The sequence below is a fragment of the Stenotrophomonas sp. STEN225 genome (assembly GCF_056756445.1).
On record NZ_JBRRBV010000003.1, the window covers coordinates 1 to 57671 of the forward strand.

46 protein-coding genes are annotated in these 57671 nt (G+C 67.5%); 22 read left to right on the plus strand and 24 right to left on the minus strand.

Translation table 11 applies throughout. The features are described 5' to 3' along the window. Positions 1–635: 635 nt before the first annotated feature. On the plus strand, positions 636–1826 hold the full coding sequence (locus ACVOJ1_RS04020; protein ID WP_065182158.1) for a benzoate/H(+) symporter BenE family transporter: 1191 nt from the start codon (positions 636–638) through the stop codon (positions 1824–1826). On the opposite strand, the gene ACVOJ1_RS04025 is transcribed toward ACVOJ1_RS04020, so the two are convergent. From ACVOJ1_RS04025 to ACVOJ1_RS04045, 5 genes are all read right to left on the minus strand, one after another. Continuing rightward, entirely contained in the window at positions 1823–2380 is a 558-nt protein-coding gene (locus ACVOJ1_RS04025; protein WP_154582391.1) for a DUF2628 domain-containing protein, read from the minus strand. The two genes, ACVOJ1_RS04020 and ACVOJ1_RS04025, sit on opposite strands and share 4 nt — an antisense overlap. Further along, positions 2377–4542 carry a lytic murein transglycosylase gene (locus ACVOJ1_RS04030; protein WP_346480046.1) on the minus strand — a complete coding sequence of 722 codons (2166 nt, stop codon included), beginning with the start codon at positions 4540–4542 and terminating at the stop codon, positions 2377–2379. The genes ACVOJ1_RS04025 and ACVOJ1_RS04030 overlap by 4 nt, the downstream gene beginning before the upstream one ends. Positions 4543–4627: 85 nt before the next feature. Then, positions 4628–5602, minus strand: a complete 975-nt coding sequence (gene egtD, locus ACVOJ1_RS04035) for an L-histidine N(alpha)-methyltransferase (RefSeq protein WP_180876261.1) — start codon at positions 5600–5602, stop codon at positions 4628–4630. Further along, entirely contained in the window at positions 5599–6870 is a 1272-nt protein-coding gene (gene egtB / locus ACVOJ1_RS04040; protein WP_346480047.1) for an ergothioneine biosynthesis protein EgtB, read from the minus strand. The genes egtD and egtB overlap by 4 nt, the downstream gene beginning before the upstream one ends. Positions 6871–6954: 84 nt before the next feature. Further along, positions 6955–7347, minus strand: a complete 393-nt coding sequence (locus ACVOJ1_RS04045; RefSeq protein ID WP_346480048.1) for a YchJ family metal-binding protein — start codon at positions 7345–7347, stop codon at positions 6955–6957. An 81-nt stretch (positions 7348–7428) separates the two neighbouring features. Here ACVOJ1_RS04045 and ACVOJ1_RS04050 point away from each other — a divergent pair, with 81 nt between their 5' ends. Beyond that, a complete protein-coding gene (locus ACVOJ1_RS04050) occupies positions 7429–8208 on the plus strand; it encodes a sulfite exporter TauE/SafE family protein (protein WP_065176259.1) in 780 nt (259 codons plus the stop codon). A gap of 105 nt (positions 8209–8313) precedes the next feature. Here the strand turns inward: ACVOJ1_RS04050 and ACVOJ1_RS04055 are convergent, their stop codons facing one another. The 4 genes from ACVOJ1_RS04055 to folE all read right to left on the minus strand — a co-directional run bounded on the left by ACVOJ1_RS04055 (position 8314) and on the right by folE (position 14592). Next, positions 8314–11694 (minus strand): ATP-binding protein, encoded by a 3381-nt coding sequence (locus ACVOJ1_RS04055; RefSeq protein ID WP_065176260.1) that lies wholly within the window; start codon positions 11692–11694, stop codon positions 8314–8316. A gap of 16 nt (positions 11695–11710) precedes the next feature. Beyond that, positions 11711–12412 (minus strand): DUF4194 domain-containing protein, encoded by a 702-nt coding sequence (locus ACVOJ1_RS04060; protein WP_053520047.1) that lies wholly within the window; start codon positions 12410–12412, stop codon positions 11711–11713. Beyond that, positions 12399–13868: a DUF3375 domain-containing protein gene (locus ACVOJ1_RS04065; RefSeq protein WP_053520046.1), complete on the minus strand. Its 1470-nt coding sequence runs from the start codon at positions 13866–13868 to the stop codon at positions 12399–12401. The genes ACVOJ1_RS04060 and ACVOJ1_RS04065 overlap by 14 nt, the downstream gene beginning before the upstream one ends. A 112-nt stretch (positions 13869–13980) precedes the next feature. Further along, positions 13981–14592, minus strand: a complete 612-nt coding sequence (folE, locus tag ACVOJ1_RS04070) for a GTP cyclohydrolase I FolE (RefSeq protein WP_004141296.1) — start codon at positions 14590–14592, stop codon at positions 13981–13983. Between the two features lie 627 nt (positions 14593–15219). Here folE and ACVOJ1_RS04075 point away from each other — a divergent pair. The 6 genes from ACVOJ1_RS04075 to ACVOJ1_RS04100 all read left to right on the plus strand — a co-directional run bounded on the left by ACVOJ1_RS04075 (position 15220) and on the right by ACVOJ1_RS04100 (position 20888). Then, a complete protein-coding gene (locus ACVOJ1_RS04075) occupies positions 15220–15675 on the plus strand; it encodes a MarR family winged helix-turn-helix transcriptional regulator (protein WP_065174050.1) in 456 nt (151 codons plus the stop codon). Positions 15676–15780: 105 nt separating this feature from the next. Further along, positions 15781–15990, plus strand: a complete 210-nt coding sequence (locus tag ACVOJ1_RS04080) for a DUF1656 domain-containing protein (RefSeq protein ID WP_053517257.1) — start codon at positions 15781–15783, stop codon at positions 15988–15990. After that, complete coding sequence (locus ACVOJ1_RS04085) at positions 15987–16904, plus strand: efflux RND transporter periplasmic adaptor subunit (RefSeq protein WP_053517256.1); 918 nt, start codon at positions 15987–15989, stop codon at positions 16902–16904. The genes ACVOJ1_RS04080 and ACVOJ1_RS04085 overlap by 4 nt, the downstream gene beginning before the upstream one ends. After that, on the plus strand, positions 16901–18352 hold the full coding sequence (locus tag ACVOJ1_RS04090; protein ID WP_065174051.1) for an efflux transporter outer membrane subunit: 1452 nt from the start codon (positions 16901–16903) through the stop codon (positions 18350–18352). The genes ACVOJ1_RS04085 and ACVOJ1_RS04090 overlap by 4 nt, the downstream gene beginning before the upstream one ends. Before the next feature lie 3 nt (positions 18353–18355). Further along, positions 18356–20395, plus strand: a complete 2040-nt coding sequence (locus ACVOJ1_RS04095) for an FUSC family protein (protein ID WP_346480049.1) — start codon at positions 18356–18358, stop codon at positions 20393–20395. A 94-nt stretch (positions 20396–20489) separates the two neighbouring features. Continuing rightward, a complete protein-coding gene (locus ACVOJ1_RS04100; protein WP_053517252.1) occupies positions 20490–20888 on the plus strand; it encodes a hypothetical protein in 399 nt (132 codons plus the stop codon). 47 nt (positions 20889–20935) lie between these two features. Here the strand turns inward: ACVOJ1_RS04100 and recD are convergent, their stop codons facing one another. From recD to recC, 3 genes are read right to left on the minus strand one after another with little or no spacing between them, the layout of a single operon-like run. Next, a complete protein-coding gene (gene recD / locus ACVOJ1_RS04105) occupies positions 20936–22816 on the minus strand; it encodes an exodeoxyribonuclease V subunit alpha (RefSeq protein ID WP_346480050.1) in 1881 nt (626 codons plus the stop codon). Further along, complete coding sequence (gene recB, locus ACVOJ1_RS04110; RefSeq protein WP_346480051.1) at positions 22813–26475, minus strand: exodeoxyribonuclease V subunit beta; 3663 nt, start codon at positions 26473–26475, stop codon at positions 22813–22815. The genes recD and recB overlap by 4 nt, the downstream gene beginning before the upstream one ends. Positions 26476–26483: 8 nt before the next feature. Continuing rightward, entirely contained in the window at positions 26484–29834 is a 3351-nt protein-coding gene (recC, locus tag ACVOJ1_RS04115) for an exodeoxyribonuclease V subunit gamma (protein ID WP_346480052.1), read from the minus strand. Between the two features lie 190 nt (positions 29835–30024). Here recC and ACVOJ1_RS04120 point away from each other — a divergent pair, with 190 nt between their 5' ends. From ACVOJ1_RS04120 to ACVOJ1_RS04145, 6 genes are read left to right on the plus strand one after another with little or no spacing between them, the layout of a single operon-like run. Beyond that, positions 30025–30813 (plus strand): ABC transporter ATP-binding protein, encoded by a 789-nt coding sequence (locus ACVOJ1_RS04120; RefSeq protein WP_065174056.1) that lies wholly within the window; start codon positions 30025–30027, stop codon positions 30811–30813. Further along, a complete protein-coding gene (locus ACVOJ1_RS04125) occupies positions 30813–31562 on the plus strand; it encodes an MlaE family lipid ABC transporter permease subunit (RefSeq protein ID WP_065174057.1) in 750 nt (249 codons plus the stop codon). Before ACVOJ1_RS04120 ends, ACVOJ1_RS04125 begins: the two co-directional genes overlap by 1 nt. Positions 31563–31620: 58 nt before the next feature. Further along, complete coding sequence (gene mlaD, locus ACVOJ1_RS04130; protein ID WP_053517247.1) at positions 31621–32145, plus strand: outer membrane lipid asymmetry maintenance protein MlaD; 525 nt, start codon at positions 31621–31623, stop codon at positions 32143–32145. After that, positions 32142–32804 carry an MlaC/ttg2D family ABC transporter substrate-binding protein gene (locus ACVOJ1_RS04135; protein ID WP_053517245.1) on the plus strand — a complete coding sequence of 221 codons (663 nt, stop codon included), beginning with the start codon at positions 32142–32144 and terminating at the stop codon, positions 32802–32804. Before mlaD ends, ACVOJ1_RS04135 begins: the two co-directional genes overlap by 4 nt. Continuing rightward, positions 32794–33105 carry an STAS domain-containing protein gene (locus ACVOJ1_RS04140; RefSeq protein ID WP_053517244.1) on the plus strand — a complete coding sequence of 104 codons (312 nt, stop codon included), beginning with the start codon at positions 32794–32796 and terminating at the stop codon, positions 33103–33105. Before ACVOJ1_RS04135 ends, ACVOJ1_RS04140 begins: the two co-directional genes overlap by 11 nt. 1 nt (position 33106) lies before the next feature. Beyond that, positions 33107–34111, plus strand: coding sequence for an MlaA family lipoprotein (locus ACVOJ1_RS04145; RefSeq protein WP_065174059.1), 1005 nt, complete (start codon positions 33107–33109; stop codon positions 34109–34111). Between the two features lie 58 nt (positions 34112–34169). On the opposite strand, the gene ACVOJ1_RS04150 is transcribed toward ACVOJ1_RS04145, so the two are convergent. From ACVOJ1_RS04150 to ACVOJ1_RS04160, 3 genes are all read right to left on the minus strand, one after another. Then, positions 34170–34715: a glutathione peroxidase gene (locus ACVOJ1_RS04150; protein ID WP_065174060.1), complete on the minus strand. Its 546-nt coding sequence runs from the start codon at positions 34713–34715 to the stop codon at positions 34170–34172. 68 nt (positions 34716–34783) lie between these two features. After that, on the minus strand, positions 34784–35173 hold the full coding sequence (locus ACVOJ1_RS04155; protein WP_111187105.1) for a hypothetical protein: 390 nt from the start codon (positions 35171–35173) through the stop codon (positions 34784–34786). A gap of 71 nt (positions 35174–35244) precedes the next feature. Continuing rightward, positions 35245–36807, minus strand: a complete 1563-nt coding sequence (locus ACVOJ1_RS04160; RefSeq protein WP_164151447.1) for a DNA recombination protein RmuC — start codon at positions 36805–36807, stop codon at positions 35245–35247. Positions 36808–36857: 50 nt separating this feature from the next. Here ACVOJ1_RS04160 and ACVOJ1_RS04165 point away from each other — a divergent pair, with 50 nt between their 5' ends. Next, the gene (locus ACVOJ1_RS04165; RefSeq protein ID WP_164151449.1) at positions 36858–37463 is read left to right on the plus strand and encodes a glutathione S-transferase family protein; all 606 of its coding nucleotides are present in this window, start codon (positions 36858–36860) and stop codon (positions 37461–37463) included. A gap of 72 nt (positions 37464–37535) precedes the next feature. On the opposite strand, the gene ACVOJ1_RS04170 is transcribed toward ACVOJ1_RS04165, so the two are convergent. Continuing rightward, the gene (locus ACVOJ1_RS04170) at positions 37536–38543 is read right to left on the minus strand and encodes a zinc-binding alcohol dehydrogenase family protein (RefSeq protein WP_164151451.1); all 1008 of its coding nucleotides are present in this window, start codon (positions 38541–38543) and stop codon (positions 37536–37538) included. A gap of 91 nt (positions 38544–38634) precedes the next feature. Here ACVOJ1_RS04170 and ACVOJ1_RS04175 point away from each other — a divergent pair, with 91 nt between their 5' ends. The 3 genes from ACVOJ1_RS04175 to ACVOJ1_RS04185 all read left to right on the plus strand — a co-directional run bounded on the left by ACVOJ1_RS04175 (position 38635) and on the right by ACVOJ1_RS04185 (position 41852). Then, a complete protein-coding gene (locus ACVOJ1_RS04175; protein ID WP_111187101.1) occupies positions 38635–39606 on the plus strand; it encodes a LysR family transcriptional regulator in 972 nt (323 codons plus the stop codon). Between the two features lie 15 nt (positions 39607–39621). Then, positions 39622–40251, plus strand: a complete 630-nt coding sequence (gene leuE / locus ACVOJ1_RS04180) for a leucine efflux protein LeuE (RefSeq protein ID WP_053517234.1) — start codon at positions 39622–39624, stop codon at positions 40249–40251. Between the two features lie 173 nt (positions 40252–40424). Next, on the plus strand, positions 40425–41852 hold the full coding sequence (locus tag ACVOJ1_RS04185) for an amino acid permease (RefSeq protein WP_053517233.1): 1428 nt from the start codon (positions 40425–40427) through the stop codon (positions 41850–41852). 51 nt (positions 41853–41903) lie between these two features. Here ACVOJ1_RS04185 and ACVOJ1_RS04190 read toward each other — a convergent pair whose 3' ends face one another. Both ACVOJ1_RS04190 and ACVOJ1_RS04195 read right to left on the minus strand, forming a co-directional pair. Next, entirely contained in the window at positions 41904–43145 is a 1242-nt protein-coding gene (locus ACVOJ1_RS04190) for a dipeptidase (protein ID WP_340044145.1), read from the minus strand. A 128-nt stretch (positions 43146–43273) separates the two neighbouring features. Continuing rightward, entirely contained in the window at positions 43274–44443 is a 1170-nt protein-coding gene (locus tag ACVOJ1_RS04195; RefSeq protein WP_053517230.1) for a class I SAM-dependent rRNA methyltransferase, read from the minus strand. Between the two features lie 350 nt (positions 44444–44793). On the opposite strand from ACVOJ1_RS04195, the gene ACVOJ1_RS04200 reads away from it, so the two are divergent. Both ACVOJ1_RS04200 and ACVOJ1_RS04205 read left to right on the plus strand, forming a co-directional pair. After that, positions 44794–45756, plus strand: coding sequence for a TerC family protein (locus ACVOJ1_RS04200; RefSeq protein WP_053517229.1), 963 nt, complete (start codon positions 44794–44796; stop codon positions 45754–45756). Between the two features lie 103 nt (positions 45757–45859). Further along, a complete protein-coding gene (locus ACVOJ1_RS04205) occupies positions 45860–46630 on the plus strand; it encodes a rhomboid family intramembrane serine protease (protein WP_111187097.1) in 771 nt (256 codons plus the stop codon). Between the two features lie 86 nt (positions 46631–46716). Here ACVOJ1_RS04205 and ACVOJ1_RS04210 read toward each other — a convergent pair whose 3' ends face one another. The 6 genes from ACVOJ1_RS04210 to rpmH form a co-directional block, all read right to left on the minus strand. Continuing rightward, positions 46717–47832, minus strand: a complete 1116-nt coding sequence (locus ACVOJ1_RS04210) for a glycerophosphodiester phosphodiesterase (protein WP_065182139.1) — start codon at positions 47830–47832, stop codon at positions 46717–46719. A 143-nt stretch (positions 47833–47975) separates the two neighbouring features. Then, positions 47976–49328 (minus strand): tRNA uridine-5-carboxymethylaminomethyl(34) synthesis GTPase MnmE, encoded by a 1353-nt coding sequence (mnmE, locus tag ACVOJ1_RS04215; protein ID WP_346480053.1) that lies wholly within the window; start codon positions 49326–49328, stop codon positions 47976–47978. Further along, positions 49329–52001 carry a polysaccharide deacetylase family protein gene (locus tag ACVOJ1_RS04220; RefSeq protein WP_346480054.1) on the minus strand — a complete coding sequence of 891 codons (2673 nt, stop codon included), beginning with the start codon at positions 51999–52001 and terminating at the stop codon, positions 49329–49331. A gap of 115 nt (positions 52002–52116) precedes the next feature. Further along, positions 52117–53832 (minus strand): membrane protein insertase YidC, encoded by a 1716-nt coding sequence (gene yidC, locus ACVOJ1_RS04225; protein ID WP_065174067.1) that lies wholly within the window; start codon positions 53830–53832, stop codon positions 52117–52119. Continuing rightward, positions 53832–54326: a ribonuclease P protein component gene (gene rnpA / locus ACVOJ1_RS04230; RefSeq protein ID WP_080375251.1), complete on the minus strand. Its 495-nt coding sequence runs from the start codon at positions 54324–54326 to the stop codon at positions 53832–53834. Before rnpA ends, yidC begins: the two co-directional genes overlap by 1 nt. A gap of 5 nt (positions 54327–54331) precedes the next feature. Next, on the minus strand, positions 54332–54472 hold the full coding sequence (gene rpmH, locus ACVOJ1_RS04235) for a 50S ribosomal protein L34 (RefSeq protein ID WP_005411729.1): 141 nt from the start codon (positions 54470–54472) through the stop codon (positions 54332–54334). A 254-nt stretch (positions 54473–54726) separates the two neighbouring features. Between rpmH and dnaA the strand changes: the two genes are divergently transcribed. Continuing rightward, positions 54727–56058, plus strand: a complete 1332-nt coding sequence (gene dnaA, locus ACVOJ1_RS04240; RefSeq protein WP_065174068.1) for a chromosomal replication initiator protein DnaA — start codon at positions 54727–54729, stop codon at positions 56056–56058. A gap of 275 nt (positions 56059–56333) precedes the next feature. Continuing rightward, positions 56334–57434 carry a DNA polymerase III subunit beta gene (gene dnaN / locus ACVOJ1_RS04245; protein ID WP_005411731.1) on the plus strand — a complete coding sequence of 367 codons (1101 nt, stop codon included), beginning with the start codon at positions 56334–56336 and terminating at the stop codon, positions 57432–57434. Positions 57435–57671: the final 237 nt, after the last annotated feature.

Here is a 57671-nt window from a genome sequence, read left to right on the forward strand (position 1 = left end):
CTGCATTGCCCGAAGGCAAAAATTTAAAGCTGCAGATGAATGATTCTGGCAACGTATCGCTTGCTTTAAAACAATTAATAGTTGCTTGATCAAACGTCTGCAAGATGGACAATCATCCTTCCTGCAGGCGCCTTCACAAGATACCTGCGCATACTTTCAAAGATCCGGGGAAGTGGCCTCAGCGCCGTTCCCGTATGCTGCGAAGTTTCCTTCGTAGCGAGCCGCCCATTATAGCCGGCTTTTCCGCTTCGTCAACACCTTTTTCAAGGCCGTCGCACCGTAGTGGACGTTGTTGCCGGAGCTGCTTCGTCGTTGGCCCCGATGGGCTTTCGTCGTTGCGAGCCGCCTATTATGACGGACTTTTCGAGTCCGTCAACACCCTCGTTCGATCATCTCGTCCGCTGGCGTGGCGTCGCTTCTGCGTGCTGCTTCCGGGGAAGCATCGCGCTGCAGCGAGGGAGCGAATTCTAGAGATCCTGCCGGATTCGTCAACCACTTTCTTTCAGGACAGTGACAGCGCTGGCGCTTGTACCGGCTGGTGCGTGCACTCAATGTTCCCTGCGGCGTCGCCAGCGCGTTGCGCGGGCAACGCCGCAGGCGCTATCAATGCAGGGATGCACACGGGAGAGCAGGCAATGAGTACGCAGGTGCGCCACGGATGGTGGCGGGATCTATCGATGCCGGCGATCGTCGCCGGCTTCATCACCGTACTGGTGGGCTTCGCCAGTTCGGCGGTGATCGTGTTCCAGGCCGCGCAGGCGGTCGGTGCCGATCAGGCCCATATCGCATCCTGGATGTGGGCGCTGGGACTGGGCATGGGCGTGACCTGCATCGGGCTGTCACTTCGCTATCGGGTACCGGTGGTCACCGCGTGGTCGACGCCCGGCGCCGCGATGCTGGTGGTGGGCGTCGGCGGCGCTTCGCTCTCCGAGGCGACAGGCGCGTTCCTGCTTGCTGCGGCATTGGCAATGCTGGCCGGCTTCTCCGGCATCTTCGCCAGGCTCATGCAACGTGTGCCGATGGCGCTGGCGGCGGGCATGCTGGCCGGTGTGCTGTTGCGCTTCGGCCTGGATGTGTTCGTCGCAATGGACAGCCAGAGGGTACTTGCCCTGGCGATGTTCGCGACCTGGCTGGCTGGCCGGCGCCTGTTCCCGCGTTACGCCGTGATCGCGACCCTGCTGGTTGGCATCGCGGTCGCGGCCAGCCGCGGTCTGCTGCACGCGCAGCAGCTGCAGTTGCAGCTGGCGGTCCCGCAGTGGGTGGCACCTTCCCTGTCGTGGACTGCCGTGGCAGGCATCGCCCTGCCCCTGTTCGTGGTGACCATGGCCTCGCAGAACATTCCCGGCGTCGCCGTGATGCGCGCCTCCGGCTACGACGCCCCGGTATCGCCGCTGATCGGCTGGATCGGCGTGGTCAACACGGTACTGGCCCCCTTCGGTGCCTATGCGCTGAACCTGGCCGCGATCACCGCAGCCATCTGCATGGGCCGCGATGCCCATGAGGATCCTGCCCGGCGCTACACCGCGGCGATGGCGGCAGGTGTGTTCTACATCGTCATCGGCCTGTTCGGCGCCACCGTGGCCGCACTGTTCGCCGCGTTCCCGCGGGAGCTGGTGGCCTGCGTGGCTGGCATCGCACTGTTCGGCACCATCGGCAACAGCCTCGCCAGCGCACTGGCGGTGGAGCGCGACCGCGAGGCGGCACTGGTCACCTTTCTGGTCACTGCGTCGGGGATGTCGCTGGCGGGTATCGGTTCCGCCTTCTGGGGGCTGGTCGCTGGCGCGCTGTGCCTGCTGGTCCTGCGGCCACGTGAGCCCCGCAGCTAGGCGCCGCCGAAGAGGTCCAACGCCTGCAGTGCGACGCTGAACGCGATGCCCAGGCCCAGGGCCAGCCGGCTGACGCCGCTGCGCCGGTCGATATAGGCCTCGACGCGTGCGCCGTCACCCGCGCCGGCGGCTTCGGCGCGGGCGATCACCGCCCTGCAGCGGCGCAGATACAGCGCATTGGCCGCCAGTGACACTGCGATCTTCAAGGCCAACGTCAACCCCCATATCGCCGCGTCGTCCATTCCGGCCAGCACGATGGCGGCCCCCCCCACCATGCTGATCAGGACGTAGGCCACCGCCATGCCGTACATGCGCCGGTACAGCAGCCACTTGAAATCGAACAGGAACGCGGCCCAGTTCCAGGCACGCGGCCAGCCCGGCGGATCCCGACGCAGCCGCCACAACTCAGCATAGACAGCGAAGTTGTCGGCCACCACGCGGGCGAGCCGTGGATGACGGTCATAGACCGCCATTGCGGCGTCCAGGCTCGACGGCGCATCGCCGGCAACCGGTGCAGCGTAGGGATTGCCATCCGTGGCGGGATGTCCACTCACAGTGGCGAGCTGGACAAGGTCTGTACCAGCACGTGGCGACCGGCCGGTGCGATGGTGATCACGTCGGGCCCGGCATTGGCCGCTTCCAGACAGACGTAATCGCGCCAGCCGTCTCCCACGTCGGCCATCTTCGCTGCCGCTTCCGCGCCGGGATTCCAGGCCACCAGCGAGCGGCTGCCTTCGGTACGGATCGTGATGCGACGCTTCAGCACCGGATCGCGCAGGACGTAGTGGCCACCTGCCCCGGTATAGATGCGGTCACTGCGGCCCGGGTCGCGCGGATCGCGCAGGGACCACGGGCCCTGCTGGCGCCGCGCCTGTGCATAGTTCTCGAACTTGTCCAGATACTCCAGCCCGTCCACGCCATCGACTTCGACCTTGCTGGCATCGCCCACGCGGAAGTAGTTGTGCAGCGCCTGGGTGATCGTCACCGGCACGGTGCCAGGATTGTCGGTCACCAGCTGCTGCCGTAGTTCACGGCCGATGCGCACGGTCATGGCCAGGCGCAGAGCGAGGTTGTCCAATGCAGGGGGAGCCAATACGAGTTCGATGCTGCCGTCGTCCAGCCGGCGGGCCTTCTTCAGCTCCCACGGCAGGGTGCGCACGAAACCATGCGCGGGCACATCGTCGCCTTGCCCCTGTCGCCCGAAATACGGCCAGCACACCGGGCTGCCGCCGCGGATGGGGGTCGGCAATGCGGCACGGCGTGGCGAAAGCCACAGCAGATCGGGCTGCCCCTTGGGTACGAAGGAGAGCAGCTGGCCGCCGAACACACTGATGGCTGCGGTGGCCTGGGGGGTTTCCACCAGCCAGGCATCAAGCCCCTGGAACTGGCCACTGCGTACGCCCTGGATCTGTTGCACGTTGGATCGACTCCGTATGGCCGGCGACTGCACGGCACTGTAGTTGCTGGGAAGCGTGAAGCGGGTGGAGGCCACCGCAGGCGGCGCCGCGCTCTGCAGCGCGCGCAGGATGCGTTGGCCGGCTCGTCCATCGGCCGTGCTCCATCCCAGGCGGCGCTGTTCGGCCTGGATCGCCCGGCGGCTGGCTGTGCCGATCATGCCATCAGCGGTACCGATATCATGCCCCCGCGCCAGCAGTAGGGTCTGCAGCTGACGGCGCTCATCACGGCCCAGCCCGGGGTCATCGGTCGGCCAGGCGGTGGCCAGGCCGCTGCCGCCGCGCAGGCGATCAGCCAGCGTCGCGATCGCCAGCGCATAGCTTTCGGCGGCGTTGTAGCTGTAGATCGCATCGTAGTTGCGGAACACCAGCAGGGCCGGCCCCTTGATGCCGGCGGGCAGCAGCAGTGCCGCCCGCGCGTCGGCAGCCAGACCCGCCGGAGCCAGCGCGCTGCCGTCCAGCGCTGTCACGCCCTGCGTACGCCATTCAGCCAGTGACCGGCGTTGGGTACGGCCGGCCAGGCTGGTATTGAAGCCGTCGGCAACACGCACCTCCATGCCCCACGGTTCTCCCGTGCGCCAGCCGGCGCGCTTGAGGTAGTTGGCGGTAGACGCCAGTGCGTCGGGAATGCTGCCGACCAGGTCACGGCGACCGTCGCCATCGCCGTCGACGGCGATGCGTGCGTAGGTGCTGGGCATGAACTGCGTATGGCCGAACGCGCCGGCCCAGGACCCGGTCAGACCTTGAGCCTGCAGATCACCTCGATCGATCAGCGTGAGCAGGGCCAGCAGTTCGCCACGGAAGAACGCCTGCCGCCGGCCGGCGCAGGACAGCGTCGCCAGCGACTGCAGCAGCGGACGCTTGCCGAATACGCGGCCATAGTCGCTCTCCACGCCCCAGACGGCGACGATGGTGACCGGATCGACGCCATACTGCGCGGCGATGCGATCAAGCAGGTCGCGGTGCTGCTGCAGCATGGCCCGTCCATCGTCGACGCGCTGGCGGTCCACCAGTGCAGCCAGGTAGTCCCAGATCGGGGTGGAGAATTCGGGCTGCGCATCCAGCAAGCCGAGCACGCTGGCATCAGGACGCAGGTCGGCGGTGATCGCACCGAAGCGGTCTGCGGCAATGCCCTGGGTAGCTGCCGTTGCCTGCAGCTGTGCCAGACACCGGGTGAACGCGGGATCGGGCGGGGTCAGGTCGGGCGCCGTTGACGGCGCGGCCAGTGCCGCGGCCAGGCCGAGTGCGGTCAGGGTGGGCATGGCGTCCTCCGTGTTGCCGGTGCTGACACCATACTAGAGGCTGAGCGACCGGCGATGCTGAAGCGGTTGCCGGCCGTTGGCCTCTCTAGAGCGTACGCAGCAGCCGCAGGCCGTAAGCTGGACTGTCAGCGTCCCAGCGCTGCGCAACCTGCAGGCCGGCCTGCCGCACCAGCGCACCAAAGCCGTCATCGGTGTACTTGTGGCTGTACTCGACGCGGATCGCCTCACCGGCCTCGAAGTGGAAGGTGCGGCCATCGAGGTGGACGTCCTGCGCCCGCTGGCTGACCAGATCGGTCTCGATACGCAGACGTTCGGTGCTGTAACGGGCACGGTGGCGGAAGCCGTCCAGATCGAAGTCGCTGCCCACCTCACGGTTGAGGCGGACGAGCAGGTTGAGGGTGAATGCCGCGGTGATGCCTTCGGCGTCGTTGTAGGCGGCTTCGATCAGCGCGGGGTCCTTGTGCAGGTCGATGCCGATCAGGGCCAGACCGTGGTCACCCATGGTCTGACGCATGGCCCGCAGCAGGGCGAGGGCGTCCTCGCCGGCGAAGTTGCCAAGCGTGGACCCCGGGAAGAACAGCAGGCGCCGCGCGGGCTCGCGCTCCGGTGCGGGCACGTCCACCGGACGGGTGAAGTCAGCGCAGACCGGCAGCATTTCCACGTCGGGAAGCGCGGGAGCGAGGTGATCGATGCTCGACAGCAGCGCCGCCCGGGAGATCTCGATGGGGGTGTAGGCCACGGGATCCTGCAGCGCGGCCAGCAACAGCGCGGTCTTGCGACCACTGCCGCTGCCCAGCTCGACCACGTGCAGGCGCGGGCCCACCACGCGTGCGATATCCGGCAGCACCCGATTCAGCAGGGCCAGCTCGGTGCGCGTGGGGTAGTACTCCGGCGTGTGGGTGATCTGTTCGAACAGGCGTGATCCGCGCGCATCATAGAAGTACTTCGACGGCAGCTGGCGCGCAGTGCGCGACAGTCCGGCCAGTGTGTCGGCGAGGATCTGCTCGCGGCTGGGCGTCAGATCGGTCAGCGCCTGCAGCGCATCCTGTACGGTGCTCACGGCAGATCCCTCGCCAGGCGCAGGCCGGAGAACTGCCAGCGCGCAGGTGGCATGAAGAAGTTGCGGTAGCTGGCGCGCACATGCCCGCGCGGGGTGGCACAGCTGCCGCCGCGCAGGACCCACTGCCCGCACATGAACTTGCCGTTGTACTCACCCAGGTTGCCGGCGAACGGACGGAAACCGGGGTACGCGCCATAGGCGCTGCCGGTCCATTCCCAGACGTCGCCGAACAGCTGCCGCAGTCCCCTGCCCTGTGCTGCAGCAGGATGCAGATGATCGTCCTCGGCGAAATGGCCGGCGACCGGCTGCGACGTCGCGGCGGCCTCCCACTCGAATTCGCTGGGCAGGCGCGCACCGGACCAGCGGGCATACGCATCGGCTTCGTAGTAGCTGAGATGGCACACCGGCGCATGCGCGTCGAGGTCACGCCAGCCGCCGAGCGTGTATTCGCGCTGGAGGGCGTCATCCCAATAGAGGGGATGCTGCCAGTCCTCGCTTTCGCGCAGAGCCCAGCCCTCACTGAGCCACCAGCGCGGATCGCGGTAACCGCCGGCTTCGACGAAGTCCCGGTACTCCGCGTTGCAGACCGGTCGATCAGCCAGCATGTGGGCCGGCAACAGCACGCGATGCGGTGGCGATTCGTTGTCGTAGGCGAAGGCGGCATGTTGTGGCCACGCCGGTGCGCCGACGGTGACGATGCGCTCGGGAGATTCGATCCAGCCCAGCGGACTGGCTACGCTGACGGCGGCGCGCAGGTCCTGGCGGTAGGGCGGATGCAGTGGATTGCACCAGAGCGCGTGCTTGATGTCGGTCAGCAGCAGCTCCTGGTGCTGCTGCTCGTGCTGCAGGCCCAGCTGGAGATGCTGCAGGGCTTCATCGTCAAGATCGCCGTCGCGGAGACGCGTCAGCAGGTGTGCATCGACCTGCTGCCGGTAATCGAGTACCTGCTGCAGCGACGGGCGCGAGAGCAGGCCACGCTGCGGCCTGGCATGCGCCGGTCCAATGCTCTTGTAGTAGCTGTTGAACAGGTAGTCCCACGCGGGGTCACGTGCCGGTGCGCCGGATAGACCGGCTAGCACGAAGCGGTCGAAGAACCACGTGGTGTGCGCCAGATGCCATTTGCTCGGGCTGGCGTCCGCCATGCTCTGCAGCATGGCATCTTCGGCACTGAGCGGTTCGGCCAGCAGCACGCTGCGGGCGCGCGTCTGCGCATAGCGGTGGGCGAGTTCACGCTGCGGAGCAGCGACGGCGACGGTAGCGCTGTCCATGCAGCCAGCATCCAGCGGTGCGGGTGAGCGCAACGTCATGGCGTGACATCGCGCCGTTCACATCGATGCCGTCGCGTAACCGGTTCAGATCGCGTCGAGGTAGTACCAGCGTCCGTCGATGCGCTCGAACCGGCTGCGCTCGTTCATTTTCACCGCGCTGCCGCCGCCCACCCGGTAGCGGGCGGTGAATCGCACTTCGGCATGGTCGGGCCCATTCACCTGGTGCTCGTGGACGGTCAGGCCAAGCCAGTGCGTCCGCTGGCCGGGCGCCTCGTCCAGTGACAGTTCGGCGGGACGGGTGGCCGGATGCCAGGTGGCCCGCAGGTAGTCGGCCAGACCACGTACGTACGCGCTGTAGCGCGAGCGCATCAGGCGCTCGGCGTCCGGTGCGGGCTCGCCGGCATGGAAGCGGCCGCAGCAGTCGGCGTAGTCCGTGGCGAGGCCACAGGGGCAGGAATCGGCAGAGTTTCGGCTCATGAGGGTATTGTCGCTCGAGTCACGTCGGGCATCCATCGGCGATAGGCGTATGCTGTCGCGCCCCCACATTGAATGATCCCCGTGCTGGAACTGGTTCCCCCCGAGTTGTGGTGGCTGGTGGTGATCGCCTTCATTGCCGGCCTGGTCGATGCTGCCGTGGGTGGAGGGGGACTGGTACAGCTGCCCGGCCTGTTCACCGTGCTGCCCCAGCAGACGCCGGCGATGCTGTTCGGTACCAACAAGTTCAGTTCGATGTTCGGCACGGCGGCGGCGGCGTGGCGCTATGCACGCAACGTGCGGTTCCCCTGGAAGCCGGTACTGTTCGCCGCGGGCACGGCATTCGTGTTCTCGTTCGCCGGGGCTACGGCGGTGAGCCTGCTGCCCAAGGATGCCGTGCGGCCGCTGGTGCTGGTGCTGCTGGTGGCGATGCTGGCCTACACCCTGTGGAAGAAGGATTTCGGCGCGCTGCACCGGCCGCAGGAGATCGGCCGGCGCGAACTGACCATCGCGCTGGTGATCGGCGCTGCGATCGGCTTCTACGATGGATTCTTCGGGCCAGGCACCGGCAGCTTCCTGATCTTCCTGTTCGTGCGCTTCTTCGGCCTGGACTTCCTGCGTGCGTCGGCCGCATCGAAGGTCGTGAACCTGGCGACGAACATGGCGGCGATCTCGTTCTTCGTGCCGACCGGCAACATCCTGTGGTTGTTCGCACTGCCGATGGCCACGGCCAACATCATCGGTTCGGTGGTCGGCACGCGGCTGGCACTGAAAGGCGGCACGCCGTTCATCCGCAAACTGTTCGTGGGCCTGGTGGTAGTGCTGATCGCGCGGATGGCGTGGGATACGTTCGGCGGTTCGTGAGGGACGTTATGAAATGGTAGGTGCCAACCTTGGTTGGCACGTTGTTTCAGGTCGCGAAGAGCAGCCGAGCATGGCTCGGCTCTACAGGTGGATTGCCCGAGGCGGTCAGGCTTCGGCTTCCTCCGGTTCATTGGCCTGCTGGCGGCTGCGCTCGGGCAGCTTCAGGCGCCTTCCTTCTTCGTCGTACTCGATCAGCAGCACGCCCGAATCGTGGCGGCCACTGATCTCGACGAAGCAGGCACCACCGATGAAGGGCTCCAGGGTCATCACCGACTTCAGCGGCGTGGCGACCACCATCTGGAAACCGAAGTTGTCGAAGATGTTCATCGCCAGCGCGGTGAACTCGTTGTCGGCCTTGTCGAAGGCCTCGTCGAGCACGACCGCCGCGTAACTGGGCAGCTGGCTGTCAGCGCCGCCGAGCTGGTAACGCAGCGCTGCGGCCAGGCAGGTGGTGGCGAGCTTCTGCCGCTGGCCACCGGACTTGCCGGCGCCGCTGCGGTAGATCTCGACCTGCTGGCGCGTTTCCGCATCGAGTTCGACGCCGATGAACTCCACGTGCATGCGCACGTCCAGGACCAGCTCGCGCCAGCGCTTGTCCTCACCTTCCTGCGAACCCAGGCGGTTGACCAGCTGGCGCAGCACGGTGAACTGTGACTCCGCCAGTTCACGCTGCTCGGTCTGCTGCTGCGACAGCACTTCGCGCAGCTGCAGCTGGAACTCCAGCACTTCCGGCAGCCGGCGGTCGCTCAATTCGATGGTCAGCAGGGTGCCCCGGTTGAACGGCACCTGCTCCAGGCTGGCGTTGACTTCGTCCAGGCGCTGGCCGATCGACTTGCGGGCCTCGGCGCTGTGGCGCTGCAGGGCCAACAGGTTGTTCTTGCTCTGGTTCTGCAGCAGATCGAAGAAGCGTTCCTCATGCTGCGGCAGGCCATCGCGTTCGAGACGGTCGAGGCGGGCAAGGAAGTCCTCGGCCGACGCCACCGATGCGGTGAAGTCGCCGGATTCTTCCGGCCACTGCTGGATGAAGCGGCGGAAGCAGCCGACCAGCTGGTTCTCGATACGGTTGAGGTCCTGCTGCGAGGACGACAACTGTTCGTTCAGCGCATTGCTGACCTGGCGCATGTGCGCTTCCAGCGTTTCCAGGCTGAGCGGGCCCTGTTGCTGCAACCGCTCTGCCAGGCCGCTCTCCTGCGCTTCGGCCAGCGTTGGCAGCACCAGCGCGCGGCTCTGCTGGCGCGCGCGGTCGAGGCGGTCACGTTCCCGGACCAGCTGGCCGCGCTCGACACGGACATCCTCATAGGTGCGGCGGGCCTGCTCGATGTCGGCGCGCACGGCGTCGATCTGCTGTGCCAGCCTGGCCAGGTCGGCATTGCCTTCGCGCAGGTCGCGCAGGCTGGCTTCGATGTCGGTCAGGCGCTGCTGGGGCGCGGCGACGTCGATTTCGTTCCATTGGATACCCGCGAGCTCGTGGCAGGCCAGGCGGCGCTCGTTGTCACGATCGCGCTGGCCACGCAGGCTCGCGATATCGGTCTCGCAGCTGGCGATGCGCTTGGCCAGTTCCTGCGCCTCGCGTTCGAACGCACCGACCTTGTCGTGATTGTTGAAACCGAGAATCCAGCGACGGCGGTCGCCCACGGCACTGCGGTCGTCCTTCTCGAAGCGGTCGCCCGGATGCTTGACCTGGCCTTCGCGGGTGATGCCGCGGTCGACGTTGCGCAGCTGTCTGGCATCCACGCATTCGTAGTCGAATCGCTTGCCCAGCTCACGCCGCAGCCAGCTCTCGAACACGTGGTCGCGCAGCTCCAGCTTGTGCAGCAGCGACTTCGCCGATGGTTCGCGGGCGAACGCCTCGTCGTTGCGGCGCACGCGGTAGTAGGTGAAGCGCATGCCGAGGTGGGTGCGGTTCACCCAGTCGGCAACCGCGTTGTAGTGCTTGTCGTCAACCAGCAGCGACAGCGCGAAGCCACCCAGCACGCGTTCGATCGCACCCTGCCAGCCCTGTTCCTCGGAGCGGACCTGGATCAGCTCGCCGACGAACGGCAACGCCACTTCGGAAATGCCGGTCTCTTCCGCCAACCGTGCACGCAGCTTCTGCATCGGCGCCGGAATGTTGGAGGGCGTGCGCTGCATCGCGTCAAGTTCGAGGCGTACTTCAGCGAAGCGACGCTCGTCATCGCGCTTGCCACCGAGGCGCTCGCTGATGGCATCGTCCAGCGAGGCCGAAGCGCGCTGGCGATCCTGCAGTTCGTTCTGCGCACGCTCGACCAGTTCGGCGAAGCCATGGGCATCGTCGGGCAGTTCGGCCTGCAGTTTCCGTGCGGCTTCCTGCGCCTGGTCGCGCTTGGCCTTGCGGCGATCGCGCTCGGCTTCGGCGCGGCCCTGCTCGCGCTCCAGCTCTTCGATGCGCTCGCCGCCCTGCTGACGCCGCTGCAGTTCCAGCTCGGCCAGGCGTTCGCTGTGGTTGTCCAGCGCAGCGCGGCGCTGCGCCTCTTCCCCCAGCAGGCCACGGTCACGCACGTCCATCTCGCGCAGGCGCGCTTCGATCAGCGCCTGGCGGCGGCTCTCGCGGAAACTGTCGACGCCCAGCTTGAGCGCCTCGTCGTCACCGCGCTGCCGGTGCATTTCCTTCAGATCGGCGTAATAGGCGCGCGCCGGCAACAGCGTCTCCACCTGGCGACGGGCGGTGACGACCGCCTGATGGGCCCCGTCAAGCTCGGCGAAATCACTCACCAGGCGCTCGGCGGCGTCGAACGTCTTCGGCGTGTCGAGCATGAAGTCGCGCAGGAAGACGTTGAGATCACCCAGGTTCTTCGCTGATTGCGTCTTGTGCAGCAGGCGCAGCGCCATCTCGTTGTCGATGCCGAGCAGGTCGCGGAAGCGCTCGGCATAGCCGGAGAAGGTGTCGAAGTGGTGGACGTCGGCCAGCTTCTGCTTGAGCTTGCGCAGGTCCAGATCGAAGCCGCCCAGATCCTTGGCGATGTCGAACGGACGCTCGGCGATCATGTAGTGCTTGCGCACGTCGCCGGCCGAGGTGCCGTTGCCGGAGATCCACAACAGGCGCACCAGGCTGACCACGCGGCCGTCGCCGGCCCGGTACTCCAGCACCAGTGCGGTCCAGGTCGCACCCTTGCGCAGGTACTGCGTGGCAATCTCGCCGGTGCCACTGTCCTGCTGGTCGGCCCACGCGCCGCGCACGTAGGACACCAGGTTGCGGTCGCGGCCACTGCGCTCGGCTTCGCGTGCAGCCGCGTTGAAGTCGACGATGGCCGGCGGCGTCAGCAGCGCGGACATGGCATCGAGCAGGGTCGACTTGCCCGAGCCGGAACGGCCGACGAACAGGAAGCCGCGCTCGGCGATCGGCACTTCGGTCAGGCCGTTGAAGGTGCCCCAGTTGTGCACCTGCAGGCGGCGCATGCGGAACTGCTGCAGGCGCGGGTCCGGCAGGCCTTCATTGAACAGGGCGGGGGTGTGCTTGGAAATGGCCATGCGGTGTTCGGGTCTCTCAGGCTTCGGCGGCCGGGGTTTCGCGCAGCTGGCGGTACACTGCCGAAAGCTGGGACACGTCTTCGGCGGAGAACAGCAGCTTCAGCGCCGGCGAGACTTCGTGGCGGTCGTCCTGGCCGCTCAGACGGGTCAGGATGTGGTTGTCCTTCATTTTCTGCACGGCCGATGCAACGCGGCGATTGAAGCCGGCGCGGTCGGTGGACAGGTTCTTCTCGTAGATGGCCAGTGCTTCGGCCATCTCGGCGTCGGCGACCACCGCGCGGTTGCCGCGCGCGTCGGCCTCAGCCAGCTGCTGGCGCAGGAACAACAACAGCACCGAGTCGATGAAGGTCAGCGGCGAGGTCCGCAGCAGTACGGGTGCATCGACGTCTTCGGTGTCGGCCTGGCGGGTGAATGCCACACCGCTTTCGCGGTCGAGCACCAGTTCCAGGAACAGGTCGGACAGCGCTGAACGGATGCCCGCCTCGCTGCGGACCAGTGCCGGCCACAGCTTGGCGTGGCGCAGCTGGTCGATGCTGGGTCCGATCAGCAGCTGGCACAGCGCGCGCCGGGCATCCAGCGGCAGGCGGCCGGTATCACCCAGGTAATACACGCTGTTGCCGCGCCGTGGCTGCGCTTCGAGCATCGCCGGCTCGGCCTCGTAGGCGTCCTCGGCCTGGTCGGCAGACGGTGCTTCGATGGGGTCTTCATGCCAGCTCATGGCGTCTCTCCTGGGTGAACCAAACCAGCGGGATGCGTGCGCGGCGCAGTTGGCCGTCGCCGCCACGCCATTCGGCGAGCTCCTGTTCGCCAGCGACCACGCTGCCGAAGCGCGTGCCCAGCGACAGGTAGCCGATGACGCTGCCCAGGCCCTGCGGCGCTTCGCGCTGCGACAGCGCCTGGGCGATGCTGAGCCGCGGCTGTGCATCGAGCAGGTCGTGCAGGTCGCGGCGCAGGGTGCGGAAATCGATTTCGGACGAGGCCACCAGATCACCGACGCTCTCCAGGCTGATGCTGGCCGCGTCGTTGTACTCGACATTGCCATCGACCTGGGCACTGCGGGGGTCGTGCAGCTTCCACTGCGACCACGAACGCAGCCGGCTGGTCGTCAACTGCAGGTCACGACCGATCGTGCGCTGGGCCGGGAACTCGTCGCGCAGAGCCAGCGCTTCGGACTGGGCCTGCTTCAGCAGCTGATTGAGGCGACGCTGTTCAAGATAGCCGCGGCTCTGCACGAAGCCACGCAGGCTGCGCGCGAAATTCTGCAGGACATCGTGTACCTGGCCGCCGCGTTCAAGCATGGTGCTGGTGAAGCTGCGCAGGAAGTTGCGCTCGTTGCGATCCAGGCGGCGTGCAAAGCCGCGTGCCAGCACGGCTTCCAGCGCGGCATCGAGCTGCGCGCTCTGCTCGGCATCATTGAGCAGGCGCCAGAATGCCTGGAAGCTGCGGCCGGCATCGCTTTCGCCGATCACGTCCACACCCTCGAACAGCTGCGACAGCACATCGCCACGTTCGCCTTCGTCATCGATGATGCGCTCGCGGAACTCACGGTTGAGCTGCTCGAAGCCGTCGCGCACCCGGCGGAAGTCTTCGGTCAGCTCGTCGGCCAGACCGATGATCTGGCGGGCGCGCTCCAGTGCACGCTTGCCGTCCAGGGCGACCACACGACCGGCGCTGACCCGCGCGATCTCGGCGTCAATGCGGTCGCGCTCGTCGCGCAGCGCAGACAGGCGTGCGTCGGGGTCGGATTCGGTCTGTGCAGCCAGCTGCGAGAGCTGTTCGATGACCAGTGCCAGGCGGCTCTCGGTGGCAGCCACGCGCGCCTGCTCGAGGCTGTCGGCGAAGCGGATCGCCTGCAGGGCCTGGGTCGACAGTTCGTACTGCTCCTGGTCGGCACCCTCGGGCAGCCGCCGCTCCAGCCAGCCCTGGGACAGCCAGTGTGCGATGTAGGCCTGCGCCGTGCGCGGCAGGTCACGGGCCAGTTCGTCCCCATTGAGCTGGTCCAGCGCGCGCTGCAGGCGCTCGTTGAGCACCGAGGACGGCAAGGTGCGTTCGCCGTCCATCAGCAGGCTCTGCAGCAGACCGATGATTTCGGGCGCGTGGTCGGCGGCAAGCAGCTTCCATTGGGGCTGTTCGCGCAGGTGACGGTAGCGGGAGATGCGTTCGCGATGCTTCATGCAGCGAGGGGATCGGGAAAGACAGGCGGCTGCGGGCAGCCACGCACGGCCGTCGCGGGGACAGCCGTGGGCAGGCCGGCCACCATGGGCCGGCGGTGCGGGGAGAAGCGGCTCAGCGCTTGCCGCCCACTTCGATGAAGCGCAGGAACTCGGCGCGGGTACGCGCATCGTCGCGGAAGCTGCCGAGCATCTTGGAGGTGACCATGCTGACCCCACGCTTGTGGATGCCGCGGGTGGTCATGCACTCGTGGGCCCCTTCGACGACCACGCCGACGCCGATCGGCTGCAGCACGTCCTGGATGCACTGGGCGATCTGCGCCGTCATCTTTTCCTGCACCTGGAAACGGCGGGCATAGGCCTCGACGACGCGCGCCAGCTTGCTGATGCCCACCACCTTGCCGGCCGGCAGGTAGCCGACATGCACGCGGCCGATGATCGGCGCCATGTGGTGCTCGCAGTGGCTTTCGTACTCGATGTCACGCAGGACGATCAGTTCGTCGTAACCGGCGACTTCCTCGAAGGTCCGCTCCATGTAGGCGCGCGGGTCATCGCGGTAACCGCTGAACCAGTCGCCGTAGGCTTCGGCGACGCGGCGGGGGGTGTCCAGAAGGCCTTCGCGGGACGGGTCCTCTCCGGCCCAGCGCAGCAGGGTGCGCACGGCATCCTCGGCCTGGTCCTGGGTCACGTCGCCCTGCGGGGCGGCCTTTTCGTTGTTCTTGCTCATTGCGTACAGCGTCCCGAACGGGGGGCGAGCATCGTACCTGACCGGGGGGGGGGTCGTCCCGTGGGGATGGTTCATCGGGGGTTCTTCCGGCGCCTCGTGGCTGCTGAGCGAGAGGGGGAAGGGGCAGGCCGGGCAGGACACGCCGCAAGTACGTCCCTGTAGGCTCGGCCACGGCATCCATGCCGTGGACGGTCCTGCCCGGCCTGCCCCTCCCCTCTCCGACAATGTCCTGCTGGCGCGGTCGGCCCCCGAAAGCGGGGTCAAAAGCGGGGGTTCATGGCTTCGGGAGCGGCGCGCCGCTGCCCTGGTGGGTGCGGACCGTTGGTCCGCACTGCTTCTGCTCTTGCCTTTAAGGAGCCCACCCACCGCGTTCGCGGGATGTGGGGCGGGTGGCGGAGGACCGGGGGTGGGTCGTCCCGTGGGGATGGTTCATCGCGCCCCGGCAGTCGGGGTCGAGGGCCGAGGCTCATGGCTCCGGAACGTGCTGCGGTAGCGCCGGGCCATGCCCGGCGGGCTCTGTGGACGGGCCCCATGCCGCTCGCCGGGCACGGCCCGGCGCTACCGCAATGGGGCGCCCATTCAGCAAACCTATTGATAGGAATGAAATTAGTAGTATCCTATCTATCTATGGACCGCCCCCTCGACGAGCGCACCGTGCTGCAGATGCAGCTCAGCTCCGGCCTGCTGTATGCAGGGCGGCAGTGGCAGCGCCTGGCCGACAGCCGATTGGGCAGCTACGGGATCTCCACCGCCTGCACCATGCCCCTGCTGATGATCGGCCGCTCCGGCGGCGGCATCCGCCAGGTCGCCCTGGCCCAGCAGCTGGGCATGGAGGGCCCCTCGCTGGTACGCCTGCTGGACAAGCTCTGTGCCAGCGACCTGGTCCGCCGTGAAAGTGATGCAAGCGACCGTCGCGCCAACCTGCTGTGGCTGACCGAGGCCGGCCAAGCCCTGGTGCAGGAACTTGAAGATCAGTTGATCGACCTGCGTCAGGACGTGTTCGGCGCGCTTTCCATGGATGAACTGCACGCCGTGCTGAAGGCATGGCGCCTGCTGGCCGAGGCCGCCGACCGCATCACGTGAGACCGATGTCCCCGGATGCCGCCGCTGCCGTTGCCACGCCAGCGGCAGTCACCCGTTGTTGTTGTGCCGTTGTTCCTCCCCTCCCCCATCTGCCCTGCCCTACCGATGCCTGGTGAATTCAGTCTCCACGGAGTGTTCGTCCCGACCCTGCTCGGGTTGATGCTGCTGGCCTATCTGCTCAACAGCGGTCTGCACGCGCTGCTGCAACGCGCCGGTGCCTACCGCCATGTCTGGCACCCGGCGCTGTTCAACCTGGCGCTGTACGGGATCGTGCTGGGCCTGCTTTTCCACCTTCTGCGCTGGATGCAATCGTGAACAAGATCGTGAAGAAGTCCCTGCCGGTGCTGCTCACCGGTGCCGCCGTGATCGTCGCGCTGCTGGTGCTGCGCCAGCTGTGGGTCTATTACATGGACGAGCCCTGGACCCGTGACGCCCATGTCGGCGCGGACGTGGTGCAGATGGCGCCGGATGTGTCCGGCCTGGTGGAGACGGTGAACGTCGCCGACAACCAGGCGGTGAAGAAGGGCGACCTGCTGTTCGTGGTCGACCGTGCGCGCTACCGCATCGCACTGGAGCAGGCACAGGCCAGCCTGGCCGAGCGCCAGGCGTCGGTGGCCCAGCTGAAGCGCGAGATCGGTCGTGATCGCAGCCTGCAGGACCTCGTCGCTGCCGAGGACGCCGAAGTGCGCCGGGCCAAGCTGCAGGCCGCACAGGCCGCGCTGGCCACGGCACAGGCCGCAGTCGATCTGGCCGAACTCAATCTGGGCCGCACCGAAGTGCGCGCACCGGCAGACGGCCGGGTCAACGACCGTACGCTGCGCGTCGGAGACTACGTGGTGGCCGGCAAACCGGTACTGGCGTTGCTGGATACCGGCTCATTCCGCATCGATGGCTATTTCGAGGAGACCCGCCTGCAGGGTGTGGTGCCCGGGCAGCGCGTGGACATCCGCCTGATGGGTGAATCCAGGCCATTGCAGGGACATGTGGAGAGCATCGCCGCCGGCATCGAGGACCGCTACCGCAGCAACGGCAGCAGCCTGTTGCCGAACGTCACACCCGCATTCGACTGGGTGCGGCTGGCGCAGCGCATTCCCGTGCGGATTGCCATCGATGATCTTCCCGCGGGTGTTGAGTTGATCGCCGGCCGCACCGCCACCGTGACGGTGGATACCGGCCGCCGCGCGGATGACAGCAAGGCCGGCCCCACGCCGACGCGGGGCCGCCTGTGAATACCGCACTGTCCCGCCTCGGCCTGATCGTCGCACTGGCCAGCCTGGCCGCGTGCAGGACCGTTGGTCCCGACTATGCACTACCGGAAGGCTCGGCATTCAAGCGCCCGGAGGCGAATGCGGCGTTCATCGATACGCAGAACCCGCAGATCGCCGCCAACCAGCCGCTGCCGGCGCGCTGGTGGTCGCTGTACGACGATCCGGTGCTGGACGGCCTGATCAGCCAGGCGCTGCGCGACAACGTTGAGTTGAAAGCCGCTGATGCCCACCTGCGCCGCGCGGCGGCCGTGTACGAACAGGCACTGGACGCCGGTGGCTTCGAGTACGAGGCCGAGGCCGGCGTCAGCCGCGCGCAGTTGTCGGCCGAATCGTTCCTGCAGGAACACGAACTGCCGGTGATCAACCTGGCCGATGGCAAGTTCGCGGTCAGCTATCAGTTCGATCTGTTCGGCAAGCTCAAGCGCGGTGCGGAAGCGGCGCGGGCCGACGAGCAGGCGGTCGCAGCGGCGCGCGACCTGGCCCAGGTCAGCGTGGTCGCGCAGGTGGCCGACAGCTATCTGGAGATCTGCCACGCCAACCACGAACTGCATGTGGCCGAGCATTCGCTGCAGCTGCAGCAGCGCGGCCGCTCGGTGACCGAGCGGTTGATCGCGGCCGGCCGCGGCACGCCGCCGGAACTGGCCCGTGCCAATGCCCAGGTCGCCCTGCTGGAGGCCGCGTTGCCGCCGTTGCGCGCGCAGCGCTCGGCGGCGGCGTACTCCCTGGCCGCCCTGCTCGGCCAGACCCCCGGCCAGTTGCCGGGCGGAGTGATCGACTGCGCACAGGCACCGTCGCTGACGCAACCGCTGCCGGTCGGAGATGGCCGTGCGCTGCTGCAGCGTCGTCCGGATGTGCGCCAGGCCGAACGCAGGCTGGCCGCGGCCACCGCGCGCATTGGCGTGGCTACTGCCGAACTCTATCCGGACATCCGTCTGGGGGCTTCGATCGGCGCCGCCGGCCTGCTGGAAGATTTCGGCCAGCCCATGACCCAGCAGTGGTCGATCGGGCCGCTGATCTCGTGGACGCTGCCGTCATCGGGCAGTCATGCACGCATCCACGCTGCCGAAGCGGGCGCCGATGCGGCGCTGGCCGAGTTCGACCACACCGTGCTGCAGGCACTGCGTGAGACGCAGACCGCTCTGGACCGCTACGCACAGGACCTGCGCCGCCTGCAGTCGCTGCGCATCGCCCAGGAACAGGCCGCGCTGGCAGCCGAGCAGAACCGCCGGCTTTACCAGGGTGGGCGGACACCGTACCTGGCCAGCCTGGACGCCGACCGCAGCCTGGCCACCAGCGATGCCACACTGGCCGCGGCCGAAGCACAGGTCTCGCGCGATCAGATTCACCTGTTCCTGGTGCTCGGCGGTGGCTGGCAGGCGACGGCCGCTCCACGGGCCACGGCGAACTAAGTGATGAACGCCGTGACCGATCGCCAGGCGTGGCTGTTCTCGATCAAGACCTACCTGGCCGCGATCGCCGCCCTGTACATCGCCATGGCCGGCAACCTGTCGCGCCCGTACTGGGCGATGGGTACGGTCTACATCGTCAGCCAGCCGCTGCTGGGACCAACCCGCGCCAAGGGCGTATACCGCATCGTCGGCACCCTGGTGGCCGGCCTGGCCACACTGCTGGTGCTGCCCGCGCTGGTGGAAACCCCACTGCTGCTGAGCGCGGCGATGTCGTTCTGGCTGGCCGGCTGCCTGTTCCTGGCCCTGCTCAACCGCGGCCCGCGCGGCTATGCCTTCCTGCTCGCCGGCTATACGACCGCCTTCATCGGCTTCCCCGCCGTGACCTCGCCGGAGACGATCTTCGACACGGTCGTGGCACGCAGCGAGGAGATCATCCTCGGCACTGTGGTGGCGGTGCTGTTCGCCTCGCTGCTGTTCCCGGCTTCGGTGCGGCCGATGCTGCGCGCACGCATCGGCACCTGGATGGAGGATGCGGCGCAGTGGTGCCGGCAGATCCTGGAGCGAGGCCGCGCGCATGCACCGCGCAACCGCCTGGCCGCCGATCTGGTGCAGTTCGAGGCATTGATCGAGTTCCTGCGCCGCGATGATCCGCGCCACACCGGCGCGGCGGTCTCCATGGAGCGGCTGCGCGAGCGCATGCTGTTGCTGTTGCCGGTGCTTTCCTCCATTGCCGATCGCCTGAGTGCGCTGCGAAGCAATGGCCAGTCGCTGCCCGATGGGCTGTCGGCAGTGATCGACGACATTCACGAATGGCTGCAGCAACCGGCCAGTGCCAGTGATTACGCCCGCCTGCGTGCGCGCATCAGCGCAGTGAAGCCGCAGGTGGACCGCGACCTGCAGCACCTGCAGCTGGCCAGCCTGCTGCTGCGGCTGGAAGAGCTGGTGGACCTGTGGCAGGACTGCCGCACGCTGCAGCAGGCGATCGACCACGGCAACGCGCCGCTGGACCGCGCGCACTATCGCATCCGCACCGACCGGGTCGCCGCCGACAGGCACGTCGACTACGGCATGGCGCTGTTCTCGGCGCTCAGCGCCGGCGTGGCGCTGATGGGCTATTGCGTGCTGTGGATCGCGCTGGGCTGGGAAGGCGGTGGCAACGGCGCGATGATGGCTGCGGTGACGGCGGCCTTCTTCGCGGCACAGGATGATCCGGCACCGAGCATGGTCTCGTTCCTGGTGTGGGCGATGGTGGCTTCGCTGGTCGCAGGCGTGTACCTGTTCGGTGTATTCCCCGCCGTTCACGACTTCGGACTGCTGGCACTGGTGCTGGCGGTGGCGTTCCTGCCGCTGGGCCTGCTGCTGCACCACCCCAAGAGTGCGTTGTTTGCGCTGCCGCTGACGGTCAATCTGGCCGCGCTGCTCAGCCTGCAGAACACCTACAGCGCCAACATCCAGACGTTCGTGAACTCGTCAGTGGCGATGTTCATCGGCATCGGCTTTGCGGTGGTGATGACCCGCCTGTTCCGCTCGGTAGGTGCCGAATGGACCGCGCGGCGGCTGGTCCGGCAAGGCTGGACCACCCTGGCGGAAGCGGCCGAAGGCCGCGGACAGCAGGACCGGCAGCGCTTCGCCACGCGCATGCTCGACCTGCTCGGGCTGCTGGCCCCCCGGCTGGCGGCGACACCGGAGGGCAGCGACATCGCGTCGGTGGACATGCTCAATGAAGCCCGCATCGGCCTGAACATCCTGCAGCTGCGGCGTGCCCGACTGGAACTGCCCGAACGCAGCCGCGAGGCCGTTGAGCAGATCCTGCAGGAGATTGCCGCGCACTATCGGCGCCAAGTCGCCGCACGCCGGCCGATCACCGCCGATCAGGCGCTGCGCGGGCGGTTGGATGCGTCGCTGGGGCGGGTCGGCAGCGTGGCGGCCTGCAAGGCACGCGACGAGGCGTTGATGGGCCTGGTGGGCCTGCGCTTCGCCCTGTTCCCGGAGGCGAAAGCGTTGGCGCCGGGGCTGGCGGATGCTGCCGCTCCGTCGCTATAACGCGATCCGCCGGGCATGGCCCGGCGCTACCATCGCTACCCCGTAGCGCCGGGCGATGCCCGGCGGCCTTTCGCCCCGACAACAGGACGGTTCAATGAGTTACGACATGATGGTGTTCGAGGCCAGCGTCGCCCCGCGTGAGGCGGCAGCGTTCATCGCCTGGTTCGAGAAGCAGACCGCCTGGGGCGAGAACCACGAGTACGACGATCCGGTGGTCAGCAGTCCGGCGTTGCAGGGTTGGTTCGCCGCGATGGCACAGGAGTTCCCGCCCTTGAATGGTCCGCTGAGCAACGATGAGGACGATCGCGCCGAGGTCACCGACTACAGCATCGGCCGGCACGTCATCTACGGTGCGTTTGCCTACTCCGTGGCCGAGCGTGCGCATGGCCGGGTACAGGACCTTGCGGAGGAGCACGGGGTGGGCTTCTTTGATGTCAGTGCCGATGAAGCGGCCATCGTGTTCCCCGATGGCCTGGTGCTGATCGCGGAATGACGCCGGGTCGGATCCCGTTCCCGTTGGGAAGGGGATCCGACCCCGGTTCAGAACAACTGGCCCTGCACCGTGGGCTGTTCCATGCCCGCTGGTTGTTCGGCCGCCTGGTCCGCACCCAGCCGCCAGGCCAGGCCGCCGATTCGACTGGCATGGCGCTTGAGCGCGGCCTGCAGCACATCGGCACTGGCCGCCACATGCAGGACCTGGCGGGCACGGGTCAGCCCGGTGTAGATCAGCTCGCGCGACAGCACGCGACTGTCCTGCCGTGGCAGTTGCAGCCAGACCTCATCGAACTCCGAGCCCTGTGCCTTGTGCACGGTCATTGCGAACGCGCTCTCGTGCGCCGGCAATGCGGCCGGATGGAAGGCGCGCGGCTGATCGGCGGTGTCGCCGGGGAACCACGCCACCATCGCGCCCGTGCTGTCGCGCAGGCAGATGCCGACATCGCCGTTGAACAAGCGATGCCGATAGCTGTTCTCGGTTACCAGCAGCAGGCGCCCCTGGAAGTAGCCCGGGGTGGTGCCGGCCAGCAGCTGTTCGATCCGCTCGTTGAGGCCACGGGCTCCCTGCGGCCCTTCACGCAGCGCGGTCAGCACGCGCAGGCGGCCGGCCTGCTGCAGTGCCAGGACCGGGTCCCGGATATCGGCCAATGCACGCCAGCGGCCCAGCAGATGCTCACGCTGGTCACGCAGCGGATCCGGCTCCCCTTCGTGGAAGCGGACTCCCGACAGTTCGCCACTGCGCAACAGTCGCAGCGTGGTGACGCTGTCGCCATCGCGGACGGCACGCGCCAACGGTGCCAGATCCAATGCGTCGCTCTGCCGGTAACCGCGCTGCAGCTGCACCCGCCTACCGGTGAATGCATGGACCGGCGCCGGCGGCTGCAATGCCGGTGCCGCCAACACCCCCTGCAACGCCAGTGCATCATCGACGCGCGTGCCCATGCCATCACCGCTGGCTCGCAGGATCGCGCCCAGCACGTCGCCGGCTTCGACCGAGGGCAGCTGGTCAGGATCGCCGAGCAGGATCAGGCGGGTGCCGCTGGCGATGGCATCGACCAGCTTGGCCATCATCGGCAGATCGATCATCGACGCTTCGTCGATCACCACCACATCCAGCGGCAGCGGATTATCGGCGTGGTGGCGGAAGCGGGGCGAGTCGGGAATGACGCCCAGCAGGCGATGCAGCGTGGTACCGGTGGTAGGCAATGCGGCGCACAGCGCCGGGTCCAGGCCCTCCTCCTGCAACCGCTGCACGGCCAGACGCAGGCTTTCAGCCATCCGCTCTGCGGCGCGGCCGGTCGGTGCGGCCAAGGCCACCTTCGGCGGTGGCTGGCCGGCATGCGCTGCCTGCGCAGCCAGCAACAGCAGCAGGCGCGCGATGGTGGTGGTCTTGCCGGTCCCGGGTCCTCCGGTCACCAGCGCCAAGGGATGACGCAGGGTCACGCCTGCCGCGCGCGCCTGATGATCCTCGGCATCCCGGGCCTGCGGGAACAACCGTGCGAACAGAGGCGCCAACGCGGGCAGATCCGGCGCCGGCAGCGGATGGCCGCCGATGCGCTGCAGGCCCGCCGCCAGCTGCCGCTCGTACTCGCGATAGCGGCGCAGGTACAGCAGGCCATTCTCCATCACCAGCGGGGCGTCACCTGCGACAGCATCGGCGCGCCCGGGGGTCGCGACCCAGGGCGAGGCGCGCAGCTGCTCGATCCAGGATTGCGGCGCCGGCCAGGCGGATACGCCTTCCAGCAGCCGGTGCGGCTGCGCCGGATCGAAACCGGCATGCCCCAGCGATACCGCCAGCGAGGCCAGGGCCGCCGCCAGGGCCACGTCCTCCGGGGTGTCCGTGCGCAGGCGCTGCAGGCCAGTCGCCAAGGCGTGGTCGATCGTCCGCAGCTGGCCATTGCGGTACAGATCCCTGAGCAGGCTCATGCGCTGGCTCCAAGCGCGCGTGCCGCCAGCTCGGCCTGGGCCTGCCTGCCTCCGGCGAACAACGCATCGAGCGCGTCCACCAGTTCGAGCGGGAAACGATCGGTGTAGACACCATTGCCAGTGCCATCCAGGCCGCGGCAGAACAGATAGCGGATGCCGCCCATGTCGCGTTCGTAGCGGTAGGCCGCCCCCAGCCGGAAGCGCAGCCAGCGATGCAGCGCGACGGTATAGATCAGGGCCTGCAGGTCGTACTCGCTGTGGCGCATGGCGATGGCCAGCAGGTCGGGGCTGTAGCCCGGCAGCCGGTTGGATTTGTAGTCGAGCACGTACCAGCGGCCATCGCGCACGTAGGTGAGGTCGATCATGCCGGTCATCAGCCCTTCCAGCCGGCGGCGCTGGCCGAAGCCCCGGCGCGCGCTGGCGATGCCATGGGCATGCAGTACATCCAGCAGCGCCGGCACAGCGGTCGGCTCGATGGCGAAGTGGAAGTCGATCTCGGCACGACGATCCTGCACGGGCACGCTGTACAGCGCGCCGCCCTCCGGCAGCTCCGCGATGAGGGTCTGGCCGACCAGTGGCACCAGCACCGCGATGCCGTCATCCATGTCCGCATCTGCATAGCCCTCTTCGCACAATGCCTTGCGCAGCACGGCGGCCTGGCCTTCCGGCGCTTCCTGGCCAGGCTGCCAGGCGCCCCATGCGGCGAAGTCGACGTTCTCCATCGCTTCGTGCAGCACGTTGCCGAAGCGGCTGCCCATGAAACGCGGGTCGACCGGCGCGGCCTCTTCGGTCGCGGCAGGATCCGGCAGCGCGGGCTCCAGGGGCAGCTCCGCGCCAACCGGTTCGTCGGCCGCCGGCGCCGGAAGTTCGGTGGCGGCCGCCTCGATGTCACTGCCACTGCCGGCATCGGCATGGGCCAGCTGGGTGAAGCTGTATACCCACCAGTCGTGGGGCACGCGACGCGCCTGCGTGCGCACTGCCGGAAGTTCGCCGTCCATTTCCACCGCCAGCTGCGGCAGCTGCGCCACCGGCTCGCTGTCGTCGACCTGCACATCGGCGCACCCGCGCAGGGCCTGCAGGTCGCCCAGCAATGGCGCCAGTGCGGTCCTGGCAAGACCGGCGAGGTCACCGATGGCGATCCACAGCGCGTGCTCGGCTCGGGTCATGCCGACGTACAGCAGGCGCGCGTCCTCTGCCTGCTGTTCGTGCCGCGCCTGGCGGCTGACGGCGTCCCACACCTCGTCCCTGTCGAGCTTCCAGTGCAGCTGGCGCTCGCCGTCCAGATGCACGGTGCAGTGTGCAGCGCTGTTGTTCGCGCCGCGCTCGATGCCCACGAACGGCAGGAACACCAAGGGGTATTCCAGGCCCTTGCTCTTGTGCAGGGTGATGATCTGCACACGGCGCGCGTCCGATTCCAGGCGCAGCAGCTGCTGCTCATCGTCCTGGTCGGCGCTGGCCATCCGGCCCTGCAGCCAGTCCAGCAGGCCATGCATGCCCAGCGCCTGTGCCGACGCCTCCTGCAGCAGCTCGCCGAGCTGGAGGTAATTGGTCAGCCGGCGCTCGCCATCGATCAGCGCCAGCAGGCGTTCGCCCTGTGCGGCGCAGACGTCGGCGATCACCGCGAACGGGCCGCCGCGCTGCCATCGTTCGCGCCAGTGCAGCAGCTGCGCCTGGAATCCCCGCTGCAGGTCGCCTTCGCGTTCCATCGCTGCGATCGCACTGGCAGGCTGGCCGAGCAGCACGGTGGCCAGCGCGGTACGCAGGCGGCCTTCGTCGGCCGGTTGCAGCAGGGCCAGCAGCAGCGCGCGCAGGTCGCGGGCTTCGCTGGTGGCGAACAGGCTCTGCCTGCCGGCTGCCACCGCGGGAATTCCAACAGCCGCCAGCGCACGCTGTACAAGCGTGGCCTCGCGATGCGAACGCACCAGCACGGCGATGTCAGCCGGCTGCACCGGGCGACCACGCAGCAGGGCCCTGCCGGCGCGCGCGTCCACCAGCACCTGGTGAATGGCGGCCACACAGGCCCGCGTCGCTGCCTCGCGGGAGGCATCGGCAGCCAGCGGCCTGTCACCGCCGCTGCGCAGCACGCGCAGGGTCAGGGCTGCGGCGGCATGGCCATCACGCTGGTAATCCGCATCTGCACGTACGCCGCCCGGCCGCACCGGCTCGAAGCGGATGTCACGCTCGAGGAAGGCGTCCTCACCGCCGTTGTCGTACAGCATCTGCAGCACGCGCAGCAGCGCAGGCCGCGAGCGGAAATTCTGGTCCAATGCCGGCGCAGGCTGCGCAACCTGCCTGGCCTTGAGGTAGGTATGGATGTCGCCACCGCGGAAGCCATAGATCGCCTGCTTCGGATCGCCGATCAGGAACAGCGCTGGCGCCAGTCCCAGTTCGCGCACCTCCGGCGAATCGCCGAACAGGGTGTGGAAGATGCCCCATTGACGGTCATCGGTATCCTGGAATTCATCGACCAGGGCAATGCGGTACTGCGCGCGCAGCCGTTGCACCAGCGTCAGCCGTTGCGGCCCCTGCAGGGCAAGCGCCACGCCGTCGATCAGGTCATCGTAGGTCTGCACCCGTCGCGTCTGTTTCAACAGGGCCAGTCGCTGCGCGGCTTCGGCGCGCAGGGCGTGCAGGAAGCGGATCGCGCGCTGGCGAAGCCACGACATGACCACGTCGGCGGCATCCCACCAGGCCTGCAATGCGTCGAAGAGGGGTGCATCCGGGCATGCGCCCTGCTGATCGTCCCGGCAGAGCGCCTGCATCGAAGTGGGCAGCAGCTTCTCCAGATGGAGTTTTCCATCGCGTGACCAGTCCGCGACCGCCTGCCCGGCGACCAGGGTGGAGAATGCCTTGTCGAAGCTCGGCCGCTTGGCACGACGTCCATCGAAGACCTTCTTCTCGAACGCCGTGGCGATCTGCCCACGGGCCGCATCAAGACCAGAGTCGATGGCGGACGCGAGGACCTGCGCGGCCTGCAGCATCCGCGGCCGCGGATCGTCCGGCAGCGTCGGCAATGGCAATGGATGCAGCGGCGGTGCGGCCAGCAGCGCGCGCAGGTCGCCTGCCAGTGCGTCCGGGCTCGACCACAACAAGGTCAGCGGCTCCAGTGTGGCCGGATCGTTGGCGTGCACGCGCCACAGGTCAGCCGCCAGTTCCTCCATCAGCTCGCGGTCGCTGGTCAGCAGCTCCGGAGGATCGAAGGTGTGGCCGCTCTCCAGTGCGTGCTCGCGCAGCACGCGGGTGCAGAAGCCGTGGATGGTGAAGATCGCGGCCAGATCGATTTCGTCGGCAGCGACCTGCAGGCGACGCTTCAGCGCCGCCGCGCTCTCATTGCCGGCATCGAGATGGCGCCTCAGGATCTGCCGGGTCAACCGCATGTCGGGTGCCTCGCCGTCGCCCGGAGGCAGGTCGACCATCCGCGCGGCCAGCGCCAGTCGCTCACGGATGCGCTTGCGCAGTTCCTGGGTAGCGGCATCGGTGAAGGTCACCGCCAGGATCTGGCCGATACGCAGGCCCTGCTCGACCACGAGCCGGGTGAACAGCGTGGCCAGGGTGAAGGTCTTGCCGGTGCCGGCACTGGCTTCGATCAGGCGGACGCCATCCAGGGGCAGTGCGAGATACGGGTCGATACCGGGATGTTCGATGGGGCTGCCTGCCACGGTAGCGTTCATCCGGTGACCTCTGTATGTGAACCGGCGCCGGGCACGCGGCCTTCGCGCAGCGCGCCGAACACCACCTGGCTGTTGTGCAGCAGCTCGGCATACCGGGCATCGTCTGCGAAGGGATCGGCACCGCGCATCAGCAACTGCCAGGCGTCACTGCGGGATTCGCCCCAGCTGCGGTCGCTGCCATGCCACTGCTTCCAGCCCTCGCTGCGCTGTTTCTCGCCGCTGGTCGTGTACAGCACCCAGCCGGTGTAGGGAGCGAACCACAACGGCTCACGCAGGCCACGCCGGCGCAGCTGCAGCAGCGCGCGCAGGGCGGCCCGCGCCGCGGGCACGGACAGTGCCGGCAGGACGTGCGGACCCTGACCGGCGTCACCACCGTCGTGGAACTGGACCAGCGGCAACGCGTCGCCTGCCGCATTGGCCAGCAGCCAGTCCAGCCCCTGGCGGATCACCGCGTTGCCGTTGAGCGTGCCCGCGCGCAGCCGCACCAGACCACCAGGATGGCGATCGGCAACCCGGCCGTGCAGGCGCACGCCGTCGATCTGGACCTCATAGCGGCGGCTTTCCGGCTGTACGCCCTGCATCCAGCCCAGCATTGCGTCGGCATAGGGGCGGGTCTTCGATTGTTCCACCTCGAACTGCCGCTCGCCCAGCGCACCGGACGGCACCAGCGCACGTGCGCGCAGCCTCGGGTAGAGCGGGTCGTCATCGCCGGTGAGGGTGGCACGCACCACCGCGGCCTGCACACTGCGCGTGTCCGGCCCTCGCGCGGACAGCACCAGCGGCTCCAGATCAACGACGTCCTCGACCTCATCGGCCAGTCGAAGGCCCAGAGACTGCGACAGGAACTGCCCAGCCGGGTCGCACAGGAACCGGCGCAGGCTTTCCAGAGACAGTTCTTCTTCCACCGCAGCTTCGACCGGCGGCGGCAGCGCCGCCGCGTCGAACCACGGCGACAGCCCGCCACGCTGCCCGGCCAGGCGACCGGCTGCCGGATGCCATTGCCGGCGGTAGCTGAAGCGACGCGGGTCGCCATCGCCGAACGCGGCGGGGGAGAACGGCTGCAGCGCGTGGCGGACCGTGAATGCCGCGGCGGCGGCGGCTGGATCGAGGTGGTAGGCCGCCACGGCGTCGATCAGCTCGCTGACCAGCACCGACGGTTCCCGCACGCTGCCATCGCGCGGATCGGCGCCGAGATAACTGAGGTAGAACACGTCCTGTGCGGCGGCGAACAGCTGCAGGAACAGGAAGCGATCGTCCTCGCGGGTGGAACGGTCGCCCGGGCGGCGTCGGGGCGTGTCCAGTTCGGCGGTGAGCTGGTTCAGGCCGGCCGCCGGATCGCGACGCGGGAAATCGCCATCATTGAGGCCGAGTACGCAGATCACCCGGAACGGCAGCAATCGCATCGGCACCATGCGGCCGAAGCTGATGCCGCCGGTCAGCAGAGGTGCACGCGTGTCGGCTTCGGCCAGGGCGGAGCCGAAATGCGCACGTATCACTTCAGGAGGCACCCCGTCGCTGAAGCCGGCCTTGTCTGCGTCTTCGGCGAACTGGTTGAGCAGTTTGCGCAGCCGCTCCAGCGCGCGCTGGCTGTTGGGTGAGCCGGGCGGGGTCGGCAGCAGCGCATCCAGCAGCGACAGCAGGCGCTGCCGCCACTGCGCCGGAGTCAACGTCTCGCCAAGACGGCGCTGGTAGGCGGCCAGTACCCGCAGCAGGCGCAGCAGGCGGTCCAGCGCATCCAGCGCGCCACCTTCCAGCCCGGTCCACGGCGCGACGCCGGCCAGGTCGGCATCGCTGCCGGTGGCATGGCCCAGCAGCAGGCGATCCAGCGCGAACTGCCAGGTGTAGGCATCATCCGGTGGCGCGCCGTGCCGGGCGCGATGGTCCGCATCCAGCCCCCAGCGTGCGCCCGCCTGCTGCAGCCAGCCATGCAGGCGGTCGAAGTCGGTCGCGTCCAGTCCGGCTGCCTCGGCCAGGGGCGCGCTGGCCAGCAGATCCAGCATTTCATTCAGGCCAAACCGCGAGACCGGCAGGCCAATCAGGTGCACGAACACATCGGCCAGCGGTTCGCCCGCCAGCGGACTGCTGTCGGCCAACGCGTAGGGAATGTGGTCGTCCTCGCCACCGCGGCCACCGAACACGGCCTCCAGGTAGGGCACGTAGGGATCGATGTCCGGCGCCAGCACGGCGATCTCGCGGGCCTGCAGCGGCGGGTCGAAGCGGTCATCCTCAAGCAGGCCACGCAGCTGGTCGTGCAGGACCTGCAGTTCGCGCAGGCGGGTGTGGCAGGCGTGCACCTGCAGGCTGGGATCATCGCCGGCCAGGCCATCACGCAGTTCGCCGGACGGCAGCGCCCGACGGTGGAACAGATCGCGCTGCAGGCGGTGCAGCAGGCTGTCGGACAGGCCGCCGTCGGCCATCGTCGGCCGCACGTCGTCTTCCGGGTCGATGTAGGCGGCGATCTCACCGGCCGGGTGTACCACTTCATAGCTGCCCAGCACCGCCATGAAGTCGCGGCCGGCTGCGCCCCAGGCTTCCAGCAGGCGGTTTTCTCCCGCCGCTTCGCCGAAGGGATCGGGAGCGCCGCTGCGCAGCCGCTCGGCCAGGGTCTGCAGGTCGCCCCAGTACGACTGCACCGGGGTGGGCAGGTAGAAATGCAGTTCGCCCACCCGCGCCTGGGTCGCCATGACCCGCAGCACGTCCGGGGAGATGTTGAGCGTCGCGAATGCGGACATGCGCGGCGGCAACCCCTGCGGCAATGGCTGGCCGGCGCCCTCGAAGCGGTCCAGGTAGGTCTGGATGCGGCGCGCGCGGTAGCCATGCCCACCGGCAACGGCGCGCCACAGGATCGCCTGGGGATCGGCCGGGTCGGCCCCGGCCTCCCAGCGCAGCAGCCAGTCGCGCCGCCAGGCCTGGTATTTCTCGAACACCGACGCCAGCTCGCCGGCCAGGGCCCAGGGTTTCAGCCCATCGCTGCCGGCCAGATAGGACTGCAGCGCGCGCATCGGTGGTTGCCCGAGCAGCGCCGGATCGCGCAGCGCCCGGTACAGCCGCCAGTGCAGGCCGGCAGCATCGAGATCGTCGGCTTCGCCATCGACGTTGGCGTTGAGCGCACGGGCGACGAACTCACCCGGGGTGAGGAATTCGAGGTTGGCGGCGACACCGTATTCGGCGGCCAATGTCGCCTGCAGCCAGCGCCGCATCGCCACCTGCGGGATCAGCACCACGTCCGGTGCGAGCAGCGGCTGCCCTGGCATCGGCGCACGGACGTTGCGTGCCAGCAGCGCGGCCAGCACATCCAGCGAGTTGGAATGGTAGAGGCGGAAGTCGCTGCCCGGGTCACTCATCATGCACAGTGTGCAGCACGGCTGGCAGTATTCAATGGTCAAACCTGTCACCGGCACGGATTGTTCCGGGTCGCCCGGCGATTGTCCCGACCTGCCCGGGGCCCTGCCGTGCCACAATACTGCACCGTCCAGTCTGCTTATGTTCAGCCGGCTGACCCGATCCTTCGATGTCGAAAAAATGTTAATGGTGCCCATGTCGGCTTCCACCTCCAGTCTGGTGCAGTTGTCCAACGTCCGCATCGACCGGAGCGGACGCACGATCCTGCGCGACGTTTCCCTGCAGGTGCCGAAGGGCAGCATCACCGCCGTGCTCGGTCCCTCCGGCAGCGGCAAGTCGACCCTGCTGGCCGCGCTGACCGGCGAACTGCGCCCGGCGGCCGGCGATATCACCCTGTTCGGCAAGCCGATCCCGCACCGCAGCGCCGAGCTGTTGGAGATGCGCAAGAGCGTCGGCGTCCTGCTGCAGGGCAATGGCCTGCTGACCGACCTCACCGTGGCCGAGAACGTCGCCCTGCCGCTGCGCACCCACACCCGCCTGCCGGCGGCGGTACTGCGCCGGCTGGTGCAGATGAAGCTGCATGCGGTGGGATTGCTGGCCGCAGCCGACGCCTGGCCGCGCGAGCTGTCCGGCGGCATGGCGCGCCGCGTGGCGCTGGCCCGTGCGCTGGCGCTGGATCCGCCGCTGATGATCTATGACGAGCCGCTGACCGGGCTGGACCCGATCGCGTCCGGGGTGATCATGAGCCTGATCCAGCGTCTCAACCACAGCCTGGGACTGACCAGCATCATCGTCAGCCACCACGTGCACGAGACGCTGCCGATCTGCGACCAGGTGATCGCCATCGCCAACGGCGGCATCGTCTTCCAGGGCACGCCCGACGCGCTGCAGTCCAGCCAGGACCCGTTGCTGCGTCAGTTCCTGCACGGCCAGCCCGATGGCCCCATCCCGTTCGACGCCGAGCCGCGCGCGAGGGTCGCCTGATGCCCTTCATCCAAGCCACCCGCTCGCTGGGCCGCGCCGGCCTGTTCTCGCTGACCGTGCTGCGCGGTTCGCTGCCGACCCGTGATTTCCTGGCCGAACTGACCCGCGAGATCTACAAGATCGGCGCGCGCTCGCTGCCGATCATCGCTGTCGGCGGCGCCTTCGTCGGTCTGGTGTTGACCCTGCAGGGCTACCGCACGCTGACCACCTTCGGCGCGGCCGATGCCCTGTCGACCCTGCTCGGCTTGTCGCTCTACCGTGAACTGGCCCCGGTGCTGACCGCGCTGCTGTTCATCGGCCGTGCCGGCAGCTCGATCGCCGCCGAACTGGGCCTGATGCGCGCCACCGACCAGATCAAGGCACTGGAGCTGATGGCGATCGACCCGGTGGCCAAGGCCGTGGCGCCGCGCTTCTGGGCAGCCGTGCTGACCGTGCCGCTGCTGACCGGCATCTTCTGTTCGCTGGCGATCAGCGCCAGCTACTTCGAAGCGGTGCACGTGCTCGGCCTGGACAATGGCGTGTTCTGGTCGGCGCTGCGCAACAGTGTCGACTTCTGGGACGATTTCGGCGTGGCGATGCTGAAGTCGGCGATCTTCGGCGGCACTGCAGCCCTGGTCGCCGCCTATGTCGGTTTCCACGCCGAGCCGACCATCGAAGGCACTTCGGTGGCCACCACCCGTGCGGTGGTCAATGCCTCCCTGCTGGTGCTGATGTTCAACTTCGTGCTGTCGGCAATGCTGTTCACCTAACCCTTCCATCGGCGGTGCGCGGTGCGCGCGGCCACAACGACTCGATCAGGTACTCCCCATGGCCATCCGCGGTCCCAGACTCGAATTCTCCGTCGGCGCATTCCTGCTGCTGGCCCTGGCGTCGCTGCTGGTGCTGGCCGTGGCTTCCACCAACCAGCGCTGGAGCTGGGGCGGTGACGGCTACGAGCTGAAGGCGCGCTTCTCCCAGGTCGGCCAGCTGCGCAAGCAGGCGCCGGTCAAGATCGGCGGCGTTACCGTCGGCCAGGTTGCCGCGATCGACCTGGACCCGGTCAAGTTCGAATCCATCGTGACCCTGCGCATGGATAGCAAGGTCAAGGACCTGCCGGCGGATACCTCGGCCGGCATCTTCACCAGTGGTTTGCTGGGCGAGAGCTATATCGGTCTTCAGCCCGGTGGTGATCCGGAAGTGCTCAAGCCCGGTGAGGAGATCGTCTTCACCCAGCCGGCGGTGGACCTGATCCAGCTGGTCGGCAAGTACATGTTCAGTGGCGGCGCCGGCGGCGGCGCAGACCCGAAGCCCAACGATGGCGCACAGGCGCCTGCAAAGGAACCGCAACCATGAAGATGAAACTGATCCCGGCCCTGCTCGCGTCCTCGCTGCTGCTGGCGACCCCGTTGCTCGCCCAGGCGCAGGCCGCGGCCCCCGCTGCCGCCGCTCCGCAGGCCCAGGCCGGCAAAGTGGTGATCGATGCCAGCAGCCGCATCCTGTCCACCCTGCAGCAGCGCAAGAGCGAGTTCAGCAGCAATCCGTCCAGCCTGCGCTCCTACATCGACAGCGAACTGAACCGCACCTTCGACCGCGACTACGCGGCGCGCCTGGTGCTGGGCACGCATGCACGCGGCGCGTCGGATGCGGACATCAAGCTGTTCGCCGATGCGATGGCCGACAGCCTGATGCAGCGCTACGGTTCGGCCCTGCTGAACATCCAGGGCAGGCCGAGCTTCCGCCTGAAGGGTGAAAGCCCGCTGCCCGGCAACCGCGGCGTGCGCGTGAGCACCGAGCTGGTGCGTGCGGGCAACGAACCGACGCCCGTCGAGTACTGGATGCGCAACGTGAACGGCCAGTGGAAGATCTTCGACGTCAACATCGAGGGCATCTCCTACGTGCAGACCTTCCGCAACCAGTTCGACAGTCCCCTGCGCCAGAAGGGCATCCGACAGGTGGCCAACGAACTGCACAGCGGCAGCATCCAGGCCGGACCGGCCGGCAATGGCAAGTAACGCGCTGGCACTGCTGGAAGGCGGCACCCTGCGCCTGCGCGGGGCGCTGGATCGTGCCGCAGTGATTGCCCTGTGGCCGCAGCTGCAGGCGTTGCCGGCGCAGCTGGCACGGCTGGAACTGGGCGAGGTCGAGCGCGTGGACAGCGCCGGCCTGGCCCTGCTGGCCGAACTGGCCGCGCGCGCGCGCAAGGCCGGCCACCCCCTGGTGATCTCCGGCATGCCCGCCGGCTACAACGAACTGAGCGCAGCCTACCGGCTGTCGCCCGACCTGGATTTCAACGCTACTTCTGCTGCGAGCTGACATGAACGTCGTACGCGCTCTCCCCCTGATCGTCCTGGCCGCCGCGCTCAGCGCCTGTGCCGGCAAGCCCGCGCGCAGCGATGCGCCGGTTGCCGATACGCTGGTTCCGGCCAGCCCGACCGCCGCCACCGATACCGCCACCGATGCCCCCGCACCGGCAGCGGAGCCCACCCCCGTGGCCAGCGGCGAAACGGCCACGGCCAATACGCCTCCGGCCACGGACGCGTCTGCTGGAACCAGTGCCTCGGCTGCCGCTGCGCAGCCCGGCGGCGACGATGATTTCGACGCGCTGTACGGCGCCGACGGTGCGGCTGGCAACGCGGTGGCCTACGACCCGTGGGAACCGTTCAACCGCAAGGTGCACCGGTTCAACGTGGCGGTCGACAATGCCGTCGCGCGACCGCTGGCGACGGCTTACACCCACGTGGTGCCACGCTTTGCCCGCACCGGTGTGAGCAACTTCTTCAGCAACCTGCGCTCGCCGGTAACGATCGTCAACCAGCTGCTGCAGGGCCGTCCGGATGATGCCTGGGACACGCTGGGTCGCTTCCTGATGAACTCGACGCTGGGTATCGGTGGCCTGTTCGATCCGGCCAGCAAGGCGATGGTCGCCAACCGCAAGGAAGACTTCGGCCAGACGCTGGGTGCATGGGGCTGGCGTCGCTCGCGCTACGTCGAGCTGCCGTTCTTCGGTCCCCGCACCGTGCGTGATGTGTTCGGCCTGGCCGGCGACATGCCGCTCTCGCCGATCCGCAACATCGAAGAGGACAAGGTCCGCATCGGCCTGCAGGGCCTGCAGCTGGTCGACAGCCGCGCGCAGCTGCTGGCGGTGGACGATCTGCGCAGTTCGGCGGTGGACGAGTACGCGCTGGTCCGCGATGCGTGGCTGCAGCGTCGCAACTACCAGATCGAGAACGATCTGCGTGGCAAGCGCAACCGCGGCCAGGACGATCCCAACTCGCCGATCCCGATCGATGCGATGCCGATGCCGCAGTGGGGCAACTGAGTCCTGCCGGCACCCCATGAAAAAACCCCGCCTCGGCGGGGTTTTTCATGGCGGGCGATCAGGCGCCCAGTGCGGCGTCGACGGCCTCGCGCAGACGCGCATCATCGGCGGCCACATCCGGCGCGAAGCGGGCGATGACCGCGCCGTCGCGGCCCACCAGGAACTTCTCGAAGTTCCACAACACCGCCGGCGCCGGGTGGATCGGAATCTCCTTGCTGGACAGTCGCTCGCGCAGCGGGCCTTCGCCGATGGCCTGCGGCTGCGCGGCGATCAGCTGCTGGTAGAGCGGGTGCGTGTCATCGCCGGCCACGCTGATCTTGGCGAACATCGGGAATGTGACATCGTAGGTCAGCTGGCAGAACTGCTGGATCTCCGCCTCGCTGCCCGGCTCCTGGCCAAGGAAATTGTTGGCCGGGAAACCGAGCACTTCCAGCCCCTGTGCCTGCTTCTGCGCATACAGCGCCTGCAGGCCCTCGTACTGCGGGGTCAGGCCGCACTTGGAGGCGACGTTGACCAGCAGCAGCACCTTGCCCTGGTAATCGGCAAGACTGGACGGCTGGCCGTCGATGGTGGTGAGGGGAATGTCCTGGATCGGGGTGCTCACGCGGGGTGCTCCGGCAACAGCGGGGAATGGCCCATCAGCATAGCGCCACGTGGCTGCGCCGGAACGCCTCAATCCACGCAGAGCGTGCCCTGTGCCTTGCCGTCGTCGATGCGCTGACGACAGCCGAAGTTCTGGCTGACGTCACGCTGGCAGGTGCCGGTGGCTGCCGTGCCGGCGGCGATGCCGTCGCTGGCCAGGCATTGGCCGGTGCAGTCACGCTTGCTGCTGCAGGTCTTTCCTGCGTCGGCGTATGGAATCACGCACTGCAGGCGCTGCAGGCGTCCCAGCGGCTGCAGGGTGCCGCCGGCGGCCTGGCAGTCCACATCACGCGCGTCCTGGTAGGCCTGCGTGGCCTCCGGGCCTGGCTGGGCATCACCGGCCTGCGTGGCAGGCGGTGTACTGCTGCATGCAGCAAGCACTGCGGCCAGGGCGGCACTGGCGGCAAGGTGGAAACGCATGGCGGTACCTGTTGGCGATGGACAGGCCGCCAGCATACGCATCGTCCCCGTCGGCAGGGTGTCTGCGTCGCTCAGCGGGCGTCGGTCCCGCCTTCACTTCCGTCATCCTCGCCGCTGCCTTCCGCATCCCCTTCGCCCAGGTCGCCGAGCAGCGATTGCGCCTGCTCGGTGGCCAGCGATTCCACTCCGCGCAGCCTGCGCTCGATGGTGCGCGTCTTGCGGCTGGCGTCGCCGATGCTGCGGCCCACGGTGCTGATCTGCTTCTCGGCCTTCTCGAGGATGCCGGCGAACTTCCCGAATTCGCTCTTCACCGCCCCCAGCAGGCTCCACACCTCGCTGGACCGCTGTTCGATGGCCAGCGTGCGGAAACCCATCTGCAGGCTGTTGAGCAGAGCGGTGACCGTGGTCGGCCCGGCCACGACCACGCGGTGATCGCGCTGCAGGCCGTCGACTAGGCCCGGACGCCGGATCACTTCGGCATACAGGCCCTCGGTAGGCAGGAACATCACTGCGAAATCCGTGGTGTGCGGCGGCACGATGTACTTCTCGCAGATCGACTTGGCCTGCACCCGCACCGCGCGCTCAAGCTGGATGCCCTGCAGGCGCACGCCCTCGGCATCGCCCTGCTCCTGCGCATCGAGCAGGCGCTCATAGTCCTCACGCGGGAACTTGGAGTCGATCGGCAGCCATACCGGCGTGTCGTCATTCCTGCGGCCCGGCAGGCGCACGGCGATGTCGACCATCTCGCCACTGTCTGGACGGACCTTGACGCCCCGCGCGTACTGCTCCTGGGTCAGGGTCTGCTCGAGAATGTTCTCCAGCTGCACTTCGCCCCAGCTGCCGCGGTTCTTGACGTTGGTCAGCACGCGCTTGAGGTCGCCGACGCCGGTGGCCAGCTGCTGCATCTCGCCCAGCCCGCGCTGCACCTGTTCCAGGCGTTCGGAGACCAGGGTGAACGACTGGCCCAGTCGTGTTTCCAGCGTCGACTGCAGCTTCTCATCGACGGTGTGGCGCATCTGCTCCAGCTTCTGGGCGTTGTCGTTCTGCAGCGCGCGCAGCTGTTCTTCCAGAGTGGCGCGCATCTCGGCGATGCGCTGTTCATTGCGCTGGGTCAGCTCCTGCAGCCGCAGGCCCAGGCTCTCGGTCAGACGCTGCTGGGACAGCGCCCCTTCCTCGCGGCCCTTGCGTGCATCGTCCACCAGGGTCTGGCGCAGCGCGCCGAGCTGGGCATCGGTGCGGCCGGTGAGTTCCTGCAGCTGCTGGCCGAAGGCATGGATGCGCGCCTCCTGCTGCTGGCCGAAGCTCTCCAGCTGGCCTCGCAGTTCCTGCAGCCGCTGCGCCAGCAGGGCGCCGCTGCGCTGCTGGCTGTCGGCGGCTTCGGCGCGTGCCTTGCGTGCATCCTCGCCCAGCGCCTCGCGCAGCAGGTCCAGGCGCTGGTCGGTGCGGGTCGACAGGTCGGTCAGCGCCCGGGCAAAGCCATCCAACTGTTCGCGCAGTTCACTGCGGCCCGTCCGTGCCTCCTCGCGTACGGCCTGCTCCAGCCGATCATGCGGTGGGCGGCGCAGCAGGGCGACCAGCTGCAGGATGAGTACGACCAACAGGAGGCCGGCGATGAGCAGGGATTCGGTTTGCATGGCACCAGTGTAGGCTGGGCCAGTCTCAACTGCTGCGTCCCGCCCCGGTCATGCTCGCGCTGTTCGGAAAGCCCACGTCGATCAACGTACGCAAGGTGCTGTGGCTGTGCGCCGAGCTCAGGCTGGCCATCGAGCACGACCCGGCACCGTCGGCACGGCAGCTGGCCGGGCTGAATCCGAACCTGCAGGTGCCGGTGCTGCGCGACGGCGGCTTCGTGCTGTGGGAATCGAACAGCATCTGCCGTTACCTGGCCTCCCGCGCCGGACGCGCTGACCTGCTGCCGGCAGATGCGCAGGCGCGTGCGAAGGTCGAGCAATGGATGGACTGGCAGGCGACCGACCTCAACAGCGCCTGGCGCCACGTGTTCATGGCGCGCGTGCGGCAGCATCCTGACTATCCCGACGACGGCCGCGCCGAGACCGGCCTGGCCCGCTGGAATGAGCTCATGGGTCTGCTGGATGCCCAGCTGGCCGGCACGGGAGCGTATGTCACCGGCGACGACTTCACCCTGGCTGACATCGCGCTGGGCCTGTCCACCCAGCGCTGGCGCAGCACCCCCGGCGCCAGGCCCGCGCTGCCCTGCCTTGACGCCTGGTTTGACCGCCTGCGGTCGCGACCCGGGTTCGCCGAACACGTCGACAACGGTGACCCCTGAGGCAGCGGCACGTACCGCGAGGCCTCCTGCAGGGCCGGGTCATGCTTTGCTCTGCAGGAGGCAGACAGGCCTCTACCAGCCCTCGAGAACGATCTTGCCCTTGGCGCGGTGACTCTCCAGCACGGCATGCGCGCGACGCAGGCTCGCCGCTTCAATGCGGCCGAAATGCTCGCCCAGCGTGGTCTGCAGCACGCCGGCATCGACCAGGTCCGCGACGCGGTTCAACAGCACGTGCTGCTGCTGCATGTCCGGCGTCCGGTACAGCGGGCGGGTGAACATCGATTCCCAATGCAGCGACAGCGCCTTGCGCTTGAGCGCCATCACATCCAGCTGGCCAGGATCGTCGATCAGCCCCAACTGGCCCTGTGGCGCCAGCACCTCCACGATCTGCGCGAAATGCTGGTCGGTGTGGGTCAGGCTGGCGACATGCTCCACCTGCGCGATGCCCAGCCGTGCCAGCCCTTCGGCCAGTGGCTGGCCGTGGTCGATCACATGGTGCGCGCCCATCGCGTACACCCAGTCCTGCGTCTCCGGGCGCGAGGCGGTGCCGATCACGGTCAAGCGGGTCAGGCGACGCGCAAGCTGCACCAGGATCGAGCCGACGCCACCGGCCGCGCCGATCACCAGCAGGGTCTGGCCCTCGCCTGCGCCCTCGGCGATGCGCAGGCGATCGAACAGCAGCTCCCAGGCCGTGATCGCCGTCAGCGGCAGGGCTGCGGCGGCCGCATCGTCGAGGCTGGCCGGCTTGCGGCCCACGCTGCGCTCGTCCACCAGCTGGTACTCGGCATTGCTGCCGGACCGGTCGATCACGCCTGCGTAGTACACCGCGTCGCCCGGCTGGAACAGGGTCACCTCACTGCCCACCGCATCGACGATGCCGACGGCATCCCAGCCGAGCACGCGCGGGCCATCGGTGGCCATGTTGCGGCGGACCTTGGTGTCGACCGGGTTCACCGCCACCGCGCGCACCGCCACCCGGAGGTCGCGCGGGCCCGGCTGCGGAAGCGGCAGGTCGATATCGATCAGGGCCTGTGCATCGTCGATCGGCAGGCCGGCATGGGAATAGGCAATGGCGCGCATGGCAGCGGTCCAGTGGGAAAGGAGGCCACAGCGTGCGCCGCGCACGGTCCGCCGGAAAGGCGCACAATCGGGCAGGACTTTCACTCCTGCGATGAAAATGATCCGCTTCGACGACCTGCAGCTGTTCGTCCGTACCGCCGCGCTGGGCAGCTTCTCGCAGGCCGCGCGCGAGGCCGACCTGCTGCCCGGACAGGTCGCCGCCGCCGTGGCCCGGCTCGAGCGCGAACTGGACCTGCGCCTGTTCGTGCGCACCACCCGCAGCCTGCGGCTGACGGCCGAAGGCGCGCTGTACCTGCCTTACGCGCAGGAGGTGCTGGCGACCCTGCGCGAGGGCCAGGCCCGGGTGCAGGGCGAGGATGCCGAGCTGCATGGCACGCTGCGGCTCTCTGCCCCGTCGGACTTCGGACGCAACCTGCTGCTGCCGTGGCTGACCCGGTTCCGTGCGATGCATCCGCGCCTGCGGCTGCATCTGCGCCTGTCCGACGAAGTGGCCGATGTATTCCGCGATCCGGTCGATGTGGCGATCCGCATCGGGCATTTCGATGATGCCAGCTATGTCGCCCTGCCCCTGCTGGAAGGCAACCGGCGCGTGCTGGCGGCGTCGCCCGGCTACCTGCAGCGGCGCGGCACGCCGCAGCGGCTGGAGGATCTGCGCGATCACGACTGCCTGGCCTACCAGCTCGGTGGTCGCGCCTACGACCGCTGGGCCTTCGAGGTCGACGGCCGTCGCGTGGTGATCCCGGTACAGGGCCCGCTGGTGTGCGACGACGCCGATGTGGTGCGGCGCTGGGCGGTGGCCGGTGAGGGCATCACCTACAAGTCCTGGCTGGACCTGCGCGAGGACGTGCTCGCCGGGCGCCTGCAGCTGCTGCTTGGCGGTGTGGGCAGCCACATCCCACTGCAGCTGGTCTGCCCGCACCGCAAGCAGTTCTCGCCCGCGGTGCGGCAGCTGCATGCGCAACTGCGCCAGCACCTGCAACCGCTGCTGTCGGGCATGCCCGAGGGCGGCGGCGGCCCCCTGTCGCAGCGCGCGGCACTGGCCGACAATACCGGCTCCCCGTAGCAAGAGAACATCGCCATGCCGTGGATGGGCATCCAGGACCTGTGGACGTTTCTGGTCGCCGTGCTGGTGTTCCTCGCCCTGCCCGGGCCCGGCACGTTCACCCTGTTGACCGCCACCGGCCGGGGCGGGGTGCGCGGTGGTTACACCGCACTGGCCGGCCTGCTGGTCGGCGACCAGATCCTGATGTGGCTGGCCCTGGCCGGCGTGGCGGCCCTGCTGAAGGCCAACCCGCTGGTCTTTCACGCCGTGCAGTACCTGGGCGCGGCCTATCTGGTGTGGGTGGGCATCAGCCTGCTGCGCACGCCCAGGCAGGAGGGGGGCGATGCCGGCCCGATCCGCATGCAGCCGGGCCGCTACTTCCAGCAGGCGATCCTGGTCAGCCTGCTCAATCCGAAGGCGATCCTGTTCTACATGGCCTTCCTGCCGCTGTTCATCGATCCCAGGGCGCACCAGGGCATCGCCACCTTCGTCGCGCTGGCGGGGATCATCTTCGTGGTCAGCATCGCCTACTGCTCGCTGCTGATCTGGGTGGGCAACCTGGCGCGGCGCCGGTTGATCCAGCATCCGCGCGTCAGCGACGCGCTGCGACGCGTGGCCGGAGTGTTCCTGGTCGGCTTCGGCATCCGCCTGGGACTGAACGGCTGACCGGCACGGCGACGGCTGTCGGGCCCGTTCCGCAACCTTTGTGCTGATTCCGGCAGTGTCGTCGCGGTCATGCGCGCGCTGCGCCAGGCATGACCCCCGTCAGTGGTAATGCTGCGCTGCATTCGGTCACACTCGGAGACTTGTCGTTATCAGTCACCCCTTCCGAGGCCTGCATGTCCCTGCTCCGGCGCAAGTCCCTAGATTCCGTCACCGTCCACGAAGCCGGCAGGCGACTGGTCCCGACACTCAGCTGGCCGCACCTGATCGCGCTGGGCATCGGCGCCATCGTCGGTACCGGCATCTACACGCTGATCGGCGTCGGCGCCAATCTCGCCGGCCCGGCCGTCCTGATCTCCTTCGCCATCGCCGGTGCGGTCTGCGCCTGCGCAGCCCTGTCCTACGCCGAGCTGTCGACGATGATGCCGGCCGCCGGCAGTGCCTACACCTACAGCTACAGCGCGTTGGGCGAGGTGTTCGCCTGGGTGGTGGGCTGGAGCCTGATCCTGGAGTACTCGCTGGTGGTCAGCACGGTGGCCGTGGGCTGGTCGGGGTACTTCGTCGGCTTCCTGGAGTGGGTCCACACCCAGTTCGGCTGGGACGTGACCCTGCCGGCCGCGCTGGCCGCGGGTCCGCACGTGGAAGGCGGCATGATCAATCTGCCGGCGATCGTCATCACCTGGCTGGTGGCCCTGATGCTGATGGCCGGCACCAAGGAGAGCGCGACCCTCAACGCGATCCTGGTGGTGTTCAAGCTGATCGCGCTGGCCATCTTCGTGGCAGTGGCACTGCCGGCCTTCGACAGCAGCAACCTGCAGCCGTTCATGCCGTATGGCTTCGCCAAATCACTGGGTCCGGATGGTGTCGAGCGAGGCGTGATGGCGGCCGCCGCGATCATCTTCTTCGCCTTCTACGGTTTCGACGCGATCTCCACCGCTGCCGAGGAGACCAAGAACCCGGGCCGCGACCTGTCGATCGGCATCATCGGTTCGATGATCGGCTGCACCATCGTCTACGTGCTGGTGGCGCTGGCCGCCGTGGGTGCGATGAGCTACGCGGTGTTCGGCCACAGTGCTGAGCCGCTGGCGCTGATCATGCGCCAGCTCGGCCACCCGACCGCGGCGATGGTGATCGGTGTCATCGCGATCATCGCCCTGCCGACCGTGCTGCTGGCCTTCCTGTACGGGCAGAGCCGCATCTTCTTCGTCATGAGCCGCGATGGCCTGCTGCCGCGTGGCCTGTCCAAGGTCAGCGCGCGCACCGGTACGCCGGTGGCCACCACGCTGTTCACCGCGCTGGTGGTGTCGGCCCTGGCCGGCGTGGCACGCCTGGACGAGATCGCGGCATTGGCCAATGCCGGCACCCTGGCGGCGTTCACCGCGGTGGGCATCTGCCTGGTCGTGCTGCGCGTGCGTGAACCGAACCGCGAGCGAACCTTCCGCACGCCGCTGGCCTTCATCGTCGGGCCACTGGCCGCGCTGGGCTGCATCTACCTGTTCATCAGCCTGCCGCACACCACGCAGCTGTACTTCCTGCTGTGGAATGTCGCGGGCCTGGTGCTGTACTTCCTGTACAGCCGTCGCCATGCGCTGATCGCGCGCTGATCCAGACCGCGCCGGGCACGGCCCGGCGCAGATCCGGCCCGGGCGGGGCGGTTACCCGCCCTGCCTGGCGGCGTAGTCCTGCGCCTGCCGCATCACCCGCAGCAGATTGCCGCCCCAGATGCCGGCGATCTGCTGTTCCGTGTATCCCTTGCGCAGCAGCCACGCGGTGATCTTCGGCAGCTGGCTGACATCGGGCAGGTCACTCAGGCCGCCGCCGCCGTCCCAGTCCAGGCCGATGCCCACGTGTTCGGGCCCGACCACCTGGAGGATGTGCTCGAAGTGGGCGAAGAAGTCCTCCAGGCTGGCGTGCCGGACGGGGTGTTCGTGGTCCAGTGCCTGTTCGGCCTTCAACAAGGCCACGCCCTGCTCGATGCCCATGCCTTCCCAGCCTCCCAGCTGCCGGCTGAGTGCTTCTTCGGCCTGTTTGCGCTCGGCCGTCTTGCCGGTGTCGATCAGATAGCCGCCATAGGCGTTGACCTGGATCACACCACCGGCCTTGGCCAGCTTCTTCAGCCGCGCGTCGTCGAGGTTGCGTGGATGGTCGTAGACCGCCTTGGCTGAACTGTGCGAGAGCACGAACGGCACCGGCATCATCGCCAGCAGATCGTCGAACACGGCATCGGAGGCATGCGACTGGTCGATGACAATGCCGAGCTTCACCGCCTCGCGCACCAGCGCCTTGCCGGCCGGGCTCAGGCCTTTCCACTCCGGTCCCTTCGGATCGGTCGCAGAATCAGCGAACTCGTTGTTGGCGAAATGCACCGTGCTCAGCAGGCGCAGGCCGGCACGGTGATAGAACGAAAGCAGGCTGGGGTCGGCCACCAGCGGGCTGGCGTTCTCCATGCTGATGTAGACCACGCGTTTGCCGGCGGCCTTGATCCGCGCCGCATCGTCAGCGGTCAGGGCCAGGGCGAACCGATCGCCGTTGGCCGCCACCATCTCGCGGATTTCCAGCAGGCGCTGCAGGCCGTGATCGCGCTCGGCCAGGTGGGCGGCGGCGCTGCGGTCGCCCTGGTCGGTGTAGATCGCCCAGAACCCGCCGTCCAGTGATCCCTCGACCATGCGCGGGTAGTCCACCTGTGACAGCGCATTGCGATCATGGCGCTGTTCGATATCGAAGCCGGTGCGGCCAAAGTTGGCCGGCGTATCCAGGTGGCTGTCGAGCGTCAGCAGGCGCTGCTGCAATGTCTTGGCACGCGCAAGCTCCTGCGCGCTGAACTCGATGGCATGGGCGTTCAGCGGCGCGCTCAGCGCCAGGGCAAGCAGCACGGACAGACGGCGCAACGACGGCATGGGGTTCCTACCGGCAATGGGAAGAACCCGACCATAGCGCTGCGGCCGGCCAATTTGTAGAGCCGAGCGCATGCTCGGCTGCCAGACAGATCAGCCGAGCGTGGGCTCGGCTCTACAGCGCCACGCGGTCAATCAACCACGCGGCAGAACACCGCCTTCAGGTAACGCGATTCCTGCACGTGGGCCATGAACGGATGATCCGCGCCGGCACCGGCAACCTTCAGGATCTGCAGGGTGCGGCCGGAGAAATAGGCCGCACGGCGCAGCATGTCCAGGAACTGGTCCTCGGCCACCAGGCCGGTGCAGGAGAAGGTGGCGAACAGGCCACCGGGCTTGACCACGCCCAGCGCCAGCTTGTTCATGTCCAAGTACTTCTTCAGCGCATTGATCACCTGGTCGCGGTCGCGGGTCATCTTGGCCGGATCCAGGATCACCACGTCGTACTGCTCACCGCGGTTGGCGGCATCGCGCAGCCACGGGAAGATGTCGGACTGGATGAACTTCGGGCGCACGTTGTTCAGGCGCGAATTGCCCTTGGCGATCTGGATGACGTCTTCATCGATGTCGATGCCGACCACGTCCGAGGCCCCGCGTGCCGCTGCATAGACCGCGAAGCCGCCGGTGTTGCAGCACAGGTCGAGTACGCTCTTGCCTTCCACCTGCTGGCTCAGCCATTGCCGGTTCTCGCGCTGGTCGGCGAAGAAGCCGGTCTTGTGCGCGCCGGCAGGATCGGCGCGGAACTTGATGCCGTACTCGGTGATCACCGACGCTTCGGTGGTGGTGTTGCCGTGGAAGTCGAAGCTTTCCTGCTTCTGCACGTGCTCGTCGGCGAAGCTGTGGAAGCGGCAGCCGGGGAACTGCTCACGCAGCGCATCGTAGATCCACTCGCGGTGGCGGAACATGCCGGCGGCAAAGAACTCGACCACCACCAGGTCGCCGTAGCGATCGACCACCAGGCCGGACAGGCCATCGCCCTCGCTGTGCACCACGCGCCAGGCGTCGGACACGGCGTCCAGCTTCAGCACGTCACGGCGCAGCGACACCGCCTGGGCGATCTTGCGCGAGAACCAGCCGGCATCAACCGCAACGGCCTGATGGGTTTCAAGAATGCGCACGGCGATGCGCGAGTGCCCGTTGTAGAACCCGCGCCCGATGAATTCCCCGTCCACCCCGACCACGTCGACGAGGGAACCGGGCTTGGGCCGGACGGTCGGCTTCTCGACCAGTTTCTGGAAGATCCACGGGTGGCTGGAGCGCCACGCGTTCTTGAGGCGGACAACGGGAAGGGGGGTATTCATCCACCTATTGTAAACCGGCCGCCGGGAGTCAGATCCCCGCAGGGGCTCTGACCCCTCTCTGGCGGGAACATGGGCTCGGGGCCCCTGCGGGGATCCGACCCCCGTGCCCGGGCATTTGACGGCGGACGCGGCAGGCCGCAGAATCGGCGCCAGAAGGGGAGTAGCTCCCAGACGTTGTCGCCGTCATTTCGAGCCCGCAGGCTCCGGTGCAACGGCAGTTCCAGCCGACTGGAACTGCGAGCGAGACCTTCGCCGTACTGGCGAAGCTCTGTCCCTGGATCCCCTCCCGATCCTCCGTTGCAGATCCTCGCCGTCCGGCCTGGCATTCATCTTTCCAACGGACATTCCCAATGCAGACGATCGGTAACATGTGGTTGTGGGGCGGCTTCGCAGCGGTGGTGGTCATCGCCCTGCTGGTCGACCTCGTGTTGATGCGCCATGGTGGCCCGCACAAGGTCACCTTCAAGGAGGCCCTGTGGTGGTCCATCGGCTGGGTCGCGCTGGCCCTGCTGTTCAACGCCGGCCTCTGGTACTACCTGAATGAGACGGCCGGCCAGGTCGTGGCCAACAAGGTCGGTCTCGAGTTCCTGACCGGCTACCTGGTCGAGAAGGCGCTGGCGGTGGACAACATCTTTGTCTTCCTGATGATCATGAGCTACTTCGCGGTGCCGGAGGAACAGCGCCAGAAGGTGCTGATCATCGGCATCCTGGGCGCGATCGTGCTGCGTACGATCATGATCTTCGCCGGCAGCGTGCTGATCAGCCAGTTCCATTGGCTGCTCTACGTGTTCGGCGCCTTCCTGCTGTTCACCGGCTGGAAGATGTGGTTTGCCGCCGGACAGGAGCCGGACCTGGAGAGCAACCCGGCCCTGCGCTGGATGCGCAAGCACCTTCGCCTGCTGCCGGAGTACGCCGGCAACGCCCTGAGCGTGAAGCGCGACGGCGTGCGCTGGTTCACCCCGTTGTTCGCGGTGCTGATCCTGATCGCCGTCACCGACGTGATCTTTGCGGTGGACAGCATCCCGGCGATCTTCGCGATCACCACCGATCCGTTCATCGTGCTGACCTCCAACGTGTTCGCGGTACTGGGCCTGCGTGCGATGTTCTTCCTGCTGGCCGGCATGGCCGACCGCTTCCACCTGCTGCCGTACGGCCTGGCACTGGTGCTGGGTTTCATCGGCATCAAGATGATGATCATCGACCTGTTCAAGATCCCGACCCCGGTCTCGCTGGGCGTGGTCGCGCTGATCATTGCCGCCACCGTCGTGCTGAGCCTGAAGTACCCGCCCAAGGAAGGCGAAGGCCAGGCCTGATCGCGGCTGGCAGACATGGCCAGCGGGATTGTCCCGCTGGCCGCTTCCACTCTCCCGCAGCGGTGGCCTTGGTTTCGCGCCAGCCACCGCCATTGCTTGAGGTATGAACAGCAACGCGCCCCTGCCCGCCGGCGACGTGCCGGCCCCCCGCAACGACCGCCTCCGCATCCTGCGGGCGTTCAATGTCAGCCTGGCCGCCGTGCTGGTGCTGGTGGTCGTGTTCGCCCTGCAGGGCACGTTCGACTGGCGCCCCTGGGCGGTAGCGCCGCTGGAAGCCAAGGGCCTGCTCGGCCTGCTCGGCGCCCCGCTGCTGCATGCCTCGGTCGAGCACATCGCCGCCAACAGCATCGCGATCCTGATCCTCGGCACCCTGGCCGGAAGCGTCTATCCCAAGGCCACCGTCCGCGCCCTGCCCCTGCTCTGGCTGGGATCGGGTGTGGGCGCATGGATGCTGGGCAATCCCGGCAGCATCCATCTGGGTGCCAGCGGCGTGACCCACGGCCTGATGTTCCTGCTCGCCGGCCTCGGCCTGCTGCGCCGCGACCGCGCCGCCATCGCCACCGGCCTGATCGGCATGCTGTTCTACGGTGGCATGCTGATGACCATCCTGCCGCATGCCGACGGCGTGTCCTGGCAATCGCACATGGGCGGCGCCTTCGCCGGCATCATCGCAGCGCTGCTGTTCCGCACCGCTGACCCGCTGCCACCGCGTCCGCGCTACAGCTGGGAGGACGAGGAAGACAACGCAGAACCGCTGGCCGACGATGAACTGGAGCCGCCGTCGCCACACCGTGTGCCGGTCCTGTGGCAGCCGCGCGAAGGGCAGGATTACGTGGTCATCCCGTTCCGGCGGCCGGACGAACCGCGCGGCTGAGGTGGGATGGGTCCCGGGCATGGCCCGGCGCTACGGTTCACCGGCATCCCGGGTAGCGCCGGGCCATGCCCGGCGGCGTTGACGTGTCAGTTCGCCGCGTTGCCCGCCGCGCCAGTGCCATCCACCGCCTGCCGGCCCAGCGCCGGGTCATCGGTGAAGAACGCATCGATGCCGGTGGCCAGATAGGCGCGCATCTCGGCGATCGACCCTTCGGCGTTGCGCGCGTTGTCCGCTCCCCTGCGCAGGTTGCTGGGCTGGAACTGATTCTCCGGGCGGAAGGTATACGGGATCACCATCAGGCCGGCCGCGTGCGCATCGCGCACCAGCGCGGTCGGCGTTCCCAGCGCACCGTTGGCGTCCAGCGGAATGATCGAGCGCAGTTCAGGACCGATGCCATCGGCATAGGCCGCGATGTCCTTCAGGCCCGCTGGAGTCATCATCTGTGCATAGGTCAGCGTGCCCCCGGCCTTGGCGACGTCGGCCGGCTGGGTATCGCCCTTCCACAGCAGCTGCAGCAGGCGGATGTTGCTGTCCTGCGGGATCTTGCTGCGCAGGTAACGCAGGTTGGCGGTTTCGAAGGACTGGATGGTGACCGGGCCGACGTTGGTGTAGGCATTGCCACGCAGCGCGGCCAGCAGTTTGTCTTCCATCGGCAGACCGATGGACTGGAAGTAGGTCGGATGCTTGATCTCCGGCACCAGCCCGATGCCGCGATTGGCGCGGCCGGCCTGCTGGACCAGGAACGCGAGGATTTCATCGAGACTGGCGATGCGGAACTGGCCGTCGTAGGCCGTGCTGCGCAGGTCGGGCAGGCGTTCGCGCGCGTACAGCGTCTTCAGCTCGGCCAGGGTGAAGTCTTCGGTGAACCATCCGTCCACCGTCTGCCCGTCGATGACCTTGCGGGTGCGGCGGCTGGCGAATTCGGGATGCGAGGCGACATCGGTGGTGCCCCCGATCTCGTTCTCATGGCGGGCCACCATCACCCCGTCCCTGGTCATCACCAGGTCCGGTTCGATGTAGTCGGCTCCGTCGGCGATGGCCTGTGCATACGCAGCCAGGGTGTGTTCCGGCAGCAGCGCGCTGGCGCCGCGATGACCATAGACCGACGCCCTGGCCGCAGCCGGGAGAGAGGATTCAGCACTCATGGCCACCGATGGTGCCACGGCCAGCGACAACAGCAACGCACAACCCCACGACTTCACTGCAACGTCCCCCAACGGTAGGTGATGGGCGGCAGTATGCGGCGGCAATGTGACAGGTGGGGGACCTGGGGTCGGATCCCCGCAGCGGCTGTCACCCCATGTGGCAAACGGGGTCAGAGCCCCTGCGGGAATCTGACCCCGGCTTACTTGCCGATGCAGAAGCTGGAGAAGATCCGTCCCAGCAGGTCATCGGCGCTCATCTGCCCGGTGATCTCGCCCAGCGCGTCATGTGCGAGCCGCAGCTCTTCGGCTGCCAGTTCCAGGTGTTCGTGGGCCAGCTCGTCATCAGCGCGACGGGCATGTTCCTGCGCACGCTCGATTGCATCCACGTGGCGGGTGCGCGCGGAGAACTCGCCGTCCACCTGTTCGCCCGCGCCTGCCGACGCGATCGCGCGCAGGCGCGCGTGGAGGTCGCCGAGTCCTGCACCGGTGGCGGCCGAAACGAACACACGGTCCGGATCGTCCACGGTTGGGCCGGCCTGCAGCAGATCCGACTTGTTGTGGATGTAGACCTTGTGCGGCACAGCCCGCACCGCTTCGCCGATGGCCGCCTCGCCCGCCGCCGGATCGCGCGCATCCAGCACGATCAGCGCCAGGTCGGTGCGTTCGATCTCCACGCGCGCGCGGCGCATGCCTTCGCGTTCGATGGCGTCGCCACCGTCGCGCAGGCCGGCGGTATCGACCAGGGTCAGCTCCAGTCCATCCAGGCGGATGGTCTCGCGCAGCGTGTCGCGCGTGGTGCCGGCGATGTCGGTGACGATGGCGCGTTCGCTGCCGGCAAGCGCATTGAGCAATGAACTTTTGCCGGCGTTGGGCGGGCCGATCAGCACCGCGTGCAGGCCATCGCGCAGGCGACGGCCACGCTCGGCATCGCGGCGCAGCAGGGCCAGGTCGCTGCGTGCCAGTTCCAGCCCGCGGCGCACCTGCGCGCCGCCCAGCGTATCCAGCGGCTCATCTACAAAATCGATGGCCGCTTCCACATGCACGCGCAGCAGCACCAGCTGCTCGACCACGGCGTCGATGCGCCGCGAGAACACCCCGTCCAGCGAGCGACGGGCAGCACGCGCGGCGCGGTTGTCGCCCGCAGCGATCAGATCGGCGATGGCCTCGGCCTGAGCCAGATCGAGCTTGCCGTTGAGGAAGGCGCGCTCGCTGAACTCACCGGGCCGCGCCTGCCGCGCGCCGAGCGCGATGCAGCGTGCAACCAGTTGCTGCAGCAACACCGGGCTGCCATGGCCCTGCAGTTCCACCACTTCTTCGCCGGTGAAGCTGTTCGGTGCCGGGAACCACAGCACGATGCCATCGTCGATCACCTCGCCGTCGGCGTCGCGTAGACGTGCGTAATGCGCGTGACGTGGGCGCAGGCCGGTTGCGCCCAGTGCGTTGGCGATGGCGGCGGCGCGCGGGCCGGACACGCGCAGGATGCCGACGCCACCTGCACCTGGCGCGCTGGCGATGGCGACAATGGTGTCGTTGCGGGTCGCGTCGTTCGTCACTCAGAGTTTCTCCAGCTGTGCGCGCGCCTGTGCAGCACCACTGCCCTGCGGCTGCAGCGCCAGGTAGGTGATGTAGGCCTGCTTCGCCTTGGCCTTGTCGCCGGCGTTGAAGTAGGCATCGCCCAGATTCAGATAGGCCACGGCGCGCGATGGGTCGATCTTCAGCGTGTTCTCCAGCCAGCGCGCAGCTTCAGCGTAGCGCTGCTGGCGGTAGTAGACGAAGCCAAGGTTGTTCGCGGCCTGGGCGAAGTCCGGGCGAAGCTTCAGCGCCTCGGTGAACTGCGCGACCGCCTCGTCGTACTGCTTTTCCCGGTACAGCTGCAGACCTCGGTCATTGGCTTGCTGCGCGCGTTGGCGATCCGACGCAGGGCCGGCGCTGGGCACCACCAGCTTGGCCCTGCCGCCCTGCAGGTCGGCCACGGTCACTGGCGTCTGGCTGCCCTTGGCTTCACTGGCGGCCTCGACCTTGTTGTTCAGTGCGATCGCATCGGCAGTCAGCTGGCGCGTATCGGCGTTGAGGAATTCCTGGCTGTCCGGAACCTGGAACACGAACTCGCCGCCCTGCGAACCGGGCAGGCTGCCGAAGGCCGGCGTCTGGTGCGAAACGGCCGATACTGCCGGCGCCACGTAGGCGGCCAGTTCGGTACCGGTGATCAGGCCGTCGCCGTTGAGATCGCCCTTGCCGGCCAATGCCTGCAGCAGCACCCACGTGAACACCGAGTGCCCGTTCGGGCCGGCGTCGGCCACCTGCTGGTCGGCACCGCCGGCGGTCAACATCTGCCGCGCGCTGCGACGCGCGTTCTCGCGCAGGAACGACGACGACGAGGGGCCACTACGGGTCAGGCCCAGGCCGCTGTAGCAGGCATCCATCACGAACAGCACGTGCTTGGCCTGCATGCTCTCGGCGATGTTCTGGATGTCGGTCATCGCGATGGCGTCGGTGGCGAACTCCTTCGGGTCCGAATCGACCGGGATGATGTAGCCAAGGTCGCGTCCGGAGGCGAGCTGGCGGGTGGCGCCGTGGCCAGCGAAGAACACGAACACGCGGTCGTTCTTTCCGGTGCGGTCATCGGCCAGGCGGTCGTGGAAGGCGGCGAGGATGTTGTTGCGCGTGGCCTGCTCGTTCTTCAGCACGATCACCTGCGAGGACGGGAAGCCGAACTGCCCGGTCAGAGTGTCGGCGACCGCCTGCGCATCATGGCTGGCGTATTCCAGTTTCGGCCACTTGGCGTAGCTGTCGATACCGACCACGATCGCCCATGATTTCTCGTAGCCGGTGGTGACGGTGGCGGCACCGGCATCACCCTTGCGCGCGCGCGCCACGGTGAAATCGCGGCCGTTCCAGCCGGCAAACTGGTAACCGTCGGCAATCAGCCGGTCGAGGATCTGCGGCAGCGCCTTCACTGCGCGATCGTGGATGTCGTGGAACAGGATGATGCCGCGCTGTTCCTTGTTCACCTGGTCGAGCACGCGCTGCACGATCGATTCCGGCACCGGATCGGCCCAGTCCATCGAGTCGATGTTCCACATGATCGACTTCAGTCCGGCCACGTTCAGCAGCTGCATGCCTTCGGCGTTGCGCGCACCGTACGGGAAGCGGAACAGCGGCGCGCGCTTGCTGTCCACATCCTTCAACAGCGTATCGGTGTCCAGCACCTGCTGGCGCAGCGCTTCACCGGTGGTGCGCGAGAGCTGCGCATGGGTCAGGCTGTGGTTGCCCACCGCATAGCCGTCTTCCATCAGCTGGCGGCTGATCTTCGCCATCGGGCCGAGACTGACCTTGCCATCGGCTTCCACCTTGCCGAGGTTGCGACCGACCTCGAAGAACACGCCCGGCACGTCGTAGCGTTTGAGGATGGCCACCACTTCATCGGTATAGGCCTTATGCGGGCCATCGTCGAAGGTCAGCACCACGGTCTTGGCCGGCAGGTCGCGGCCGAAGATCTCGCGGTCGCTGTCCTTCATCGACATCGGATACGGCTCGATCACCCCGTAGTCGCGCAGGATCGCTTCGCGACTGTAGTCCTTGCGCAGGTGGGCGATGTAGTCCTCCCACTTCTCGCGTTTGAGCCCGATGGCACGGGTGCGCTCGAAACGGCTGAAGATGCGGGTCAGTTCCTGGTTGTAGTTGCGCTCGATCTCATCGAGCGCTTCCAGATCCTCGCCGATGCGCTGGTGCAGCTTCACCGCCGGCAGCGAAGAGTCGGTGCCGATGCGCTCATGCAGATCGCGCAGCACTTCGCGGAAGGCCAGGCGGTCGGCGTCGAACAGTTCCGGCGCCGACTCGATGTAGTCCAGCACGGTGCCGAGAGTGGCGAAACGCTGGGAGCTGGAACCACGCAGCAGCGTATCGAACTGCGCGGCGATCGCCGTGCGCTGTTCCAGCCCATCGTGGAACAGCTGCTGGCCCACGCGTGTGGACCTACCACGATCGGCGGCCGACTGCTGTTCCTCGTCGGCCAGCAACACGATGATCCGGCGGTAGCCGTCGAGCTGCCTCTGCAACGCAGCCAGTAACGGCGCAGCGGCCGGATCGGCGGCCGCCGCCGCCTGCGCGCTGGGCTGGGTGACGGTGGTCGCCGGTGCCTTCGCGTCCTTGTCACCACAGCCGGCAACGGCCAGGGTAAGCAGCAGCGAAGGAAGGAACAGGCGGAACGACGACGCACGTGGCATGGCCAACTCGGAAGTGGGAGGAACGGTGTGCGGGGAATTCTAACGCCGCATGCGAAAAGCCCGCCTTGCGGCGGGCTTCTGCTGTGGTCAGCCGGCCAGCGGCCGACTCTACCGATTACTTCTTCTTGACCGGAGCCGATGCGGCGGTGGCCGGGACCGGGTCGCCGCCATGGCGCTTGGTCATCCACCACTGCTGCAGCAGGCCCAGGCCGCCGTTGACCACCCAGTACAGGACCAGGCCGGACGGCATGAAGGCCATCATGACGCCGAACACCAGCGGCATGAACTGCATCATCTTCTGCTGCATCGGGTCCATGCCCGGCGCAGGCGTGAGCTTCTGGGTGAACCACATCACCGCCACGTTGATCACCGGCAGGATGAAGTACGGGTCACGCGCGGTCAGGTCCTGGATCCAGCCCAGCCACGGCGCCTGGCGCAGTTCGACCGACTCCACCAGCACCCAGTACAGGGCGAAGAAGATCGGCATCTGGATGAGGATCGGCAGGCAGCCGCCCATCGGATTGATCTTTTCCTTCTTGTACAGCTCCATCATCGCAGTCTGGAACTTCTGGCGGTCATCGCCATAGCGTTCCTTCAGCTGCTGGATGCGCGGCTGGAAGCGGCGCATCTTGGCGCCACTCTTGTACTGCACGGCCGACAGCGGGTACAGCACCAGCTTCAGCAGCACCACCAGGCCGACGATCGCCCAGCCCCAGTTGCCGACCAGCTTGTGCACCTGGTTGAGCACCCAGAACAGGCCCTGGCCGATCACCGCCATCATCGAGAAACGGCTGTAGTCGACCACGCGATCCAGGCCCGGCACGTCTTCCTTGGCGATCAGGTTGACCAGCTTGGGGCCGACCCACAGGCGCGCTTCGGTGCTGGTGGACTGGCCCGGGGCCAGGGTAAAGGCCGGTCCGCGCGCTTCGATCAGGTCACGACCGTCCACCTGCGACAGCACGTAGTGGGCGACCTGGTCCTTCTGCGGGATCCACGCGGTGAAGAAGTGGTGCTGCAGCATCGCCAGCCAGCCGCCGGTGATGTTCTGGTTCAGCGCACCGTCCTCCAGGTAATCCTTGAACGCACGACGCTGGTACTTTTTGTCGTTGTCGTACCAGGTGGCACCGTTGAAGCTGAAGGAATCCGGGTTGGTCATGCTCCGCGACAGGATGGTCGGGGTGCGATCCAGGGTGCGGTAGACGTAGCCGTTCCACGTGGTGGCGCCGGCATTGCTGACTTCATCCTTGAAGCGCACGGCGTACTCGTTGCGCGAGACGGTGAGGGTGCGCTTGATGGTCACGCCGTTGTCGGCGGTCCACACGAACGGGATCTGCAGTTCGTTCTGGCCCTTGGCCAGCACGAAGTCGCGGGTGTCACCGACCAGCTTGAAGCCGTCGGCGCCGGGCACCGGGGCGTTCTTGTCCTGGCTGGCCCAGCCGCTGATCGCGCTGTACGGATGCGCGGGATCTTCGGTCAGCAGGCGGACCGGCGGGCTGCCTTCATCCTTGGTCTGCGGGAACTGCAGCAGCTCGGCGTCGAGCACGCGGCCCCCGTCCAGTACCAGGCGCAGGACGTCGGTGGTGACGGTCACGCGCTGGGCGGCCGGGGTCGCGCTGGCCTGGGCCTGCGTGGGCGCCTGGCCCGGGGCCGCCGGCACCTGGGCGCTGGGAACGCTGCCTGCGGCGGCGCCCGGCACGGTCTGCGCCGCGGCCGGGGCCGAACGGGTCGTCGGAGCAGGGGTCGGAGCGGCCTGCTCGCGGCTCCACTCCATCCACAGCAGCACGGCCACCATCAGCCAGGCAAAAATGAGAAATACGCGGGTCTGGTTCATCAGCGGACAGGCTCGGCGGGGCCGGAACGCGGTGCCGGCTCGGTCAAAGAGGGAGTTGCGATGCCATCAGGCGGCGGCATTGTGCCGTCCACGCCCGGCGCGGGCAATGCACGCAGGCGGCGCAGCAGGCGCAGGAAGGCCTGGCGGATGTCGTCATTGCTGGCGTGACGCGCAGCACTACGGGCCACGACGACAAAGTCGCCTGGCTGGATATCGGTTCGTGTCTGACGCAGGATGTCGCGCAGGACGCGCTTGATCCGGTTGCGCCCGACGGCGTTCGGATCGACCTTGCGGGAAACCGCCAGACCCAGCCTGGCCGGCCGGTCAGCCGGCAGCCAGTGCAGGGTCATCAGCGGATCGGACACACGGCGGGCGCCGTTGAAGACCGTTGAGTATTCGGCACGCGTGCGAACCCGCGCAGAGCGAGGGAATCGCTTGCGCGGGTCTGCAGTATTCACTGTCGAAGGGATTGCGTCTGCCGCGATGTGCGGCATGGCAATCAGGCGCTCAGGACTTTGCGGCCCTTGGCGCGGCGACGCGACAGGATCTTGCGGCCGTCAGCGGTCTTCATACGGGCACGGAAGCCGTGGTCGCGCTTACGCTTGAGGTTGCTGGGCTGGTAGGTGCGCTTGGTGGCCATTGGGGCCTCTCGTATGAATGGGACGGAAAGAACCGGAAATTCTAGAGAGGTACCCCACCCCGCGTCAAGCCCTGGGGACTACGCGAATTCACCGGCCTGTGCAATAGCTGTGGATGTTTTTGTGAATAAGTAGGGGACAAGCATTCCGAAGGCGGGCGCTCGGTGGTAGTCTGAGCCATCCATTTCCCCCCTTTCCGGCCTGTGTTTGGGCGCCTTGTCGCGCCCCCACCCCGGCCATCGGACGATTATTGCTGATGGATGCCTGGTCCCGTAGTCTCGAACGCCTCGAAGCGGAGTTCCCGCCTGAAGACGTTCACACCTGGTTGAAGCCGCTGCAGGCCGATCTGCGCGTGGACAGCCTGGTGCTGTATGCACCGAATGCCTTCATCGTCGACCAGGTGCGCGAGCTGTACCTGCCGCGCATCCGCGAGCTGCTGGCGCATTTCGCTGGTTTCAGCGACGTTTTTCTTGAAATCGGCTCCCGTCCGCGCCCGGTAGAGGCGCAGACCGCGCCGGTTTCCACGCATTCGGCGCACGCAGCCAGCGAACCCCAGGTGCCGTTCGCCGGCAATCTGGACAGCCATTACACCTTCGCCAACTTCGTCGAAGGCCGCAGCAACCAGCTCGGCCTCGCCGCTGCGTTCCAGGCAGCGCAGAAACCGGGCGATCGCGCACACAATCCGCTGCTGCTGTACGGAGGCACCGGACTGGGCAAGACCCACCTGATGTTCGCCGCCGGCAACGCCATGCGCCAGGCCAATCCGGGTGCGAAGGTGCTGTACCTGCGCTCGGAACAGTTCTTCAGCGCGATGATCCGGGCCTTGCAGGAAAAGACCATGGATCAGTTCAAGCGCCAGTTCCAGCAGGTCGACGCGCTGCTGATCGACGACATCCAGTTCTTCGCCGGCAAGGATCGCACCCAGGAAGAGTTCTTCCACACCTTCAACGCCCTGTTCGACGGCAAGCAGCAGATCATCCTGACCTGTGACCGGTACCCGCGCGAGGTCGAAGGGCTGGAAGCGCGCCTCAAGTCGCGGCTTGCCTGGGGACTGTCGGTCGCAATCGAACCGCCTGACTTCGAGACCCGTGCGGCGATCGTGCTGGCCAAGGCGCGCGAACGCGGTGCGGAGATTCCCGATGATGTTGCGTTCCTGATCGCCAAGAAGATGCGCTCCAATGTGCGCGACCTCGAGGGCGCGCTGAATACTCTGACCGCCCGCGCCAACTTCACCGGCCGTGCGATCACCACCGAGTTCGCGCAGGAAACCCTGCGTGACCTGCTGCGCGCCCAGCAGCAGGCGATCAGCATTCCCAACATCCAGAAAACCGTTGCCGACTACTACGGACTGCAGATCAAGGATCTGCTGTCCAAGCGCCGCACCCGCTCGCTGGCCCGTCCGCGCCAGGTCGCCATGGCCCTGACCAAGGAGTTGACCGAGCACAGCCTGCCCGAGATCGGCGACGCATTCGCCGGTCGCGATCACACCACGGTGCTGCATGCCTGCCGTCAGATCCGGACGTTGATGGAAACCGACGGCAAGCTCCGCGAAGACTGGGACAAGCTGATCCGGAAGCTGAGCGAATGATGCACGGACGCCGATGAGGCGTCATCGCACAAAACGGTGCAGAATCCGGTAGCAAGCGCGGGATGAGTTGTGGATAAAAAAGGCGCCTGACAACGCGCGGAATTTATCCACAGCTTTCCCCACCCTCTGGGGGGCGGTAATACAGAGGGTTTCGAGGCCAGAAATCCTTTTTATTACAAAGACTTAACGTTGTTTTCCAGCGATTCTGTCTCTACCAGCACCACCAAGCTTTTGATTTATTCCACATTTTTTAAAGCATAGGGGCACGGAACCACATGCGTTTCACACTGCAGCGCGAAGCCTTTCTCAAGCCGTTGGCACAGGTCGTCAACGTGGTCGAACGCCGCCAGACCCTTCCGGTTCTGGCCAATTTCCTGGTCCAGGTGCAGAACGGCCAGCTTTCGCTGACCGGTACCGACCTGGAAGTGGAGATGGTGTCGCGGATCGCGGTTGAAGATGCCCAGGACGGCGAAACCACCATTCCGGCGCGCAAGCTGTTCGAGATCATCCGCGCCCTGCCCGATGGCAGCCGGATCACCGTCTCGCAGACCGGTGACAAGATCACCGTACAGGCGGGTCGCAGCCGCTTCACCCTGGCAACGCTGCCGTCCAACGACTTCCCGTCGGTAGACGAGGTGGAAGCCACCGAGCGCGTGGCGATCGGCGAAGCGACCCTGAAGGAGCTGATTGAACGCACTGCGTTCGCGATGGCCCAGCAGGACGTGCGCTACTACCTCAACGGCCTGCTGTTCGACCTGCGTGGCGATGCGCTGCGTACGGTGGCCACCGACGGACACCGCCTCGCCCTGTGTGAAACGGATCTGGCCAAGCCCAGCGGCTCCAAGCGACAGATCATCGTGCCGCGCAAGGGCGTGACCGAGCTGCAGCGCCTTCTGGAGAGCGGCGACCGGGAGATCGAGCTGGAGGTAGGCCGCAGCCACGTGCGCGTGAAGCGGGACGATGTCACGTTCACCTCGAAGCTGATTGACGGTCGTTTCCCGGACTATGAAGCCGTGATTCCGATTGGTGCCGACCGCGAGGTAAAGGTCGACCGTGAGGCACTGCGCGCCTCGCTGCAGCGTGCGGCCATCCTGTCCAACGAGAAGTACCGCGGCATCCGCGTGGAAGTTTCGCCGGGCAACCTGAAGATCAGCGCGCATAACCCGGAGCAGGAAGAGGCGCAGGAAGAGATCGAAGCCGATACCACCGTCAGCGATCTGGCCATCGGCTTCAATGTGAATTACCTGCTGGACGCCCTGTCCGCATTGCGCGACGAAGAGGTCATCATCCAGCTGCGCGACTCCAATTCGTCGGCGCTGGTGCGTGAGTCCAGCAGCGAGAAGTCCCGCCATGTGGTGATGCCGCTGCGTCTCTGACAGTTGCGCTGTTCCACGTGGAACCAGAAGACGCCCGGGACGTTCCGGGCGTTTTTTTTTGGGGGTTCCACGTGGAGCATCCCGTTTCTTCATCGTGCTGCAAGGGGCCAGTCCCCGGTGTGACAGATCCCTATAGCTGTTCTGCCTGCCTGGATCCGCGGAGTTGCTCCTCTTGCTGACGCGACTATCCACAGACGTCGTTGCAGGCGCTGTGCGCCCTTCCTAGCTTCTAAATCT

What these genes read in the sequence shown, in the direction of transcription:
- ACVOJ1_RS04175 (WP_111187101.1), top strand. Translation starts at nt 38,635, where the DNA reads ATGAAAATGATCCGCTTCGACGACCTGCAGCTGTTCGTCCGTACCGCC.
- ACVOJ1_RS04125 (WP_065174057.1), top strand. Translation starts at nt 30,813, where the DNA reads ATGCCCTTCATCCAAGCCACCCGCTCGCTGGGCCGCGCCGGCCTGTTC.
- dnaA (WP_065174068.1), top strand. Translation starts at nt 54,727, where the DNA reads ATGGATGCCTGGTCCCGTAGTCTCGAACGCCTCGAAGCGGAGTTCCCG.
- ACVOJ1_RS04205 (WP_111187097.1), top strand. Translation starts at nt 45,860, where the DNA reads ATGAACAGCAACGCGCCCCTGCCCGCCGGCGACGTGCCGGCCCCCCGC.
- ACVOJ1_RS04020 (WP_065182158.1), top strand. Translation starts at nt 636, where the DNA reads ATGAGTACGCAGGTGCGCCACGGATGGTGGCGGGATCTATCGATGCCG.
- ACVOJ1_RS04200 (WP_053517229.1), top strand. Translation starts at nt 44,794, where the DNA reads ATGCAGACGATCGGTAACATGTGGTTGTGGGGCGGCTTCGCAGCGGTG.
- ACVOJ1_RS04195 (WP_053517230.1), bottom strand. Translation starts at nt 44,443, where the DNA reads ATGAATACCCCCCTTCCCGTTGTCCGCCTCAAGAACGCGTGGCGCTCC.
- ACVOJ1_RS04065 (WP_053520046.1), bottom strand. Translation starts at nt 13,868, where the DNA reads ATGAAGCATCGCGAACGCATCTCCCGCTACCGTCACCTGCGCGAACAG.
- leuE (WP_053517234.1), top strand. Translation starts at nt 39,622, where the DNA reads ATGCCGTGGATGGGCATCCAGGACCTGTGGACGTTTCTGGTCGCCGTG.
- recC (WP_346480052.1), bottom strand. Translation starts at nt 29,834, where the DNA reads ATGATGAGTGACCCGGGCAGCGACTTCCGCCTCTACCATTCCAACTCG.
- rnpA (WP_080375251.1), bottom strand. Translation starts at nt 54,326, where the DNA reads ATGCCGCACATCGCGGCAGACGCAATCCCTTCGACAGTGAATACTGCA.
- ACVOJ1_RS04190 (WP_340044145.1), bottom strand. Translation starts at nt 43,145, where the DNA reads ATGCCGTCGTTGCGCCGTCTGTCCGTGCTGCTTGCCCTGGCGCTGAGC.
- ACVOJ1_RS04155 (WP_111187105.1), bottom strand. Translation starts at nt 35,173, where the DNA reads ATGCGTTTCCACCTTGCCGCCAGTGCCGCCCTGGCCGCAGTGCTTGCT.
- ACVOJ1_RS04160 (WP_164151447.1), bottom strand. Translation starts at nt 36,807, where the DNA reads ATGCAAACCGAATCCCTGCTCATCGCCGGCCTCCTGTTGGTCGTACTC.
- ACVOJ1_RS04185 (WP_053517233.1), top strand. Translation starts at nt 40,425, where the DNA reads ATGTCCCTGCTCCGGCGCAAGTCCCTAGATTCCGTCACCGTCCACGAA.
- ACVOJ1_RS04220 (WP_346480054.1), bottom strand. Translation starts at nt 52,001, where the DNA reads ATGCCACGTGCGTCGTCGTTCCGCCTGTTCCTTCCTTCGCTGCTGCTT.
- ACVOJ1_RS04075 (WP_065174050.1), top strand. Translation starts at nt 15,220, where the DNA reads ATGGACCGCCCCCTCGACGAGCGCACCGTGCTGCAGATGCAGCTCAGC.
- ACVOJ1_RS04120 (WP_065174056.1), top strand. Translation starts at nt 30,025, where the DNA reads ATGTCGGCTTCCACCTCCAGTCTGGTGCAGTTGTCCAACGTCCGCATC.
- ACVOJ1_RS04055 (WP_065176260.1), bottom strand. Translation starts at nt 11,694, where the DNA reads ATGGCCATTTCCAAGCACACCCCCGCCCTGTTCAATGAAGGCCTGCCG.
- ACVOJ1_RS04060 (WP_053520047.1), bottom strand. Translation starts at nt 12,412, where the DNA reads ATGAGCTGGCATGAAGACCCCATCGAAGCACCGTCTGCCGACCAGGCC.
- ACVOJ1_RS04170 (WP_164151451.1), bottom strand. Translation starts at nt 38,543, where the DNA reads ATGCGCGCCATTGCCTATTCCCATGCCGGCCTGCCGATCGACGATGCA.
- ACVOJ1_RS04100 (WP_053517252.1), top strand. Translation starts at nt 20,490, where the DNA reads ATGAGTTACGACATGATGGTGTTCGAGGCCAGCGTCGCCCCGCGTGAG.
- ACVOJ1_RS04080 (WP_053517257.1), top strand. Translation starts at nt 15,781, where the DNA reads ATGCCTGGTGAATTCAGTCTCCACGGAGTGTTCGTCCCGACCCTGCTC.
- ACVOJ1_RS04145 (WP_065174059.1), top strand. Translation starts at nt 33,107, where the DNA reads ATGAACGTCGTACGCGCTCTCCCCCTGATCGTCCTGGCCGCCGCGCTC.
- recD (WP_346480050.1), bottom strand. Translation starts at nt 22,816, where the DNA reads ATGAGCCTGCTCAGGGATCTGTACCGCAATGGCCAGCTGCGGACGATC.
- folE (WP_004141296.1), bottom strand. Translation starts at nt 14,592, where the DNA reads ATGAGCAAGAACAACGAAAAGGCCGCCCCGCAGGGCGACGTGACCCAG.
- ACVOJ1_RS04135 (WP_053517245.1), top strand. Translation starts at nt 32,142, where the DNA reads ATGAAGATGAAACTGATCCCGGCCCTGCTCGCGTCCTCGCTGCTGCTG.
- rpmH (WP_005411729.1), bottom strand. Translation starts at nt 54,472, where the DNA reads ATGGCCACCAAGCGCACCTACCAGCCCAGCAACCTCAAGCGTAAGCGC.
- ACVOJ1_RS04095 (WP_346480049.1), top strand. Translation starts at nt 18,356, where the DNA reads ATGAACGCCGTGACCGATCGCCAGGCGTGGCTGTTCTCGATCAAGACC.
- egtB (WP_346480047.1), bottom strand. Translation starts at nt 6,870, where the DNA reads ATGGACAGCGCTACCGTCGCCGTCGCTGCTCCGCAGCGTGAACTCGCC.
- ACVOJ1_RS04045 (WP_346480048.1), bottom strand. Translation starts at nt 7,347, where the DNA reads ATGAGCCGAAACTCTGCCGATTCCTGCCCCTGTGGCCTCGCCACGGAC.
- mlaD (WP_053517247.1), top strand. Translation starts at nt 31,621, where the DNA reads ATGGCCATCCGCGGTCCCAGACTCGAATTCTCCGTCGGCGCATTCCTG.
- ACVOJ1_RS04030 (WP_346480046.1), bottom strand. Translation starts at nt 4,542, where the DNA reads ATGCCCACCCTGACCGCACTCGGCCTGGCCGCGGCACTGGCCGCGCCG.
- ACVOJ1_RS04140 (WP_053517244.1), top strand. Translation starts at nt 32,794, where the DNA reads ATGGCAAGTAACGCGCTGGCACTGCTGGAAGGCGGCACCCTGCGCCTG.
- ACVOJ1_RS04165 (WP_164151449.1), top strand. Translation starts at nt 36,858, where the DNA reads ATGCTCGCGCTGTTCGGAAAGCCCACGTCGATCAACGTACGCAAGGTG.
- yidC (WP_065174067.1), bottom strand. Translation starts at nt 53,832, where the DNA reads ATGAACCAGACCCGCGTATTTCTCATTTTTGCCTGGCTGATGGTGGCC.
- dnaN (WP_005411731.1), top strand. Translation starts at nt 56,334, where the DNA reads ATGCGTTTCACACTGCAGCGCGAAGCCTTTCTCAAGCCGTTGGCACAG.